This window comes from Sulfitobacter sediminilitoris, from assembly GCF_010667575.1.
Classification (GTDB): Bacteria; Pseudomonadota; Alphaproteobacteria; order Rhodobacterales; family Rhodobacteraceae; genus Sulfitobacter; species Sulfitobacter sediminilitoris.
On record NZ_JAABNT010000015.1, the window covers coordinates 1 to 57,671 of the forward strand.

A 57,671-nucleotide genomic window follows, 5' to 3' on the forward strand; every position below is an offset into this window, starting at 1 on the left:
GCGCAAACGAACCCGGGTGTTCTCAGAACTGGTGTCCCATTATCTGTTTGAGGATCGGTTTGGCCGCCCGGGCAAAGGGAATGACAAAGGTAAAGTCGAGGGAACGGTTGGCTACACCCGCCGGAACGTCATGGTGCCCAAGCCCCGGTTTGCCAGCTTTGATGATCTCAATGCTCATCTGGCCGAACAGTGCCGCAAGCGCATGGACGACAAGCTGCGGGGGCACAAAGGCACGATTGGGGAGCGATTTGTGGCTGATGCGGAACGGCTTCAGCCTTTGCCAGCTGTTCCGTACGACGCCTGCGACAAACAATCAGTTCGGGTCAGCTCACTGTCGCTCGTGCGCTATCGCGGTAATGATTATTCTGTTCCGACGGCCTACGGCCACCAGGAAGTTCTGGTGCGGGGCTATGTGCATGAGGTGGTGATTGCCTGCGGTGCTGAAGTCATCGCCCGCCATATCCGGTCTTGGGAGAAGGAGGATTACATCTATGATCCGCTTCATTATCTGGCGCTGATCGAACAGAAGACCAATGCACTCGATCAGGCAGCTCCACTGGCCGATTGGGAATTGCCTGAAGCCTTTCTCATCCTGCGTCGCCTTATGGAGGCGCGGATGGGTAAAAAGGGCAAGCGCGAGTTCGTTCAGGTTCTGCGGCTTCTAGAGACATTCCGGATCGCGGATGTTGAAGCCGGGATACAGAGCGCGCTTGAACGCGGCACGATCGGCTTTGATGCCGTGAAGCATTTGGTTCTGTGCCGGATCGAACGCAGACCACCCCGGCTGGACATGACAGTTTACCCATATCTGCCAAAAGCCCACGTTGCTATCACATCCGCTCGCGATTACATGGCACTTCTGTCGGGAGGTGGGTCATGACCGACACGCCCCAGCTGTTACTGGCGCATCATTTGAAAGCCCTGCGCCTGCCGACGTTCCTGCGTGAGTATGACAAAGTCGCCAAGCAATGCGCGGCAGAAGGCATCGATCATTCCCGCTATCTTTTGCGCCTCGCCGAACTGGAGCTCATCGACAGGGAGCGGCGCATGGTGGAACGGCGGATCAAGGCTGCAAAGTTCCCGGCCGTCAAAAGTCTCGACAGCTTCGACTTCAAGGCCATGCCCTCGTTGAACAAGATGCTGGTGATGGAGCTGGCGCGCTGTGACTACATCACCCGTAACGAGAACATCATCGCCGTGGGAAACAGCGGTACCGGCAAGACGCATATTGGCCTCGGCCTTGGGTTGGCAGCCTGTCAGAAGGGTCTGGCTGTCGGCTTCATCACCGCATCGGCTTTGGTCCATGAACTCCTCGAAGCCCGGGATGAGAAGCGCCTGCTGCGTCTGCAGAAGCAACTGAGTAAATACAGCCTGCTGATCATCGATGAGCTTGGATATGTGCCCCTGTCGCCAACCGGTGCTGAACTGCTATTTGAGGTCTTCTCACAACGCTACGAGCGCGGATCAACCATCGTGACGTCCAACCTGCCGTTCGATGAATGGACCAGCACCTTCGGCTCGGAACGCCTAACAGGTGCGCTGCTCGACCGCCTGACCCATCATGTTCACATCCTGGAAATGAACGGTGAGAGCTACCGCCTCAGACACAGCCGTCAATCGGGTAAAGCTTAAAGAACAAATACCGCTCCCCGGTTTGCCCAGAGCCCCGCACAGCTTCGTTGCTCTGTAGGGGCACTCCGCCGTGCGGGCCTATGGACAAACCTAACCCAACAAGCTGGCGCAGTTTTACTCCGGCCAGATCCAGCCAAGTGGCGCACTTTCTCTCCGGCGTTTGGTGCGATTTTGCTCCGGCGTTGACATCTCGATCGCTGCGTTTCTCACTGATATGAATAGCCCCTAGTCTCGTAGATTGGACCTGTCGCGGTTTGATACCGCTCCTTTGATAGCATTTGCTGCAACAACGCAGACTTACTATGGGACTGATACGGCGGGACGAATACTGGCAAGATGCGGTGCTGATCGCATTGAACAGCGGTCTGTCGCGCAAGCAAGGTGCTGCTGATCTTGGCCTTGGCATGTCGACGCTGAATAAAGGGATCAACGCACGCCGAAACTCAGACTTGATGTCGAAAGAGGATCTAAGCCTTGCTCAAGAGAATGAGCGGCTTCGATGCGAGAACCGCATTCTCTAGGAGAGGAATATATCACAAAGGCTACCCAGTTCTTCGCGGGCCTAAATCCGGCGTGAGTCACTCTTCCTTCGACCCAATAAGTCGAAGCCGAAATTGCTCAAGAAGATTTAGCCGATTATGCGATAGAGCCTTTATGGCAAACCAAAGCCCGCCCCCAAAATGCACCTTCTTCAGACGAACTTGACGAGGTCCACAGGCAATTGGTTTACCGCTGCCCGACTTTCGCATTCTTGAACAGTGACTTGTACTCGCGCGGCTGTGACCGCCAGTACTGATGGGGCGCGCTAATCTCGGCTCCAAGTGCGGCGGCGGCATGCCACGGCCAGCGTGGGTCATAAAGCATTCCCCGTGCCAGGGCGATTGCGTCGGCCTCACCTTTTTCAAGGATAGCTTCCGCGAATTCAGGCTCGGTAATGAGCCCTACGGCGATGATGGGCAATTCGATCTGTGCTTTTACTTCTGCGGCGAGAGGCACCTGATAGCCCGCACCGACCGGGATTTCCTGTTTGGGGGACACGCCACCTGAGGACACATGTATCGCTGCGCACCCGCGTTCTCTCAACATAGCGCTGAGCGCGATCGTGTCATCTGTGTCCCATCCGCCCGGCACCCAATCCGTCGCCGAAACCCGCACCCAGACCGGTATGTCCTGAGGGACCGCTGCCTTGATCGCATCAAAGACTTCAAGCGGAAAGCGCATCCTGTTTTCAAGCGCGCCGCCGTAGCTGTCCGTTCGCAAGTTAGACAAGGGTGAAAGGAACTGATGCAAGAGATACCCGTGAGCCATGTGCACCTCAATCCCCTTAAAACCAAGTGCCACCGCCCGTCGTGCCGAAGACACGAAATCATCCCGAACCTTTGCAAGGCCTGCGTCATCAAGTGCGACAGGCGCGTCCTCGTCTTCTGCATGCGGCACGGCAGAGGGCGCCACCGCTTTCCATCCTTCAGGCTCATCAGGGCGGATCTGTGCTCCACCGTCCCAAGGGGCGCGACTGGATGCTTTGCGCCCGGCATGGGCAAGCTGAATGACCATAGGCGTGACCGAATATTTTGTCACCGCCTCCATCACGCGTTTCAGCGCGGCCTCATTCTCATCGGAATAAAGCCCAAGATCACCCGGCGTGATGCGCCCTTCGGGCGAGACGGAAGCAGCCTCGATGATCAACATGCCCGCACCTGACAAGGCAAGGTTGCCCAAATGGATCAGGTGCCAGTCCTGCGCGTTTCCTTCTACGGCAGAGTATTGGCACATCGGTGCAATGATGATCCGGTTGTCAAGCTCAAGAGGTCCAATCTTAAGCGGTGAAAAGAGTTTGCTCATTTTCTAATTTCCTTATTCGGTCATTCGCTTGGTAAACGGGTGTCGCACGGCAAGCTCCCATTGTCCGTGCATCCCGCATTTCATACTATCGTGTTCATTCTTTGGGATGCTTCCGAAAATCAGGTGCGCGGCGTTCAAGAAAGGCGCTGATCCCCTCACGTCCCTCCGGGCTTTCTCCGGCAGCTGTGATCGAGGTCAGTTCGCGATCCATCTGGCTGGCAAAGCCCGAGGCAAAGCTTTCCTGAAGCAGGCGGCGCGCAGCCCCCATAGAGGTGACAGCACCTGATGTCAGTTGGTCCGCCAGATCAGCCCCTTCGCGCTCAAGTTCGCCCTCTTTGACCAGTCTTGTGATCAGGCCGATGTCCGCCGCTTCGGCTGAACCAACGCGCCGGTTGGTCAGAATGATCTCTTGTGCGGCGCGCATTCCTACCAGTCGGGGCAGCAGCCATGTCATACCGCCGTCCGGGGTCAGACCAATGCCAAGGTAGGCTGCGGTGAAATGGGCGGAGGGGTCGGCAAGAACGATATCGCCACTGATTGCCATACTGAGCCCCGCCCCAGCCGCCGGGCCATTCACAAGACAGATCATGGGCTTTTTCATTGAGGCAAAGAGCGTCATCGCCTGATGCAATGTGCCAGCCAACCGGCCCAGAAAGGCCCCTGTTCCAACGTCATTGTTCGCAAAATCGCTGATGTCACCGCCGACGCAGAACATCTTGCCCGCACCGGTCAGCACGACACAGCGCACCTTCGGTTCATTGGCGTAGCGCAAGGCCAGGTCCATGAGGGCGTCCGCCATCGGTTGATTGATTGCATTGCCCCGTTCGGGGCGGTTCAGCGTGATCTTTGCCACGCCCTTGGTGACATCAAGAAGAACAGGCTGTGTCATCGGCATTCCTCCGCGGCGTTTACCGCCATTTGGACCAGTTTCGGGAAGTGCTGCACGCGGGCAACCGAATGAGCCGAAGCTGCCTGTCCCCGGATCACGCGGCCCTTGATCCCGTGAAAGATGGCCGCCATCCGAAAGAGGTTGAAAGCGACATAGAAGGGATAATCCGGGATCGACGTCCGACCGGTGGCCGCACAGTACTGTGCAACATACTCATCTTCGGTCGGGATATCCAGGCTGGCAGGATCAAGGTTACCCATCCCGGCCACGATTTCCGGCGGCATCCGGTACATCAGCGCGTGATAGGTGAAATCAGCAAGCGGGCAGCCCAGCGTTGAGAGCTCCCAGTCCAGAACGGCGATTACCCGTGGCGCGGTGGGATGAAAGATCAGGTTGTCACAGCGAAAATCGCCGTGGACGATGCGTGTGTCCGCGGTCCGGGGTATCGCTGTAGGCAGCCATTCAACCAGCTTGTCCATCCCCGGGTCACGTCCTGCGTCGGTGTCGGCCAGGTAGGAACGGCTCCATCGGCTGATCTGCCGCTCAAAGTAGTTGCCGGCGGGGCCGTAGTCTTCAAGCCCGACCGATTGCGGTGCAATCAGATGCAACCGCGCCAATGTTTCATTCATTGCACAGAAGTAACTTGGCCGGTCCCTCTCAGGGACCTCCGAAAAGGTTGCATCCCAGAAGATCCGGCCCTCTACCATGTCCATGACGTAGAACCAGCTGCCAATAACGCTCAGGTCGGTGCACAGCCCGTACACCTTGGGCACCGGAAAATCTGCGGAGGCAAGGGCCGTCAGCACGCGTGCTTCACGATCCACGGCATGTGCACTTTTCGCCAATTGGCCAGTCGGCTTGCGGCGCAGAACGTAAGTCTTTGCGGGCGTGACAAGTTGGTAGGTGGGGTTCGACTGCCCGCCTTTGAACTGGCGTACTGTCAAGGGGCCAGCAAAACCTGTCACATGGGCCGCCATCCACCGCGTCAGCGCATCCTCATCAAAGCTAAAACCGTCGCGCACCGCGGTCGTCCCCGTATTGGCATCGGCGCTGACGGCGGTGGATGTCATCCCGCGTGCTCCGCCTTCCAGTCTCGCTTGATTTTCTTGGCAAGGCTCCATTTATGGACCTCAGTTGGCCCGTCATAAATCCGGAATGCGCGGATTTCCCTGAACACCTGCTCAACAATCGTATCCGCCGTCACACCCTGCCCGCCCATGCACTGCACGCAGCGGTCCGCGACCCGCATCAGCGCCTCGGATACGGCCACCTTCGCCATCGAGCTTTCCGCTCCACCCTGAGCGCCGCTGTCCAGCACGTCGGCGCACCAGTAGATCATCAGTTCGGCCTGCTTGAGGTCCATCAGGTTCTCGGCCAGCATGAAGCCGACACCTTCGTGATCAATCAATTGCTTGCCGAAAGCCATGCGCCGGTTGGCGTAATCCGTTGCGATCTCATGTGCGCGCACACAGGCACCCAGCCACCGCATGCAATGGCTCAACCGCGCGGGCGCAAGGCGCACCTGCGCGTATTTGAACCCCTCGCCGGATTCTCCCAGCATCTGGTCCGCCGGGATGCGCAAGTTGTCGATGGTGATGACCGCGTGGCCTCCGGGCATGGAGCTGTCGATCGTGTCCAGCACCCGCTCGATACGGATCGCAGGGTCTGGCAAATCGACAAGGAACATGCAGGCGCCGTCGTCGGACTTGGCCATGATGATGCCCATGCCCGCCCCGTCCGCGCCGGTGATATAAGTCTTGCGCCCGTTGACCACCCAGTGGTTGCCATCCATCTTGCAGGTGGTCAGCATCATCGACGGGTCGGAACCCGCGCCGCCATCCTCGGCCGGTTCGGTCATGAAGAAGGCGGTGCGCATGCTGCCGTCCACCATCCGCGTCAGAAACCGCTCTTTCAGTTCGGGCGACGCAACCTTGCCCATAAGGTACATGTTGCCTTCGTCAGGGGCGCAGGTGTGACAGGCTAGGGGACCCAGCGGCGACAAACCTGAGCGGATCAAAACTGCGGCAGTTTCACGTTGGGTCAGGTGCCCGCCGTCATCGAGGATATGCGGTGTCATCACGCCAGCCTCGTGCGCCAGTGCTTTGAGTTCGTCGCCCAGCGCGTCTGACGGGCCATGCGCACCGATCCGCGGATCACGTTCATAGGGCGCGACTGTCTCGCGCACGAACTTCTCTACCTTGTCGGCGATGGTGAGCGCCCGTTCAGAAAGGCCTTCTCTTTGGAGCATTTTGGTCATTGTGGATCGATCCTGATCTTATTCTTGGGGCCCAGGCAGGTGCTGAAGCGGTTTGGTTTTCTAATTCTATTCAGGCGACTGACGGTTCAGCGGCCTCTTTACGCGGTGACAAAGCCGAGGTCCTCCTTGATCTGGCGCTTGAGGATCTTGCCGTTGGCGTTGCGGGGCAACGGGCTGTTAAACAAAGTATAGCTTTCGGGGCATTCATAATCGGCAAGCTCGCTGGCGCAGGTCGTCCTGATCGCGTCCTCATCGGCCTCCTCCGATTTTACGGACAGGACGGCGTGCACGCGCTCTCCGAGGATTGGGCAGGGTTTGGAAACCACGGCAGCCTCAATCACGCCGGGGCATGCCGTGAGCACACTTTCCACCTTCGCTGTAAACACCTTGTGCCCGCCGCGATTGACCAAATCCTTTTTGCGGTCATGGACATAGACGAACCCATCGGCATCAACCGCCCCGATGTCCCCTGATTTCCAGAAACCAGCAGCAAACTCGCGCGCATCTGCTTCTGGGTTGCGCCAATAGCCGGGAACGACCATCGCCCCCCTGATCCAAAGCTCTCCAGCTTCGCCCGCTGGCATCTCTCGGCCGTTCTCGTCCATGGCGCATATTTCGACACCCGGAACCGGGCGTCCCACGGAAAGCCTATGCGCTGCAGTATGCTCTGCTGGCATGATCGTCGCCGGTGACGTTGTTTCGGTCGCGCCATAAGCATTCATCAACCCCAAACCGGGCAATGCGCTGGCCAGCCGCTCTATCGTTGCGGCTGGCATGGGCGCGCCGCCGTAGCCGCCGACCCGCCACGCCGACAGATCATAATCACTTAGGTCAGTCTGATGCAGGCACAGATTGTACATTGCGGGGACCATAAGCGAGCAAGTCATGCCTTCCCGTGACGCGCATTCCAAGAACTTGGAGGCCTTGAACTCTCGCATCACCGCGATTGCGCCACCGGCACGGACCAGCGTGTGGATCCCCGCAATGAGGCCGGTCACATGGTTCATCGGGACCACGACGACAGTCTTGTCGTCTGGCCCCAAGCCCATGACGCTGACAAAGTTGGTCGCGGAATGGATGATACCCAAGCCCGTCAGCATAGCACCCTTGGGCACACCTGTTGTGCCCGACGTGTAGAGGATCGTTGCCACCTCGTCCTCGTCAACATAGGCTGGATCTGTCAGTGGGGCAGCCTGACGCAGCTCTTCATAGTCGGCAAAGCCTGACGCCGATCCGACAGAGATACGCACTTTCATATGAGGCGTGTCTTTGGGCAGCGGCACAAGATCGACGAACGCCGCTTCGACCACAAGCGCGATGGCCTCTGAATTCACAAGCGCGTGCCGGATGCCCGGCATCTGATCACGGATGCTAAGCGGGACGGTTACCGCACCCAACCGCGCGGCAGCGTAGCTCATAACCACAAAGGGCGCGCCATTGCCAAGCAGCATTGCCAACCGGTCGCCCCGCCCGACGCCCCGCGCGGCCAGACCAGCGGCCACCCGCCCGACCTCTTGATCGAATTGGGCATAGGTCCAGCGGGTGTCGTCACAGATCAGCGCTTCTTTGTCGGGATGGTTCGCAACAGCCGCTTCCAAAAGCCCATTCACATTGCGCGGACGGTCTGAGTAGCAAGCGACCACCCGATCAACATAATGGCGTTCACGGCGCAAAAGCGTTTGTGCAGTCATGCTATAGATCCCCTCCTGTTCGATCTCGTTGACACTCACTGCCATGTGCCAAGGCCCCACCTGTTGTCATTGCACCTGCCTCTGTCCGACCAATCGGCCAACCGCGCCTGCGATAGGCTTGTCCAGCGGCAAGCCTGCATGGATGTAGCCTCGTTTGAAATCGTCGATGTGGCGTGCCATCCAATCGCGGGCGGTTTCGGCATCCCGCGCGCAGATGGCCTCGATGATATGATGATGCGCCACTACCTGACGCGACATGGCCTGTGGCAGCTTGGGGATCAACACGTCGATACCGCTGTACAGAAGAAAACCAATTGGCTCGCGCGCTAGCTGCAACACCCGGTTCTTGCTGGCCGCCGCCACGCGGGAATGAAAGGCTGTGTCAATCTCAACCGATGCATCCCCCTGCCCCTCAGCCGCGATAAGCTCGCGCTGGATCCTGTTCAGGTCGGCAATATCTTCGGCATCCGCATGTCGCGCTGCCAATTCCGCGGCAAGCGGCTCAGTTGCTATTGCGACATTCCATAATTCATCAAAGGTAACGTCCAATATGCTCAACGCGCGGGTCTGCCGAGAGGAAAGCTCCGCCATATGTGGAATACTGACCACCATCTTGCGAGGAGATATCCGGCGCACAAACCCTTCGCTTTCCAGTCGCCGGATCCCTTCGCGTACGGTGGAGCGGTTGACGTTGAACATGCCCGCCATCTCGATTTCTCCCGGCAACCTGTCGCCCGGTTTCAGAGAACCATTGAGGATCTGCGCTTCGATCTCGCTCGACACCTGCTCATAGGCATGTTTGACACGTAGTGGTTTCGGCTCGAGTGGCATGAAAGATCTAACTCATTGTGTCCTGTGCTGGAGAATGGCGTCGCTTGGAAGCGGGGAATCTGTCCCTTGGTCACGTCACGTGTTTGCCGACGACTGATCAATGACGTTCACTTTGATGATCTCGCCCCGCTCGATCACGCTTTCGCGCTCAAGCAGTTCAAGCGAATGGCTGAGTTCAGATTGAGCAATCAGCACCGAAAGCCCTTCGCCTTTCAAAGATGTAATCACTTCCGAAATCCGCTTTGCCAAGGCGGGGGCGACGCCCTCGAAAGGCTCGTCAAGCAGCAGTAGCTTTCGCCCCGCGATCAAAGCCCGGCCCAGCGCCACCATTTTCTGTTGCCCACCGGAAAGTAGCAACGCCTTGCGCGCGGCCATCTCGGTCAGTTCGGGCATCAGATCATAGACGAAATTCAGACCTTTCTGTCCGTCGATCTCTTTGTTTGCCCATGCGGGCAAAAGCATGTTCTCTTCGACGGTAAGGTCAGGCACCAGGCGGCGGTCTTCCGGCATATAGCCGAACCCCAGTGCCGCACGTTGGCGGGGCTGCATGTTGGATATATCCTCGTCGTTCCACAGAACCCTGCCCCCCGCCATGTTGGCCAGCCCGGTGATCGTCCGCATAACGGTTGTTTTGCCTGCACCGTTCCGGCCCACCAGGCCCATGCGTTCACCGGTACCAACCTCAAGGCTCACGCCGCGCAGGATGGGTGCGGCCTGAATGCTGACTTCAACGTTTTCAAGTTTCAAGGTCATGCGGGCGCCCCCGTCACATAGCGTTGTACTTCCGGGTCCGACAAAACTTCGTCCGGCGCATCGTCGGCAATGATCCTTCCGTCATAGAACGCCAGAACCCGTTCGGAGTAGCGGGTCACGATATCCATGTCGTGCTCAACGAAAATGACCGTGACGCCCGCAGATTTGAGCGCTTCCATCACCAGGTCCATGATCGGGAATTTCTCGTCCGAGGCAACACCCGACGTCGGCTCATCCAGCAACATGATCTGCGTATCCCCTGCCATGGCCATCGCGATGTCGAGCAACTTTTTGACACCGCCCGAAAGCTCCGGGATCAATCGATTGCGGTGCTCGGCAATGTTGAACCGCTCCAGCGTCGCGATCGCACGTGCGCGTGCATCCTGATTGTGGGCATTCTGCAAAAAGGACGGCCCCTTGGCGCCGTGAATCGCATCGGCAACCAGCATGTTTTCCTCAACGGTCAGTTCGTTGCACAACTGCGCGATCTGAAAAGAACGGTGGATGCCCATGCGGGTGATCTGGCGCGGGGCCATCCCAATGATATTGCGGCCAGCGAAATTGATCGTGCCAGCATCCGGTTTGATATAGCCGGTCACCATATTGACGAAAGTGGTCTTGCCCGCTCCGTTTGTCCCGATCAGGGAATAAACCGCACCTTCCGGGACAGTCACCGAGATATCCTTGGCCGCCGTGACAGCGCCGAAAGATTTCTGCACGTCGAGGACTTCTAAAACGCCCTTGCTCATGTCTCGTTTCCTTTCCGGCGTCTGACAAGGGACCCCAAGCCGTTTGGCAGCGCGATGATCACCGCGAGTAGAAAGATCCCCAGAGCAAGTTGCCACGTATTGGGAAAGTAGAGATTTGAGAAGGACCGGACGAGTTCAAGAATAATCGCCGCAACAATGACGGCTGGCACGGACAGGTAACCTGCAAGGATGGCCACGAAAACAAACTCGCCTGAAGTCGTCCAAAAGGCAAATTCAGGGTCCACGTGGCCCAACGCCAGTGCCGCGATGGTACCGCCGATGCCACCAAGGACTGCGCCGAAGACATAGTTATATGTCATGATGTTGCGCACCGAGGCGCCGAGGTATTCCACCCGCAGCTCATTGTCTCGAGTGGCAAGCGTAAGCAAACCGCGTTCACTGTCAAAATATAGGCGCATCAACGTTCCTGCGATCACCACGATCGTCACCACGTAGATATAGAGCGCGGCCTGAAGGGGCCGGCCTTCAGGAGCCCAGCCCAGAAACGTTGGTGCCGCGATGTTCAGCCCGTCAGTGCCACCGATAAAGCTCATCTTCGACAGCGACCCATAAAGCACCATCGACAGGGCCAGGGACAGCATCGCAAAGAAAATGCCCCGGTAGTTCGACAGCAGGGGACCAAAGGCCAGCCCGACCAGCAGGCAAACCGCCGCGCTCAGCAAGGTCAGCAGAAATATGTCCGAGACGCCAAAGGTGTTGGCAACAAGTGTCGCCGTGTAAGCGCCGAGGCAATAGTAAAGCCCCTGCCCAAAGGACACGACACCGCCACGCATCATCCCGACGATGCCAAGGCAGACCAGCCCCTTGGCAAGCGCCATGGCAAACAGAAACATGGCCCAGTCTGGCAGGATCACCGCGCCAGCGGCCAGCACGACAAGCGCAACGATTGCGCTGACGATCAAATTTGACCCCATCAGATTTTCCTCGCCTGTGTTTTTGCGAACAGTCCTTCGGGCCGGAACAGCAAGACAATGGCCATCACGAAGTAGATGATGAACAGCTCAGCCTCTGGCAGCATATGCACCGACGCCGCCCGGCTGATCCCAACCATCAGCGCGCCAATGGCGGCACCGGGCACCGACCCCAACCCCCCGATGATCACAACCGCGAAGGCCACGATGATGACATTGACCCCCAGACCGGGGGTGACCGAGATCATCGGCGCCGTCATCGCGCCCCCAAGCGCGGCCAGAAAAGCGCCCGCCATGAAGGCCCCCAGATAAACGCGCTGAACGTTCACGCCCATGGTCTGGCTCATCTCGGAATCGTGGATCACGGCAAGCACGACCTTGCCAATCTGCGTATGATTCAACGTAAGCCACACGACCAGGCCCACGATGATGGCTGCCGCGATCACCGCGAAATCGTAGCCGACATAGAACAACGGACCGATTTCGACATCCCCCAAAAGGGTATAGGGCTCATAGACAAAATAGGGGTTCACACCCCAGATCAGCTTCATCACATCTTCGAGGATGAGAAACACCGCGTAGGTCACCAGCACGTTCAGCACCTCGTCACGGCCGTAGAAGAACCGCAGAAGACCACGTTCCAGCAAAGGCCCCAGCACCAGCGCCACCAGCACCGCCGCCAAAATCAAAGCCGCGTAGCTGCCATAGGGGAAAGCCTCGCCACCGGCGGCGAAATAGGCCCCGACCAAGGAAGCAGATGCATAGGCGCCAATGGCGTAAAGGCTGCCATGCGCAATGTTAAGAATGTTCAGCACGCCGAAGACCAGTGTCAGGCCAACGGATACGATGAACAGCCAGCCGGCGTAGATCAATCCATCGACAAGGATGGTTGCCGCAAGATCCATGGGTCAGGTCTCCATGCGATTTTCATTGGATGGCAAGATGGCCCGCCGCAGTACTGCCACGGGCCTGTTCGGTTCGCAGCGATCAGTTACACTGGGCGCCGGGGAACCCCTGTGCGATCCACTCCTGAGACTTCATGCCATCCGGGGGATTTACGCAACGGGCGTCGTAATATTCGACATCGACCAATTCCATCTTTCCCGCATCGGCGTTCCACTTCGTGGTGCCGATGGCATTGGGCTGGATGGCCTGATGACCGCCAGCAAGCGCCATTTCGATGCGTCCGGATGGGGCGTCCCACTCAAGACCTTTCATAGCTGCAGCCAGCTGTTCGCTGGTAGGCTTTGTGCCACCGTTGTCGGCCATCGCTTTTTCAATCGCCGTCTTCAGACCAAAGATTGCCTGCCACATCCGGAAGGGCGCCTGAACCGGGAAGGTATCGTATTCGGCCTCATAGGCCTCCCACATCGTGTCGGTCAGTTCCTTCAGCTCACCACCACGTGCATAGGCCGCCAACCCGTTCACGCCGCGTGCACCAAGAAAGATACCATCGGGCATCTTGTCCTGAAGCTGCGGGATCACGTGGTCGCCCGCCGCAAGCGCTAGCTGGGCACGCTTATGAAGCCCCCGTGCCGTTGCCTGAATCAGAAAACCCTGAAGATCGCCGCCCCAGTTCGACGAATGCACCAGCGCAGGTTTTTCGCGCAAAAGTGCTGAGATTTCAGTGCCATACTGTCCTGCGCCGAATTTTGGGAAGAGCGCCGTTTTCACCTCGGCGTCCGGATAGAGCTGATTCATCGCCCCGGTGAAGTCTGCCCAGCTGTCCTGACCCCAAGCATAGTCCTGGTTTAGACCGGCGAAGCTCGGCACGTCGAAGTTCCGGGATTTCAGATAGCGAGCCAGGCTGACGTTATCCATCGTTGCATGGGCCGCGGTGCGGAACACATACTCATAGCTGCCATCTTCGAACACACGCGGCGTGCCGCAGTCATAAAGGATTGTAAAAGCTTTCAATTCATCCGCGACCGGGGGAATAGCAAGACAATCACCCGAGGACACATAGCCCACAACCGCGTCTACTTCTTCGCGCTGCACAAGGTTGCGGAATTCCTGCACCTGCTTTGTGGCACCGCCCGCCTCATCCACAACGACGACCTCAATGTTCATGCCGCCAAAGCCCTTTTGGTCGTAGGGCGCGGGCAACTTGCCGCCTTCATTCAGCATATCAACAAGCAGCTTGCCGCCGTTCCATGCGGGCACACCAAAGCTTTCCGCCGCTTGGCCGGACAGGAACGTGATCACGCCGATCTTGAAGGTATCATCTTGCGCCGAGGCTGGCCCGGACAGGCCAATGGCCAGCGTCATCGCGCCCAGCACACTGCCAATTTTGAAGTTTAGCTTCTTCATGGTTTCCTCCCTGAAACATGTTCGGACTTGTCAGCTTCGTGGGAAAAATCGCGGCAGAGTTCACGCGCAAGCGGCGCATATCGCTGTCGCAAAGTCCCGCAGACCGCAGCAATTAGTGTCCTATTGTTGGACACTGTGACCGAATTTCCCCTACGTCAAGAAGGAATCTGGTGGTCTGCATCAAAAAAGACGGGGCCACCGCTCCAGATCAAAACAGCTAAGCGGAACGCCTCTTGATGACACACCGGGTCTAGAGTGGGGCGATATCGACAAGCGCTGTATGTGCGCTGCACCCCTGCCCGAGGCTTGATGTCCCGACATCGCGGGTCAGCACATTCGGGTTTCCGTCCATATCAATATTGCCACCCGGATCACCGAACCAAGCGCCGGTCGGCAAGGCAACAACGCCTTGGCTGATATCGATTGACACCAATGCACGCGCACGGCAGGCACCCCGGTCATTGAATACCCTGACCAGATCACCAGTCTTGATCTTGCGCTGCCCCGCGTCGACGGGATGAATCACAATGGTTTCTGGCCGCGCACCTTCCTCATCCGCAAGAGCACTTTCCAACTGGCTATGAAGCTTGTCACCCGGTTGGGGGGAAACAAGATGCAAGGGCGCGCGATGGGTCGCAGTCCCCAACCATTCGGAGGGCGGCAGCCAGACCGGATGACCCGGACAATCGTCATAGCCGAAGCTGTCGATGACCTCAGAGAAGATCTCGATCTTGCCCGAGGGCGTGGGTAATGGCGATGCTTCGGGGTCTTCCCTGAAGGGGGCAAACAGCGTTCTGTTTGGCCCGTCCTTATGAATGGGCAACCGGACCCAGTTCTGATCTTTCAGGGTTTCGAAATCGGGTACATCGACGCCCTGCTGCTGTGTCTTCTGCCGATACTCATCGTAAAGAAGGCGAAGCCATTCGTCGGCCCCGCGCCCCTCTGTAAATGTCGCCCCGACCCCAAGCCGTTCGGCCAAGCCAGCAAAGATCACGTAGTCATCGCGGGCCTCACCCACAGGTGAGATCAGTTGCGGCATGTAGAACAGGTAGTCATCTAGGTTAGAGCGACCGATATCCTCGCGCTCGTAAGGCGTTGTGGCGGGAAAGACGATGTCAGCGCGCTTTGCCGTCGCTGTCCACCATGGCTCGTTGACGATGATTGTCTCAGGCCTTTGCCAGGCATCATGCAGGGCATTGAGGTCCTGATGATGGTGAAACGGATTGCCCCCCGCCCAGTAGACAAGCCTGATGTCAGGATAAGTCTCACGCCGTCCGTTGAATGCATACGCTTGCCCCGGATGCCGGAGCATGTCACCAACCCGTGCGACGGGTATGACTTTCTGTACCGGGTTTTGCCCCTGCGAAAACGTGACCCCGGTCAAACCTTTGAATGACTTTCCTACCCCGCCAATCGCACCGTAGCCATAGCCAACGCCGCCACCGGGCAGTCCGATCTGACCCAACATGGCAGCGAGAACCGCCGACATCCAAAAGGGCTGCTCTCCATGCTCTGCCCGCTGCAATGACCACGCGACGGTAATTAGCGTACGCGTCGCGGCCATCCTGCGCGCCAGCGAACGGATTGTCTCGGGATCGACCCCACAAAGCGGCGCGGCCCAATCAGGGCTCTTGGACGTACCGTCAGTCTCTCCCATGAGGTAGGGCCGAAAGCGGTCAAAGCCGGTGGTGCACCGGGCAACAAAGTCCTGATCGGTCAGGTTCTCCGCCTCAAGCACATATGCCAAGGCAAGCATCAGCGCGGTATCTGATCCGGGCCGGAGGGGAACCCACTCACATCCATCGGGTGCATCACTTCGTTGCGGACCGATGTTGATACAGCGCATTCCCTTGCTGGCGAAGGTTTCAAACCATCCCGCCGTCTCGTGCCGTGTCACCCCACCCATGCTGACCTGAGAGTTCTTCGGATTGACGCCACCAAACATCACCAGTGTTTCGGTATGCGCGGCGATCGTGTGCCAGCCGTCTTGGTGCTCGTAATTCAAATTCAGAAACGGGACGCCAAAGACGTGCGGCATGATTGCTTGCGCGCAACCCGTGGAATAGCTCCCGAAGGAGGCGACATAGCCGCCAGTGGCATTCAGGAAACGGTGAACCTGACTTTGGGCATGATGAAAGCGCCCGGCAGAACCCCAGCCATAAGAGCCGCCAAAGATGGCCTCGTTGCCATGGGTTTCGCGGACCCGTGCAATCTCTGCTGCCGCAATATCAAGGGCCTCATCCCAAGGCAGTTCAACGTATGTATCGCTTCCGCGTCCGGTCTTGTCGCGATTTTCAAGCCAACCGCGGCGCACCGATGGCCGTGCCACCCGCGTCGGATGATGTACGGCCTTGGGCAGAATTTCAGGAATGGCGCTGGGACAAGGATCTTCCGAGAAAGGTCGCGTCCCGACAATGCGGCCATCTCTTACGTCAACCTCGAATGCCCCCCAATGGCTGGACGTCACCTTCGTCACACAGTCAGTGTTGTTCTTCAATGAAACCTCCGTTGGCGCGAATGCTTGTCAAGAGAATGCATTTTCCCAAGCTAACACCAGCCGCGCTCTTTGCCTGCCAAAATCTTGCAACCGCATGACTTTCAATCTGCACAACGCCTGATGACAAGCCGGTATCGATACCCCAGCCTGAAAAACCTGCGCCAACCTACCGACAATCCATCAAGAAGGGTTGCTGTTCGTGATAGAATGAGACAACTTTTGTGAGGTGGGCAGGAAAGCCTGAGAGCATCAAAGCCTCAGCCTCCTGCGTTGAGTACGATTTTAGATGTCATCACTCTCTTGGCGAAAGGTTACATCGGCCATGACAGATTGATCTGTCACTAGGCGCGCATTCCGCAGATCGTTCTCATGCGCGCGCTTGATGGCGTCAGCCTTTGACAGGCCATGGTCAAGCCAGCGTTGCACAAGACGTTGCTCCAATTCTTCAAGGGGCACCTCAATCGCAACAGTCATATCCCAAAACCCCTGCAGGTCGGCCCAGCCCGGCGCATCGAGTAATAGGTAATTGCCCTCTACCAAGACGATATGGGTATCAGCGCTGATCTGGCCGCCATCTGGAATGACGCAATCTGCCTCGCGATCAAAGGTCGGGACCGACACAGCGCCCCCTTTTTGAATTTCAACCAGAAGCGCATACAAACCAGCCGTGTCAAACGTCTGTGGGGCACCCTTGCGGTGCAATAGGCCCAGTTCCCGCAGGGTATCGTTATCAAGGTGAAAGCCATCCATGGGCAACACAGCCGCGTCTCGGAGCGATGCGGCAAGCGCGTCGGCTATTGTGGATTTACCTGCCCCCGGCGGCCCTGCAATCGCAACAAGAACACGTGCGCGGTTCTGTGCGACCTGCTCTATTTTTTTGACGATGTCACGTGGCGGCTCAAACTGCATGCAGTTTCCCTCAGCTCTCATTCAGCGGTTGATTTCACTGGCCCAGGGCGGGTTGGCACCAGCCCGTGAGACAGTAACAGCGGCCACCGTCGCCCCAAGGGACAAGGCATGGTGGATCACGTCGTCGGAAACACTTCCCAAGGCGTCCTTTGAAAGGCACCCTTTGTCATTCAATCCAGCCAAAAAACCCGCGTTGAACGTATCACCTGCGCCCACCGTATCCACGACATGAGTGACCGGTGCTGCGACCCCAACACTGGCGTCACCAAAGAATGCTGTCGCCCCCTCAGCCCCTTTCGTTACAACAACAATCGCCGGTCCCCGACCACGCATCGCCGCTGCCTTGATTTCAATCGTTTCTTCGCCCTCAATCAGCCAATCAAGGTCTTCGTCCGACACCTTGATGATATCGCTTTGTCCGATCATCCGGTCCAGCCTGTCGCGGTAGGTGTGCTCTGCGCTGATAAAACCGGGGCGGATGTTAGGATCGATCATGACGACGCGGTTGGCGCGTTCTTTGGCAAGAAGACTTGCATAAGCATCGGCGGCGGGTTCAGCCACCAGGCTGATGCCGCCGAAATAGAGCGCTGAAACTTCGTCACCAAGCGCTGGCATATCGGCAAACGTGAGCGACCGTCCCGCTGAATTTTCGTCGTAAAAGGAATAGGTTGCGCCGCCATTCTCAATATGAACAAGCGCCAGAGTGGTGAGCCGACCGGAACGCGCCAAATACGCTGTCGAGACGCCATTTTCCTCAAGCTGGCTGGCAAGCATTCTCCCGAACGTGTCGGTAGAAACCCCGCTCACCATGCCGGTTTCGACACCAAGCCGACCCAACGCAATGGCCGTATTGAACACGGCGCCACCGGCGTGTGGCGCATAAGCCTTGCCGCCTGCAGGCAAGTCCACCGGGATCATATCGACCAGCGCTTCGCCGCAGCACAGTATCATGCGAAAGACCAGATCAGTTTGCGTGATCGAAACGGCCGCATCTTCACTGCTCCAGATAGGTGCGGAGGGTCTGTTCGACCCCATGGTCATAAATCATATCAAGCCATGTCGAAAAAGACGCTGCAAACTCATGCCGTTGCGCCAAGTCTCCATAGATGTGGCGCATCTCAAGCCATGCGTTTGGCTCTGTCCGCGCACGCCGCGCAGTGGCCTGCAGATCATCCCAATTCGGATCGTTTGGCGCAATCGGCGTCCCGTCTTCGCGTGTTCCCTGACAATATCGCGCCCAGAGTGCAGATGCGAGCGCGAGGCCAGTGACAGGTGTGCCTTTTGCAAGGCCATCACGGATCGATGGTATCAGGAAACCGGGGTGGCGGCTGGAACCGTCAAAGGCCACGCGCCGGGTCGTGTCCTTGATTTCAGGATTGGAAAACCGGCGATCTATCAGGGACAGATAGTTCTGCGGTGTCATTCCAGGCACCGGAGCCACGTGCGGCGCAATCTCTTCGGTCACGACCTTATGCAGAAAACCCCGTATCAGGGGGTGCGCCATGGCGGTTGCGATTGTTTCAACCCCGATAATCTCGGCCGGGTCAGCGATGATCTGGTGCCCACCGTTGAGGATGCGTATTTTCATCGCTTCAAAGACGTCCACTTTATCTGTCATGGTCACGCCGACATCTTCCCAAGGCGGGCGCCCGGCGCAGAAGTCATCCTCAATCACCCATTGGCGGAAGTTCTCATGGGTCACAGGTGCGGCGTCGCTGATCCCGAAAGTCTGCACAAGTGCGATTTCCGATGGCCCCGTGGCTGGAACAATGCAATCGACCATCGCATCGGGGAAACTACAGTGCGCGTCAATCCAGTCGGCAAATTCCGGGTCAGACAGCCGCGCCAGCGACGCGACTGTCTGGCGCAGGATCTTGCCGTTGCCTTGCAGATTATCGCAGCTTTGCCCTGTGAAGGGACCATGTCCTGCATCCCGGCGCAGACGCAGTGCGGCAATCATCGCTCCAAAGGCTGTGCGCGGCGTTTGGGGGTATGCTGCGTCGTGCTGCATGTCCGGATGCGCTGCATCAAAGCCGCCCGTAGCAGCGTCAAGAAAGTAACCGCCTTCGGTCACAGTCAGTGACACGATGCGGATTGCAGGATCAGCCATTTGAGCGATCAAGGCAGCGTTGTCAGACTCCACCGGAAGAAAGTCGATCATGGCACCGGTAACTTCGGCAGCTTTGCCGGAAGGGTCCAGTTCGATCAGCGTGGTCAGGCAGTCCTGTGCCAGCAAACGCTCGCGCTGCGCCGCATCGGCGGGCCTGACCCCTGCGCCGATGATCGCCCAGTCCAGCGCCTTGCCCTGCTGCATCAGGCGGTGAAGATACCACGCCTGGTGGGCACGGTGGAAATTACCAAGACCGATATGGACGATACCGGGTGTCAGTTGGTCCAAGCTGTAGGAAGGACGGATTACCGCCTCTGGCAGATCAGCCAGCGTGTCCCTGCTCAAGGACAACAGGTCAGGGGCTTTACCGCCATCTGCCATCAGCTCATCCATTGTCCGCCGTCCACGTTGTAGCATTGCGCAACGATGTACTCCGCTTCATCACTGGCAAGAAACACCGCCATGCCGGTCAGGTCTTCTGCACGCCCCATCCGGCCAAAGGGCACGCCTGCGGCGACTTCCTTTTTCTTCTGACCGGGCGCCTTGTTTTCATACTTGGCGAAGAACGCATCGACACCGTCCCAATGTTCGCCGTCCACAACGCCGGGTGCGATGGCGTTCACGTTGATGCCGTGTTGGATCAGGTTCAGGCCTGCGGATTGTGTAAGGCTGATCACGGCGGCCTTGGTTGCACAGTATACGCCCACCAACGGTTCGCCGCGTCGGCCTGCTTGACTGGCCATATTTATGATACGACCTTTTATTCCCCGATCGATCATGTGGCGGGCAACGGCCTGCATCGTAAAGAGCGTGCCTGCGACGTTGATGTCGAACAGGGTTTGATAGTCAGCGCGCTCAATTTCGACGATTGGTGCGGCAGAGAAAAGGGCGGCGTTGTTGATCAGGATGTCGATCTGTCCAAGGGCATCCACCGTCGCAGCCACAGCTCCGTCGATGCTGGATTGGCTGGTCACATCCATTTCCAGGGCGATGGCCGCGCCACCAATTTCTTGCGCTGCGTCTTGGGCACGATCAATGTTGACGTCACCAATAGCAACCCGCGCACCTTCGGCCACATAGGCCTTGGCAAATGCCAAGCCGATACCCCGCGCAGCGCCGGTGATCAGAGCCGATTTTCCGTCCAGCCGCTTCATGCCATTCGAAGCCCGTCAGCGCCAAAGCGATGCATCACATCTTCGCGGGGCGTCAGGTGCACGCGGTCGCCGTGTCGAAAACCCACTTCGCCATCCGCACGGACGGTGATGGTTTCAGCCAGTCCGGTGTTTTGGATGTGAAAGAACGTATCAGAACCAAGATGTTCCGAGACGCCGACCACACCGCTCCACGGCCCCTTGTCGGCGGATACTTCGATGTGTTCGGGCCGAATGCCCAGTGTGTGGCACCCGTATTTCTGCGCCTCGGGCCCCTCAATCAGGTTCATGCGCGGCGATCCGATAAATCCGGCCACAAAAAGATTACGTGGTTCTTTGTAAAGCTCCAGTGGCGAGCCAACCTGTTCGATATGCCCCGCGCGCAAAACGACGATCTTGTCGGCCATGGTCATCGCTTCGACCTGATCGTGGGTCACGTAGATCATCGTCGTCTCAAGCCGCTTGTGCAGTTCAGAGATTTCCAGCCGCATGCCAACCCGCAATGCGGCGTCAAGGTTCGACAATGGCTCATCAAAAAGAAAGGCCGCGGGCTCGCGCACGATGGCCCGCCCGATGGCGACACGCTGCCGCTGGCCACCCGACAATTGGCCCGGCTTTCGATCAAGGTAGTCGGTCAGGTTCAGAACACTCGCCGCTGCCTCGACACGCTTATCGATCTCTGCCTGCGGCAGCTTTGCCATCCGAAGGGGAAAGGCAATGTTTTTGCGTACGGACATATGCGGATACAGAGCGTAGGACTGGAAAACCATCGCCAGACCACGTTTGGCAGGCGGCACATTGGTTGCATCATTTCCATCGATGCAAATGTGGCCGCTGGTGGTGTCCTCAAGCCCCGCGATCAGGCGCAGCAACGTGGACTTGCCGCAGCCGGACGGGCCAACGAAGACGGTAAATTCGCCATCCTCGATGGTCAGGTCAAGCGGTGGAATAACCTCTACATCGCCGAATGACTTGGTCACCTTGTCGAGTGTGATTCGTCCCATGGGTCAGGTCCTTATTTCACCGCGCCAAAGGTCAGGCCGCGGACAAGTTGCTTCTGGCTGAACCAGCCAAGGATGAGGATCGGCGCGATGGCCATGGTCGAGGCCGCGCTGAGCTTGGCGTAAAACAGCCCCTCGGGGCTTGAATAGCTGGCGATGAACGCGGTGAGCGGTGCAGCTTGTGCGGCAGTCAGGTTCAGCGTCCAGAACGCCTCGTTCCACGCGAGGATGATGTTCAGCAATACGGTCGAGGCGATGCCCGGGATCGCCATGGGGGTGAGCACGTAGAGAATTTCTTCTTTCAGCGACGCCCCATCCATCCGTGCGGCTTCAAGGATTTCACCGGGAATTTCCTTGAAGTAGGTGTACAGCATCCAGACGATGATTGGCAGGTTGATCAGCATCAAGACAATCACCAGACCCGCACGGCTGTCCAAAAGGCCCAGTTCAATGAACAGCAGGTAAATCGGGTAGAGGACGCCAACCGCTGGCAACATCTTGGTCGACAACATCCACAGCAGGATATCCTTGGTGCGTCTTGAAGGGACAAAGGCCATGGACCACGCAGCCGGGACAGCGATTATTATCCCGATGATCGTAGAGCCTACCGCGATGATGACGGAGTTCCAAAGGAACCGCATGTAGTTGGAGCGTTCCTGCACGACAGCGTAGTTTTCGAGCGTCCAATCAAAGAAAAGAAAGATCGGCGGGTCATTGATGGCCTGCGCTTCGGTCTTGAAGCTGGTCAGGATCGTCCAGAGGATCGGGAAGAAGATCAGCAAGCCCACAGCCCAGGCAAGCGCCGTGTTGATGGCTTTGCGTTTCGGTGTAACGGCGCGGGCCATTATGCAGTCCTCCGAGTGGGAAATGAGACTGACATCGAGACGGGATGCGTCGGGGCTTGGGGTGAGAACAGATCAAGCATCAAGGTTCTTCCCCACAATCCGCATCAGGAAAATCGCGACGATATTGGCAAGGATGATGGCATAGACGCCACCCGCCGAGCCGAGGCCGACATTCTGGCTTTCCAGCACGCGCTGGAAGATGAGATATGACAGTGTGCGGGTGCCAAAGGCGCCACCCGTGGTCACGAAAATTTCGGCAAAGATCGACAGCAGGAAAATTGTCTGGATCAGGATCACCACTGTCATCGCACGGCTGAGGTGCGGCAGGATGATGAACCAGAAGCGCTTCAGGACAGGCGCGCCGTCCATCTCAGCCGCCTCCAGTTGCTCGGAGTCCAGCGACTGGATGGCGGTCAACAAAATCAACGTCGCAAAAGGCAGCCATTGCCAGCTGACGATCAGGATGATCGAGGGCAGCGATGCCTCTGACATCCACGAAATTGGCGTCGCCCCGAAGAACTTGAACAAATGCGCAAACAGGCCATTCGTCGGATCCATGAACATGTTCTTCCAGACCAGCGCCGAGACCGTGGGCATTACAAAGAAGGGCGCGATCACAAGAATACGCACGACCCCCTGCCCCCACATTGGCTGATCCAGCAAAAGCGCCAGCAACACGCCAAAGCAAACCGTGATCAGGAGCACGCCACCGACGATGATCAGCGTGGTCTGCACCGAAGGCCAGAAGGCCGAGGAACTGACAAAACGAACGTAGTTATCAAAACCGGTCCAGCCCAGATCGCCGCCCCGCAGCGGCAGGTATTTCCTGAATGAAAACCAGAGGGTCATGATCAGCGGCACCAGCATCCAGCCCAACAGCAGGATCACGGCGGGCGCCATCATCAGGCGGGCGGCAGAGCGTGAAGCCTTGGTAGCCATGTGGTGCACCTTTCCTGTGGACGCAATTCAGCTTCCGGGGACGCAATTGATTGTGCAAGTTTCAAGACGGGTACCAAGGGGCGACACATGCCGCCCCTTGAGGAAGACTTGGCTTAGTAGCCCGCTGCTTCCATAGCTTCTGTCGTGATGGCCTGCGCCTTCTCAAGCGCTTCGTCCACCGACTGCTGGCCTGCGTAGACCGCCGAGAATTCCTGGCTCACCTCGGTCGCGATGCCCGCAAACTCCGGGATCGCCACAAACTGGATACCGACATAAGGCACCGGCTTGACTGTCGGGTTGGTCGGGTCGGCCGCATTGATCGAATCCAGTGTCATCTTGGCAAATGGCACTTCCTGATACTCCGCTGTTGCATACAGCGATGTCCGCGCACCCGGAGGAACGTTGGCCCAGCCTTCCTTGGCAGCGACAAGCTCAATGTAGTCTTTGGACGTGGCCCATTCGATGAACTGCTTGGCGGCGTCTTCTTTCTGTGTGCCGGCAGGGATACCCAGCGCCCATGCCCAAAGCCAGTTGGCGCGTTTTTCAACACCATCCTTATTGGGTGCCAATGCAAAGCCAACCTTGTCAGCCACAGTGGAATCGTTTGGGTTGGTCACGAAGGACGCCGCAACAGTCGCGTCGATCCACATGCCGCATTTGCCCTGCTGGAACAGCGACAGGTTTTCGTTGAAGCCGTTGGTGGCGTAGCCTGCCGGGCCGGACTCGGCCATCATGTCGACAAAGAAGGTCAGTGCCTCTTTCCATTCGGGCTGATCAAATTGTGCAGTCCAATCCTCATCGAACCAGCGCGCACCAAAGGAGTTGGCTGTCACGGTGATAAAGGCACCGCCCTCACCCCAACCAGCCTTGCCGCGCAGACAGATGCCGTTGATATCGTTGTCGCGGTCCGTCATGGCAGCCGCAGCTTCGCGGATGAATTCCCATGTTGGGGCATCCGGCATCGTCATACCGGCCTTTTCCATAAGGTCGGTCCGGTACATGATCATCGAGCTTTCGCCGTAGAATGGTGCGGCGTAAAGCGTACCGTCATGGCTCAGACCGTTGCGCATGGCAGGCAGGATGTCATCGGCATCGTACTCCGCCGACAGACCGTCCAGCGGTACCAGCCAACCGTTGGCGCCCCAGATCGGCGTTTCGTACATACCGATGGTCATGATGTCGAACTGGCCACCCTTGGTGGTGATGTCCGTGGTGACACGCTGGCGCAGCACGTTTTCCTCCAACGTCACCCACTCGACCTCGTGACCGGTCTTTGCGGTGAAATCATCCGTGTAACCTTGCATGCGGATCATGTCGCCGTTGTTCACTGTCGCAATGGTGATCGTTTCGGCGAGTGCGCCAGAAGCGGTGATCGTGGAAACCGCAGTGGCCGCACGAAGTGCGTTCCTCAAAGACATCCGAATCCTCCCTAGTGTTGGATGTTATGTCGCCAAAGCCTAGAGGTTAATCTATCGTCGCGTCAATTAATTATTTTACGCGCGTAAAGTTATATCGATGTAAGGATGCTTACGCAGAATCGCGCATGATCAATCGTGCCGGGAAAAGTTGCTCGGTCCGACTATCCAGCCGTCCCCCGCTTTCGATGAGCTTGAAAAGGGTCGCCACGACCTCGTCCGATACCGCGCTATAGTCATGCGCGGCAGTTGTGAGCGACGGACAGGTGAACCGCGAAAATGGGTGGTCGTCGTGTGACGCAACGCGCAAGGCACAGTCATCGTTGCGTCCAACCTTGACGCCCATTTTATAACAAGCGGACAAAAGACCAATTGCCAGACGGTCGTTGCTGCACAGAACGGTATTGCTTGCAAATGCCCCCTCGATGAGGGCCTTCAGCGCCCCTTGCCGGCCAATCTCCTCAAATGCCCAACCACTCCCCTTAATCGGAACGATGTGCGGCTCAAAGCCCAGACGGTCCATCATTTCGATATACGCCAGCCGACGTTTGTTGGCGTTGGGATTGGCCGGTGTTTTCATCTCGAAAAAGCAGGGCGGTTCCCCTGTGCGGGTCAGATATTCCACCGTTTGCGATACGAAACTGCGGTTGTCAGAACCAACAAAAGCCTCACCCAAGTCTTCGAGGTTGCTATCGAACAGGACGGTCGGCACGTCCTTGCAGAACGATTCGATCGCGCGTTTGTCGGACTGGCGGCCAAGCGGTGCCAAAAGAACGCCAGCAGGCTTCAAAGACCGCAATGTGTCGAGGATATCGATCTCATAGCCGGGCTCACCTTGAGAATTGAAAAGGAATGGTGACAGGCCCGCCTCGACGCAGCGCCGCTCGATCACCCGGACAATTTCAGCAAAGAAGGGGTCTGCAAGATAGGGCACGACGATGCCGACATTCTTGGTCAGCTTGCGATTCTGGTTCATCGCAAAAATATTTGGGCGGTAGTTGTACTGCTCAAGCGCTGCCTCAATCCGCGCGCGCGTGGTTGGGCGCACGCTGGAAGGATCGTGGAAGTATTTTGACACCGTCGGACGGGAGAGACCGCTGATCGCAGCGAAATCCTCCATATTCTTGATCTTTGTGTTCGTCATATCGCGCTGTTCTTGCCTGAACCCTTGCAGTGGTATTGGGTCAGCCTAGAACTTTACATCATTTTTTGAAAGTTATCGCGCGGAAATTTTCCTTGATCAATTCGCACAAGTTCTGCCCGGCCCCTGTGGCACATAGTGTTAACACTCGTCAATGCGACCTTTGACTTCGAAGGGAATGCAAATGTCCTGCTCAATCAGCCGAAAACCTGGATCGTTCATGAACATTGCGACGTTTGCCATGCTGCCGGTTTCGAAATTATCGACGCAGATCACCTCATGTCCTTCGGCAAGAAACCGACTGCAGAGATGCGAGCCAATAAAACCTGCGCCTCCGGCAACCAGAATGACTTTCTTCTTGCCTGTGCCAACGCGTGGTTGATTTGAGGTGACCGTTCTCACCGTTATCTATTCCCCCAAGATGAAGAAATCCGTTTTCGCAAATAGAAATCAGGTGCGTCAGAAAACAGCATTTGAACTTTGAATGTTCAGCGTGAGAAGCGCCAATTTCGCACTGGAAGAATATCCAATTAGCGCCTCCTGAATACGAATAATCACTCCAAACATCATAAAATGTCAATGATTTCAGCTTTTTGTGCTGAACACATCGATTCGCTACAGCATGTGGTACATTGATTAATATCAATTCCCGATATTCCCCTAAGGGTTGAAAATAGAACGTTTATAGATTGTATTGAGCGCACCATTTCTACCCTAGCTATACGATTGAAAATAGCACGAGCGTGACTTGGAAGCGATTCGCAGGCCTTTCATGCTTTTATCAGCGTCTTGCAATACCGGATCGAAGCACGGTGATCATCCTGGATACCTTCAATAGACAAACGCGGTCAGATTGCGGCTCGCCGATGCTCCACTACGTCCAGCGTCGGTTCTGGAAACCGGGGTCACATCCCAAGTCTACGCGCATTTGAGGCCTACGAATTGCCGCTCAATTCGCCCCATGAACCTCATCCGCGCCGCCAGCGTGCCGGACCCATTTCATGGATCGATCTGCCTTCGGTATCCACCGCCACTGTCACCGGCATGTCTTCGACCTGCAATTCATAGATCGCTTCCATCCCAAGGTCCTGAAACGCAACAGGCTTTGACGCCTTGATGGCCTTGGATACCAGATATGCGGCACCCCCCACCGCTATCAGATACACCGCACCATGCGCCCTGATTGCATCAATGGCCTGCGCGCCCCTTTCGGCCTTGCCAACCATCAGTTTCAGCCCGGTCTGACTCAGGATTTGATCGGTGAACTTGTCCATCCGGGTGGAAGTCGTTGGCCCGGCTGGTCCGATAACCTCACCCCGCACCGGATCGACCGGACCCACATAATAAATTGCGCGATCCTTCAGATCGACCGGTAAAGGCTCACCACGGTTCAGCATCTCGACCATGCGCTTGTGTGCCGCGTCCCGCCCGGTGTAGAGCGTTCCATGCAACAGAACAGTCTGTCCCGGTTTTAGCTCCGCCAAGGTCTCATAGTTCAGACTGTTCAGATCAAGTTTCAGCGCATCAGGCGTTTTCAGCTCGATATCGCTGGGCCACAGCGACAGGTCAGGCGGGTCAAGCACGGCAGGTCCGCTGCCATCCAACGTGAAATGCAAATGTCGGGTCGCTGCGCAGTTGGGAATCAGCGCAACGGGCAGCGACGCCGCATGCGTCGGGAAGTGAGCGATCTTCACGTCAAGAACAGTGGTCACGCCGCCCAACCCTTGCGCGCCAATGCCCAGCGCATTTACGCGGTCGAGTATTTCAAGCCGCATCTCCTCGACAAGGTTCTGAGGTCCTCGCTCGCGAAGCGATGTGATATCAATAGGTTCGTTCAACACAGACTTGGCCATAGCCATGCATTTGTCGACCGACCCACCTACACCAATCCCCAGAATACCGGGCGGACACCAACCCGCGCCCAATCCCTTGACCGTTTCCACCACCCAATCCACGATTGAATCCGACGGATTCAACATCACGAACTTGGATTTGTTCTCGGAACCGCCTCCTTTGGCCGACACGGTGATGTCGACCTTGTCGCCCGCCACCATGCTCACCTGAACCATCGCCGGTGTGTTGTCGCCCGTGTTCTTGCGTGCACCCAGCGGGTCAGCCACGACAGAGGCGCGCAACGGATTCTCGTCAAGCAGATAGGCACGCCGCGCCCCTTCATCGATGATCTCCTGAAGCGGACGCCGCCAATTCAGCTTGGCCTCGACACCCACATCAACAAAGACGTTCACCGTGCCGGTGTCCTGACAAATCGGCCGATGCCCCAATGCGCACATTCTCGAATTCACAAGGATCTGTGCCATCGCCTGTTTCGCACCGGGGCTTTCCTCGCGGCCATAGGCATCGGTCATCGCTGCGATGAAGTCTGGCGGGTGATAATAGGAAATGTACTGCAGAGCATCCGCGACACTATCGATGACATGCTCTTCTGTAATGACCGCCATATTCGACTGCCTCTCTTTTTTATTCCTTACACCGCAGAATAGAATGTATCGTCTGTACTGTCATTGGCTGCTGCCTTCGATAGAAACCTTTCTGGTATTGGCTGGAAAAGCGCTATCTTTTGTCCTGCGGCATCGGGCCGCTTCAGATAAGGGTCCTGCCATGCGTGGCATCAGCTTCATTACAGCAACGTTCGTCTTCGCGTTCTGCGCCCAGATACTGGCGGCTCAGGGCCGTCCGGCTGGTGTTGTGACAGAAATTGTTGAAACCAAATTCATGGCCGAAACTGTCACCGTCTTTGGCGAAATCGTAACGGGCCGCGAAAGTGCGGTTGCCGCCCGGGTGGCCGGTGTGGCAGAAAGCGTTCCCTTGCGCGTGGGTGATCTGGTGTCTGCGGGTGATGTACTTGCCCAACTGGACACTGAATTATTAACCATCGAGGTAGATCAGTCGCGGGCAGAAATTGATATCGCCAAGGCAGGGCTCACGGTCGCCGATGCGCAGTTAGAGCGGACGGACAAAGCGCTCAGGCGGGCTGAGACCCTGAAAGCAAACTCAACCATTCCTCAGGCGCAGTTTGACGAACGCACAAGTGACTATGCCGTTGCACTGGGCAACCAACAGCAGGCCAGTGCCCGCGTCAGAGCCGCCGAAAATGCGCTGAAACAGGCAGAGTACCGATTAAATAACGCGACTGTCCGCGCGCCTTTTGACGCCATCGTGCTGCAGGTCACAACAGAAAAAGGGCAGTTCATCGCTGCTGGCAGTCAGGTCGCAACCCTATTGGATCAAAGCGCCATGGAGGTTGAGGCAAACGTGCCCGCCCGCTTTATCAGCGCGTTGCGACCGGCGCAAAGTGTCGAGGCGCGCACTGACACAGGTGGCGCGCTGGGGTTGGAGCTTCGGGCGATCTTGCCGACTGAATTTTCAGCAACACGCACCCGGCCTGTGAGGTTCACGATCACCAGCCCCGACGCAAGCGTTGCGGTAGGTCAGACAGTTACGCTCGAAATCCCGGTCAGCGCCCCGAACGAGGTATTGGTGGTGCCAAAAGATGCACTTGTGCAGGCACAGGGTGGCTGGAGCGTTTTTGTCAACGCAGAAGGCAAAGCCCAGCCCCGCACTGTTGAGATTGGGGCCGCCCTTGAAGGCGGTTTCGCCGTGCTTTCAGGCCTATCCGCTGGCGATGAGGTTGTCGTGCGCGGAAACGAACGCCTGCGTCCCGGGCAGGATATTGCCCCATCTGGGGCACGCCCAGCTGCTGCGAACGGCACACCTGCAGCAACAGGTGCCGCCGCAGATGACACGCCCTCGCAGGGCCAGGATTAACTGAAATGGACCCAATCCGCGCCGCCATCGAACGCCCCATCGCCGTGATTGCCATCGTGATCATGGCTGTTCTTTTTGGCATTCTCGCTCTCACGCGCATCCCGGTCCAGCTTGCCCCGGATGTCCGCAAGCCAGTTGTGGTGGTTGAAACCAACTGGCCCGGTGCCGCCCCGGCAGAAATTGAACGCGAAATCATCAATCCGCAAGAAGACGCGTTCCGTGGCCTGGAAGGGCTTGAGATCATGTCCAGCCGTGCCCGAACAGGCCGCGCATCCGTCACGATGGAGTTCGCGGTTGGCTCTGACATGGGTGACATCCTTTTGCTGGTTTCTAACCGCCTTGAGCGGGTTGGCGGATACCCAAGCGAAGCGGGCGAGCCCACGCTGAATACATCCGGCTCAGACGACAGCCCAATTGCCTGGGTCATGGTGCGTGCCACCGCTGACACAGCAAGAGCGCTGCCCGAATACGGGGATTTCATCGAAGACGTTGTCAAGGAACGGCTTGAGCGGGTCGATGGTGTCTCGACCGTCAATGTCTTTGGTGGCGTTTCCCGCGAATTACAGATTGTCATCAAGCCCGAGGAACTGGCCCGCTTTGGCCTGACCATCCCTGCCGTCGTGGCGCGGCTGCGGGCCGAGAATGTCAGCCTGTCCGCAGGCGATGTAGAAGAAGGCAAGCGCCGTTACGTGGTACGTGCGGATGGCAACCTGAACACCGTCGCGGCAATCGAAAGCGTTGTCCTGCGCAGCGAAAGCCAGGGCCGCTCGGGCGCGCTGGGACGGGTCCGCGTCGCAGACGTGGCGCAGGTCGCCTTCGCCTACAAGGACAAGACAACCCGCCTGCGCTTTCGCGGCGAGCCAGCACTGGCCTTCAACATTGTCCGGGAACAGGGCGCCAATGTGATCACCACCATGGCCGAAGTGAAAGAGGTGATCGAAGAGCTCAAGGCAGGTCCTGTCGCAGCCAATAACCTCCAACTTGAACAGGTCTATGATGAGACGATCTATATCGAAGGGGCGATTGATCTGGTCACTCAGAACATCTGGATCGGCGGACTGCTGGCAGCGGGTGTCCTGCTGATCTTCTTGCGCAGCCCGCGCGCTACGCTTGTGATCAGCATGGCTATCCCAGTGTCAATCGTGGCGACCTTTGTGGCCATGGCCGCGACGGGGCGCACACTGAACGTTATTTCGCTTGCTGGAATCGCGTTTGCCGTAGGCATGATTGTGGACGCCGCGATCGTTGTGCTTGAGAACATCTACCGATTGCGTGAGCAGGGCAAATCAAGGCGAGAGGCCGCCTACATCGGTGCAAAGCAAGTCTGGGGTGCAATCCTTGTCTCGGCTCTGACCACGGTACTCGTTTTCATCCCGATCCTTGTCATGCAACTGGAAGCAGGCCAGCTTTTCCGGGATATCGCTGTCGCAATATCGGTCTCGGTTCTGCTTTCCCTGATTGTGGCAGTTACCGTCATACCCGCTCTGTCCAGTCGCTTGCTGAAAGAAGGCAAGACCAGCACTTTCCCCCTGCCCGGCATCGATCATTTCGGGCGCGGTTTCAGCTGGCTGATCATGGCCTACGTACGCCTTACGGTACGTTTCCGCGTCGCTGGGCTAATCACGGTTGCGGCCATCGCGACGGGGGCCAGCCTTGCCGCGTGGGCTTTTCTGCCGAAGCTTGAGTATCTGCCCGAAGGCAACCGCAACCTCGTCTTCGGGCTGATTATCCCACCGCCGGGCTATAATCTGGACACGACAGAAACCATCGCCCAGCGCATCGAAGCAGTGGCCGAACCAATGTGGCAGGCCCGCCCGGCGACCGAGACCGCAGATGGCCGTCCCGCGCTCAACTCCTTCTTTTTTGTGGCCACCCCGGGCAACAGCTTTGTCGGGGCCGCCGCCGTCGATGGCACCCGCGTGGCCGAAGTAATCCCGATCCTGTCGCGCCCGATCTTTGCAGAACCGGGCACCTTTGGTTTCATGACACAGCCTTCGCTTTTTGGGCGGGGTGTTGGTGGGGGCCGTACTATCGAACTGAATATCTCTGGTGATGAACTGGAGGACATCCTGAGTGTGGCAGGTCGTGCTGCGGGTATTGTTGGCCGGCTGCTGCCCCGATCAGAGGGCCACCAGTTTCGACCCATTCCCGGCCTTGAACTGGGCGCGCCTGAATTGCGGCTGATACCTGATCGCGTGCGATTGGCAGATGCCGGGTTGTCCACCCAAGACCTTGCCGCCACGGTGGATGCCTATAACGACGGGCTGCGCGTTGCCGAAATCAACGTGGGCAATCGGCGGCTGGACTTGACCCTCAAGGGCGACAGCGCCGCGCTGCGGGGTCAACGCACCCAAGACGTGGGTTCTTTCCCGGTTGTCACCCCATCAGGTCAGATCGTGCCGACGTCCGAACTGGCCGAGGTTCGCGTGACGGCTGGGCCAACTGAAATCCGCCACCTCGAACGCCTGCGCACCATTACATTGGAGGTGCGCCCATCGGACGCCCTCCCCCTCGAAGCCGCGGTTGAGCTGCTGGAAACCGAAGTCATTGCCGCGCTGGCGGATCAGGGCCTGCCGCCGGGTGTGCGCCTGTCTGTATCCGGTACCGCCGATCAGCTGTCCCAGACATGGAACGCCATCCAGATCAATTTGGCCGTTGCCATGGTGATCGTATTTCTGGTGATGGCAATCCTGTTTGAATCCTTCCTTCTGCCACTGGTCGTTATGATTTCCGTCCCTGTCGCTGCTGCAGGAGGCGTGGGCGGTCTTGTTGTACTCAACCTCGTCGGAACGCAGCCGCTTGATATGCTGACGCTGCTGGGCTTTGTCATTCTGGTGGGGATCGTGGTAAACAACGCGATCCTGATCGTACACCAAACGCTGTATCATCTGCGTGACGATGGCATGGAACCGGTCGCTGCCATCGAAGAAGCCACGCGCAACCGTATCCGCCCGATCTTTATGTCCACGCTCACGTCAATTTGCGGAATGCTGCCGCTCGTCCTGTTCCCCGGTGCAGGATCGGAACTTTATCGCGGGTTGGGCGCTGTTGTGGTTGGTGGGCTTTCTATGTCTGCGTTTCTGACGCTTCTGACGGTCCCCCCGCTGTTGCGACTTGTGCTGTCAGCGCGACCGGCGGAAGCCGAAGCAGGTCCGACACCCGTTGCGGCAGAGTGAGCGCGCACAAGACAGATCAGCGTCACGAAAGGCGTCCACATCCACGTATCCACGATCACGATAGACCATGGCGCCAGATCAACAGACCCCAGCATTTCAATGCTCGACGGATCCTTGTCAGTGAAAAACGCGAAAATATTGTTAAACAGTCCGATCTGCGGCCGGTACAGGAATTTCCAGAAGTTGCCGACGACGGCGGGTGACAACATCATCGGCAGCACAATAATTGTCGTCCACAGATCGTTGCCCTTAAACTTCTTGTTCATGAGATATGCCAGCGCGAAGCCGATCAGCACCTAAAAGAAAATCGTCCAGAACAGGAAATGCGCCGTCGCCTGCATGTTCAGCCAGATGTCGGTATCGCTCAGGATGTGCTCGTTGTTGCGCAGTCCAACCCACTCTGGCTCACGATTCAAACGGTTGGCTTCGAAGTTGGTAAAGCTCTGCCGGATCGTCCAGATCAGCGGAAAGATACTGATCGCCAGCAGCAGGAAAATCGTGGGGCCAACGAAGATCCACGCAATCGCGCGGTCGCTGAGACCTTTGATCTTGCACGCCACACGGGATGGCGTGGCCTTGGCGGCAATCGTGGCAGGGGTGTCCGACATAAAGACGCAGCTTCCTTGGGGTCAGGCGGAATCAGTCCCGCCCGACCAATAAAGAAAAGGGGGTGGGCGGGGTTTTCCCCGCCTCGCGCTGGTTACAGTTTGCCTTCGCCCTCAAAGACTTCGGTCCAGTCCTCAGCCAGCTTGTCCAAGGCGTCCTATGCGGTGCCTTGAATGGCCACCCAGATCCCACCACTTGGCCTGCACGTCCGGCTGTGCGAACCATTTGATGTATTCAAGCACGGCATCCAGCTTGTCCGAATTAGTCACAACCGAGATGCCCTGCCCGCCCAAGGTCGAACCTTCCTTTTTCTGCGGCGGGTTCACGAAAAAACCGATCTTGTCACACCCCGTATGCGGATCAGCATAAAGCCCCGGGAAGAAGGCGAACCAGTTCATCGCCAAGGCAAATTGACCGGATTTGAACGCATCCAGCGATTCACCCGTGTAAGCGTTTGTGTAGCCCGGAGGTGTCGCGGTCTTGTAGAACTCCTTGTGGAGCTCCAGCGCCTCGACAGCTTCGGGTGAGTTCACAGCACCTTCCATGTCAAGGTAACCGGGTGTGTTCTCGTACTTGAAGCCCCACGGATAGAGCGCCAAGGTAATACCCATCGTGATCCCTTCCGGTCCACGCTCGGTAAAGATCGCTGCGCCGTAAACCGTCTTGACATCAATCTCGCGGCCCTTGAAGAATTGTGCGATTTCCAGCATTTCTTTCTGGCTCTTGGGCTCGCCCAATTCGCGGCCTGTGGCGTCCTTGAACGCGGCGCAGATGTCATCCCGCGCAAACCAATCCTTGCGCCAGAAGCAGCCGTTCGCGTCCCCTATCGCGGGCAATGCGTAGAAGTTCGGCGTGCCTTTAGGTCATGTGGAGTACGCGCAAACGGTCGCATAGGCAAAATCTCCCATGCTGATACCTTCGGCATCGAAGAAGTCGTCCAGCTTGACGTAGTGACCGTTTTCCCCGCCACCGCCGATCCACCGCATATCGCCGATCAACAGGTCGCAAAGCTTGCCGCCTGAGTTCAATTCGTTCAGCATGCGGTCTGCGAAATTGGGCCGCGGGATGAACTCAAAACTCATGTTGTGGCCGGACTGCGCTTCGAATGCCTTGCTCAGTTCGACCAGCGCGTTCGCCGGGTCCCACGCGGCCCGGCACAGCGTCAGGTCTTCCGCCTGAGCGCCGCTCGCAAACGAAGCAGCCGCAATGCTCAACGCGCTGGCGGATGCCAGTTTCAAATTCTTCATGATGTTTCCTCCCAGTATGAAGTCGACGGCTTCTTTAATTCTGTTCCGAACCGTCGATCTGATCGTCAAAACGCTATTTGAGGTACGCCCCTCAATTATGAAAGAGGAATACGTAACGCATTGATTTAACTTATATTAATCCGCACCACCAAGCGACCAGCCACGCGTCCCCAGACAAAGATCAAAGCCTGCTCTTTCTTTTCCCGGTCCTACAAATATGGTTCTGAGACCTTCAAGAAGCACGTCCTTCAACACATCAAAGAGATGCGCCGCCCCTGAACGGAGAGGTCAAAGAACTTTGCTACTACCCGACAAAGGGTCTCAACGCGCAAACACTGGACAAGGTATCTCTATCACCGGGCCAAGGGCTCCCATTGTACAGCGCTTTCGGCTTTGCCCGACCCGGCAGCGGCTTTGACCCTGACAACCCGAAACCCTTGCCCAAGACAGTATTTCTTTCTGATGGCAGCTCCCGGAATTTATCGTTTCCGCCGTTGGCTGATCCATTCTATCAATACCCATGAAGTTTGATCAGATCAGAACATTCCTTTGGGTTGCCCGCCTTGGCGGCTTTCGAAAGGCAGCCGAGCGGCTGCACTTATCACAACCCGCCGTCTCGACCCGCATTGCCAACCTTGAGGACGAACTCCGCGTTCCGCTTTTTGAACGCGGCCCCGGCGATCTGGTACTGACCAAACACGGCACCCTTCTGCTCTCCTACGCGGAACAGATGCTTTTCGTCGAAGAAGAGATCAAACAGCGCGTTGCGAACCCATCCGAGGCAGAAGGTCTGTTCCGCGTCGGCGCCTCCGAGACGATCGCACAATCATGGCTGCCGGATTTTCTCAAAGCCTTCAGCCAGCAATACCCCCGTGTGAACGTCGATCTGACCGTCGACATCTCACTCAACCTGCGCGCGGCCCTATTGGAGCGGCGCCTTGATCTGGCGTTTCTGATGGGACCAGTTTCTGAATTCACAGTCGAGAACGTCCCCCTGCCCCCCTTCGATCTGCATTGGTATCGCGCCACCTCGAATCCACTGACAGACCTCGACCAGATACCGGTCATTTCGTATTCCAGCAAAACACGGCCCTACCGTGAATTGATGTCGGAACTCTCCAAACGCATCGGCCCTAAGGCTCGCGTGTTTGCTTCGGCCTCCCTGTCGGCCAGTCTCAAGATGATCGCCGCGGGAATCGCTGTGGGGCCCTACCCGCGCGCCTTGGCCGAAGAGTACCTGTCTTCAGGTCAGATCGTCGAATTCAACCCCGGTTTCTCATTACAGCCGCTCGAGTTTACGGCCTCCTATCTCTCCGAACCGCGCAGCTTCCTCGTTGAAACCAGTGCAAAAATGGCCCGCGACGTCGCGCAAGGCTGGGACACCTCTCATCCAAGCTGACATTCACAAATTCTATTGGTCCTGATCTAAAATGATAATTTGCATAAATACGTACATTTTGTGATGCTTTGCAGACATCTCGAAAGGTGCCCGCATGAAAGACACGTCCGTTTCTCATTCTGATCTCAGGGGGCTGCCCGCCGATAAGGTTCGGGCAGCGATCAGAAGCGGGGACTATGCCGGTCACACGGCTGGTCTGGCCGCAGGCAAGCTTCAGTGTAACCTCGCTATTCTCCCCGAGGTCTACGCACTGGACTTCCTGCGGTTCTGCCAACGCAATCCCAAGCCCTGCCCGCTGGTGGGTGTTGGCGATACAGGCGATCCGATGCTACCCACGCTAGGTCGTGACATCGACATCCGCACCGACGTGCCCAAATACCGCGTCTTCAAAGATGGCGTGATGGCAGCAGAGGTTACGGACATCACCGATATCTGGCAGGACGATCTGGTGACCGTCGCTCTTGGCTGCTCATTCACGTTTGAAAACGCCCTGCTGCGCAATGACATCCCCGTCCGCCACATCGACACAGGCCGCAACGTCCCGATGTACCGTAGCAACATTGACCTGACGCCCGCCGGTCCCTTTGCTGGTCAGATGGTCGTAACCATGCGCCCAATCCCTCAGGCACAGGTCGAAGAAGCTCGCCAGATCAGTGCCCGCTTCCCGCAAGCCCACGGGGCGCCTATCGCGACCGGCGATCCAGCCGACATTGGCATCGCTGACCTGTCTCAGCCTGATTGGGGCGATGCTGTCGAAATCAAACCCGGCGAAGTGCCTGTTTATTGGGCTTGCGGCGTGACACCGCAAAACGTTCTTCTGGCGGCCAAGCTTCCGCTTTGCATCACCCATTCACCGGGTCACATGCTGATTTCGGACGTTGCCGAAGACGCAGAAACAACGATCCTCAAACCCGAATAACCAAATCAACAAGGAGTATCTCTCATGAGAAAAGCACTATCCATTCTGGCCGCCACAACGGCATTGGCAGCACCTGCTGTTGCCGAGAACCTTTCTGTCGTCGGAAGCTGGTCCAGCCTGCCACTGCACCAGCAGTACGAAGCCCCCTTCTGGAGTGAAACACTTCCCGCTGCCTCAAACGGCGATCTCACGGTTGAGTTGACAACCCATAACCAGATGAGCCTTGGCCTTGGCGACATCTACCCGCTGCTGGGTCAGGGCGTCTATGACGTCGCAATGACAGTTGCCGACTACGCCGTTGCCGACGCGCCAGAGCTTGAGGGCCTCGACGTCCCGCTGCTCGCCCTGACCGCCGATGAAGCCCGCGCCATGGTCGACGCTGCCCGCCCGATGGTAACCGACATCTACCACGACCGGTTCAATAGCCACGTACTGGCCATCGCGCCCTACCCGCCGCAGGTTGTCTTCTGTAACCACGAAATCAGCAATCTGGGCGATCTGGAAGGCCTCAAGGTGCGCGCCTCTGGCCGGATGACCGCGAAATTGCTCGAAGCTCTGGGTGCCGAGGGCGTAAACGTATCCTTCTCCGAAGTGCCTGGCGCGCTGCAAAACGGCGTTGTCGATTGCGCCGTGACCGGTGCGGGTTCGGGCTATTCTGCGGGCTGGTGGGAAGTCTCCACACACCTGCTGCCGATCCCTCTGGGCGGCTGGGATTCCGTCGTGACAGCCATGAACCTCGACAAGTGGAACAGCCTGAGCGACGACCAAAAGGCGCTCATCGAAGGCGAAATCAAGACGGGCTTCGAAGATCCCGCATGGGCCAGCGCGCAGGACGCCTTGGTCAACGACATCGCCTGCCTGACCGGTAACGGCGAATGCCCCTCGGGGGATGCACGCTCCATGACGCTCGTGGAAGTGAGCGACGAAGACTTCGCCCGCGCCCGTGAAATCCTGACCGGTGAAGTGCTGCCCGAATGGGCGGAGCGCGCAGGCGGGGACTGGGCTGCACGCTGGAACGACAGTGTTGGCAAAGTTGTGGGCGTGACCATCAACTAAGACCTATGGCGAGGGTCACGCAGCTGACCCTCGCCTGAAAGCCATTCGCCAAAAGAGGGCATGAGCATCATGGAACTGAAGATGATCGAAACCCTGCGACGGATAAACCGCATCGTCGCATTGCTTGTGGGCTTTGGCCTGCTGGCGTGTGCCGCGTTCATCCTTGCAGACATCATCATGCGACAGGTCGGCACCTCCTTTGGCGGCACCGAGGAAATCGCAGGCTACACTATGGCGCTTGCGACCTCATGGGGCATGGCCTTTACGCTTCTGGAACTGGGCCATGTCCGCATCGATCTGCTGCGCACGAAATTCCAGCCCTTTGGGCGCGCCCTTTTTGACGTTTTCTCGATGGTCGTCATGTCTGCCGTGATCGTCACCATCGCGATCAAGGCATGGCCCGTCGTCGAACGCTCCATCACCAACAGCTCTCGCGCGAACACGCCCTTGGAAACGCCGCTCGCACTCGTCCAACTGCCGTGGTTCGCCGGTTGGGTCTGGTTTGCTGTCGTCTCCTGCCTGACCACCCTCGCTGCCCTCGGGCTGCTTCTCAAGAGCCGCCATGAAGAGACCGAGAACTTCGTCGGCGCCTTCGCAGAACAGGACACACTGCAATGATCGGATATGTCTCCGTCGGCCTTCTGGGGCTTCTGGCGCTCTCGATCCCGGTGGGCATCGTGCTGTTCCTGCTGGGCTTCGGCATCGACACGTTTTTCTCCAGCTTTCCGCTGACGCGGGGTCTGGGCAACATGGTCTGGTCCTCGTCCAACTCCGCGACGCTGATCGCCATCCCCTTCTTCGTTCTGTTGGGCGAAATCCTCGTCCGCTCCGGGGTGGCAACCCGCACTTACGCCGCCCTCGACCGCTGGGTCAGCTGGCTGCCCGGTGGCCTTATCCACGCCAACGTCGCCACGGCCACGATGTTCTCCGCCACCTCCGGCTCCTCCGTTGCCACAGCCGCCACCGTGGCCACCGTCGCCATGCCACAGGCGGAAAAGCTGGGCTATGACCCCAAGCTTTTCTCGGGCGCCATCGCAGCGGGCGGTACGCTGGGCATCATGATCCCGCCGTCGATCAACCTGATCGTCTATGGCTTTCTTACCCAATCCTCGATCCCGCAGCTTTTCCTTGCCGGTCTTGTCCCGGGTCTCGCCCTTGCGCTCGCCTTTTTGGCAGTCACGGCAATCATCTGCACCATCCGCCCCGAACTGGGTGGCCAGCGCCGCACATTTCCCTTCCCGCAAATGCTGCGGGCGCTTATTGACCTCATCCCGATCATCATTCTCTTCGGCCTGATCGTCGGCTCCATCTACCGCGGCTGGGCCACGCCGACCGAAGCCGCCGCCGTCGGCGTCGCCGGTGCCTTTGTCATCGCACTCGCATTTGGCGGGGTCAGCTGGGACATGCTGATCCAGAGCCTGACGGGTACGGTCAAGATCACCTCGATGATCATGCTGATTGTGATCGGCGCAAGTTTCCTGAACTTCACGCTGGCCTCTGCCGGTCTGGGCCGCGAACTCACTGAGTTCATGAACGGCCTCGGACTGACACCGCTCAAGACGATCCTTGTCGTGGTCGTTCTCTACATCGTGCTTGGCTTCTTCATCGAGACCCTGTCGCTGATGGTCGTGACCATTCCGATCATCGTGCCGCTGGTCGTGGCGCAGGGCTACGACGTGATCTGGTTCGGCATCCTGATGATCGTCCTGATCGAGATGGCACTGATCACCCCCCCTGTCGGCCTGAACCTCTACGTGGTGCAGGGTGCACGAAACTCAGGATCACTGAATGAGGTGATGCTGGGCGCGCTGCCCTACTGCCTGACAATGCTTGGCATGGCCTTTCTGCTTATCGCCTTCCCGCACATCGCGCTTTGGCTGCCGCAACTGCTGCAGTAGGGGCGCAACGCAAGCAAACGTCGCGCCCGGGCGAAAGTCCGGGCGACGCCATCAAGCCGCGAAACCCCTCAGCACCTGCCCCGCGTTCACCGGTGTCCGTTCCCCGTTGCGCATCGACAACCTCCCGTTCACCAGCACATGCGCGATCCCCGACGCATAACGCCGCGGGTGCTTGGCCGTCGCGTTGCTGGCAATCGCCACTTTGTCGAAAACACAGATATCCGCGTGATAGCCGGGCTTCAGCGTTCCGCGCTCCTTGATGCCCAACCGTGCCGCCGGGATCGAGGTGATCTTGGCCAGCCCCTGTGCAAGGTTCAGCACCTGTCGGTCACGCACATAGTACTGCAAAAACCGCGCCGCCCATCCGTAGCCCGACAGCGACCCGATATGATCTTTCAGGATCCCGTCATTCGCGATGGCCACGGTGTCCGAGATCACCGCACATTCATCCTGCTCCAGGCAGAGGTCGACATCAGAATTCCGGAAAGACTTCGACGACCACATGCAGGCCATGATATTTTCGCCTTCCTCCAGCAGGATATCCAGCACTGCATCATACGGGTGGCAGTTCCGCATCCGGCCAATCTCGGCGAAATCCATGCCAACGATGTCCTTGTTCTCGGTCGCGTTCAACAGGATGATATCCGACCATTTCTCGGCCTTCACGATCAGCCACATGGGCTGCGGGTTGGCCTTGATCCGCGCGCGCGCCTCCGGATCGGCGAGCCGCTTCATCACTTCATCCACACCGCCCGCCTGCGCCCATTTCGGCAGGATCGCGGCCATCAGCGTATGGTTCCAGTCATGCGGGATCACGTCAAACGCAATGTCACAGTCGTAGCGGCGCGCGAGGTCAATCATCTCCAAGGTATGATCCATCGCGTAATCCGGCGCGCCGAACTTCGGCTGGATATGACTGATCTGCAGCTTCGCGCCCGATTGCCGTGCGGTCGCTATCGCCTCTGCAAAACCCAGATCATAATGTGTATCGCGATTACGCACATGCGTTGCATAAAGCCGTCCCCACTTTGCGGCGACCTCGCACATGGGCACCAGATGTTCTGGGGCGGCCAGGATACCGGGGAAGTACTCCAGCCCAGAGGAAAACCCGCCCGCGCCCTCATCCATGCATTGATCCACCAGCCGCGCCATGTCGGCGACCTCTTCCGGCTCGCCAGCGCGCAGGTCACCGCCCAGCACCGCACGGTGGATGGTACCATGCCCGACAAACGCCATGACATTCACGCCAAGGTCAGTCTCATCCAGCACATCTAGGTATTCGCCGAAACCCAGCCAATTTTTGTGCTTGGCGTCATTGGTATGCCAAGGGGCCACGGCCTTGATCGCACTGTGGTTGACCACTGGCGCGCAGGAAATTCCGCATTGGCCAATGACCTCCGTTGTCACGCCCTGATGCACCTGACTTTCCGCGCGGCCATCCGCGATAAGGGTAAAGTCCGAATGCGTGTGCATGTCGACGAACCCCGGCGAAACGGTCAGCCCCGCCACGTCAATGACTTCTGCCGCTTGAGCCACGTTGATCTCGCCCTCGGGCGCGACGGTTGCAATGCGCCCGTCCTTGATTGCAACGTCACCGACAAAGCTGTCAGCGCCTGTTCCATCAAACACTTCCCCACCCTTGAGGATCAGATCAAACATTAAAGAAACCTCCCTAGAATGCCGGACCATAGAGCCAGTTCGGCAGAACGACCGCGATATCCGGGAATGCAATCAGGATCAGCATACCGATGATATAGGCCCCAATGAACGGCAGCACCGCGACCGAAATCCGCTCGATCGAGATGCCCGAAATTCGCGCAGCCACAGTCAGGTTCGCGCCCAGTGGCGGTGTCAGAAAGCCTATCTCGCAGGTGATCACGGTGAAGATGCCAAACATCACCGGATCGACACCCAGCGACAGGGCCAGCGGCAGGAACACTGCGGTAAACAGCACGATCTGCGCAAGGCTCTCCATGAAGGTGCCGATGAAAATGTAGAAGACGCCGATCAGCAGAAGCACCAGATACTTGTTGGTCGTGATGGCGGTGATGCCCTCCTGCACTGCGGCAGGAACATCATAGAAAGCCGTGAGCTGCCCAAAGGCGAGCGTCGGCGTCAGCAGGATCAGAATACCCGTCAGCAAAGCGGTAAAGCGGAGCGCATCGATCACCTTCTTCACAGTCAGTTCGCGATAGATGAAAAGCCCGACGAACAGCGAGTAGAACACCGCAACGCCTGCCGCTTCCGTCGGGGTAAAGGCCCCGCCGTAGATACCGCCAAGGATCAACACCGGCGCGCCAATGGACCATTTCCCATCCCATGCCGCCCTCAGGAACGGCCCCCATGAAAATGGATCGCCATCCCCGCCATAGCCGCGCCGCCGGGCGATGATGTAGGTCGTGATCATCAACAGCACCGTGACCATGAAGCCCGGCAAAAGCCCCGCCAGAAACAGCCGCGGGATCGAGGTTTCGGATACGAGCCCGTAGATGATCAACAGGTTTGACGGCGGGATCAGGCTGCCCAGGGCCCCTGCACTCGCCGTGATCGCGGCTGCAAAAGGCACGTCATAGCCTTCGCGCTTCATCGCCGGCACCGTGACTGATCCGATGGCCGCCGTTGTTGCGGGGCCAGACCCCGAAAGCGCCGCAAACAGCATACAGGCAAAGACCGTCACCAGCCCCATCGACCCGCGATAGGCGCCGACCAGATTGGTGGCGATGGCGATCATCCTGTTGGCCATGCCGCCCACTTCCATCAATCGTCCCGCCAGCACGAACAACGGGATCGTCAGCAGAGGAAAGGGCGTCAGGCTGCCATAGCCCGTCTGGGCGAGCAACGTGTAGGGAATATCGATAATGTAGATCGCCAGCGCGGTGGTGATCCCCACCGCCACGAACAAGGGAATCCCAATAATCGTCAGAACGACGAAGCAAATCGCGAGAATGGCAAGAGGGCTCATATGTGCGCCTCGTCTTCCGGAACGCCCTCATCGCCGTTCTCGTCCAGCATCCCCGGCAGCCCCTCGGCCCCGTCACGGAACCAATGTACGTAGGTTTGGATAAGCCTGAGCAGCATCAGCCCATAGCCGATGATCAGGATGGTCTGTGGATAGAACTGGTTTATCCCAAGACTGGGTGAGGTTTCGGGAAAGCGCCAAAAGATATAGAGATAATCCCAGCTGACGCGCAGCATGAAGACGCAAAAGAGCGCCCACAGTATGTCGGCAAAAACGATCACATAGCGCCCGAAACGCACCGGCAATGCCTGCACCGCCACCATGATGCGGATGTGAAACCTCTCGCGGACGCACAGGGATGCCCCGGTATAAACCGCCCAGACCATCGCGATGGCGGCGGACTCCTCGGTCCAGTGCAAAGCCACCTCAAAGACGTATCGTGCAACGACCTGAGCAAAAACCGCAACGGCGATCACGACCAGACAGGTGCAACAGATCAGTTCTTCGAAATGTCGCTCCAGCCATTTGAGCGCATTCATAAAAATCTCCTTCGTGGCCGGGGCAGGCATGGAAAAAGGGGGCCGTTGCGGCCCCCTTCAAAATACCTGCTTATTCAGCTGCTGCCTGAATCTTGCCAACCAGTTCAACAAAATCGGCGCCGCGCTTCTCGGCGAATTCGTTCTGTACGCCTTTCGCCGCTTCCACGAAATCGGTCAGATCGGGGCGAGTCATTTTCATGCCGCCTTCATTGACCAGCCAGTTGCGCACGTCCTCTGTTTCGGTGGCAACCTGATTGCGCATCTCGATGCCCGCGTCAGTGGCCGCACGCAGGATTTGCTCGCGCTGCTCATCGCTCAACTTCTTCATGAAGTTATCCGAAGCAAAAAGCGGTGCCATCGACACGAAATGCTCCAGGATCACCAGATGCGGCTCGAACTCATAGAACTTCATGTCCTTGATAAAGGACGTTCCGTTATCGCCGCCATCAACAGTGCCAGTTTGCAGCGCTGTTGGTGTTTCGGACCACGCCAGCGGGACCGGGTTCGCGCCAAAGGCCTCGAAGGTCGCGAGCATGACTTCGTTCTTGGGTGTGCGGATTTTCAGCCCATCCATATCTGCCATCGTATTGATCGGGCGCACGGAGTTGTAAAAATCGCGATACAGCGCAGGGCCAAATGACAAAAGGTGAACCGAAGTATCTTTCTGCAGCTTTTGCTTCATAAAAGACCCAACCTCCCCGTCCACGACACGCTCAAGGTGATCAGCGTTCTGGAAGATATAGGGAAGCACGGTCACGTCCATCAGTGGCCAATGTGGCGATACATTGTTGCCAGTGATAAAGAAGCCATCGACAGTCCCAAGCTGCATTGCCTTGAACGCTTCGTCCTCGGAGCTGATCTGGTTACAGCAGCGCAGCTTCACATCGACTGACCCGTTGGTATATTCTTCGGCCTTGGCCTCAAAAATTTTGCCGAACCGGCCATACAGCGACTCTTCGGGTGCGCCAAAGCCCAGGTTCATGGTGATGTCCGCAGCCAGTGCAGATGTCGCTGAAATGGCCAGCGCCATCACCGATGTGGTGACGGATTTCAGTGCAAAGTGTTTCATAGGTTTCTCCTTGTTGGTTCTGGTTTTTTCCTCAGCTTGGCAGATTCGATCTTTCAAGTATAATATCAAAATAGTCATGTTTGATAACTTGCGGGCATCATGGGAATTGATCTGAGGCATCTGCGCTGCTTCATCGCCGTCGCGGAAGAATTGCATTTTCGCCGTGCGGCAGAACGACTTGGCATTGCGCAACCCGCCCTCAGCAGGACTGTGCAGAACCTCGAGCGCGAATTGGGCGTCACGCTTTTTGACCGAAGCAACCGAGTGATCGAGATCACCAAGGCGGGCCGCACATTTCTGACCGGCTGCCACGGCGTGCTGAACGGATTTGAGAAAACCATCGAAGACACCCGGCGCATTCATCTGGGCAAGGTCGGCTCGCTGCGCATAGGCTACACGGATATGGCCATTGCCGGGGTGCTGCCCGGTCTGCTTCGCGACTTTCAGGACCGTCAGCCCGATATTGATCTTGAGCTCCGCCATGCGGTCACCTCGGACCAGCTGCACCATCTGGACGATGGGGAACTCGACTTTGGCTTTGTCACCGGGGCAATTGATCGTGTCGGTTACGCCTATCAGCCAGTCCAGTCCGAAGGGTTTGTCTGCGTCGTTCACAACGGCCATCCCTTTGCGAAACGCCAAAGCGTCAGGCTTGAAGAGCTTGCACGCGAAAACCTTGTTCACGGGTCCAGCACGGATTGGGAGTACTTCTTTTCCTACCTTATCCCGCTGTGTCGGAAGGCCGGGTTCGAGCCGCAGTTCGTTCAGGAAGGGCGCAACACCACAGCCATTCTGGGATTGGTGGCCTGCGGTGTCGGCATCACCCTACTGACCGATTTTGTCTGCAAGACCGTCCCGCCCGGCCTTGTTGTCGTCCCGCTGGCAAACTTAAAGGAAAGGCTGGATACCGTCGCGCTGTGGAAGACAGATACAGATACAGATACTGACGCACGCAGGCTTTTCATCGACTTTCTCAATGAACAGCTTGAGCCGGATGCATCTGCCATCGCACATACGGAAGCAGTGGTAGGTTGATCAGGTTGCGGTCAATAGAACGCGGCAATTTTGACCTGTTTGTAGAACAATCAAGCCCTATCTCTCGCCCATGTTGATCGTTACGCATGATACACTGCGCAATCCACAGATCCTGCAGGTGCGGCAATTGCCAAGAAAGTTCTTTGGGCGCGTTGCCGTGTGGCCAAAGAACAGGACCGGCGTGCGCGGCACACTACGTCTGCTCGCTGAATTTCAGGCTATCCGCTATACGCTCACCCTGTCCCCGCTGATCGTCATCGGCGCACTCTGGAACGTGGCCGCCTTGCCGATCGCGCAGGCACCTATCCTGATGATCGCACTGATCTGGTGGGTCGAAATGTACCTTCTTCGCGTTCCCGCAAAACGGCGTACACGCCTGATAAACGAGGCCGAGGCAGCGCGCGTGCTTGATCTTCTCAAGGTCCAGTCCCGCGATGTGCTGACCCGCATCGTTGCCCTGCGCGAAATGCGAGCGGGACAACTGCATCTGGTGGTAGAGCAATCCGAACTCTGGCGACTTTCCCCGCTGACCTACGTCAGCGTGCAATCCGAAGACGGCCCCGAAGTATTGCGGCTTTCCTTGCAAGAGCGGCAGATCATCACCGACCGCCTGTTCCAACCGCCACTGAGCGAGCATGTCCTGCAACGGGTCAATCAGGCGCAGAACACTTTTCTGCGTGACGTGACCTTTGACACCAAAGGCGTGTCCGCCCACGCGCGGCTTGCGGCGGCTTTGGCCTAGGCAGTCATATCCACCAGCCGGCCAAAGGGGGGCTCGGTCGCGCCCGGATCAGGTACGACCCAAATCACCGGAAACCCTTTCGGCGGGCTGCCCGCCTCCCCCTCAAGGTCAGTAAGCATGACCAGCGCTGCCGCTGCCATGCGATGTGCCTCTGCGATAACAGAGACAAAGGCTGTCCCACCGCCGCGGGGAAGTTCTGGCAGATCAAAGCGGACCTGTGCCGGATCAATACGCTGGCGATGCCTGATTTCATCATCGAACACCAGCAGATGCAGTTCGGCCCGCAGGCGACGGGCGATGCCCATCACCTCTGCCCAGAAAAGCCTGAGCCGAGCATCGTCAATGCTACTGGACGCATCCAACCCCACAACGATCCGTGGCACATCCGTCAGCGGCCGTTGTCCCGGCTGAAAGCCCGGCTCTGGCGTGCCAGTCCGCACCGCCTGGGCGCTGCCCGCGATCCAGCGTCGTGCGGGTCGCCGCGGGCTGGCTTGCGGCATGACCGTAACTGCCTGTGTCAGCAAGCGCCTGAGAAGCATTTCCCAAGGGATACGCGGCTCTGGCACATCAGCCAGCCTGTGCCCAATCCGCCCGATCCCGCGCCCCGCCTGTCGCCCGGCATCCATTGCGCGGGTCATATGTTGCCGCCAACGCGCTGCCTGCTCTGCCTCACCCGCCGCATCCGCTTCTCCCGGCGCAGGGTCCAGATCGTTCTCAAACGCCTGCGCAGCGGCATAGGATGCCGCCTCTTCCCGCGCACCGCCAGCCCCCCCGTCGGTCTTGCTCAGTGCGAAATAGAGACGGTCCACGTCCCATTCGGCCAAGGCTTCTTCAGGCGTGACCGTTTTTCCCAGCGCCTGCGCCAGAAGTTCCGTCAACCGTACCGCAGGACGCGGCAGCGCGTGATCGGCCAGCAGCAAAGCCTCGTTCACAAGCGCATCGGACACCAGATTATAAAGCGCCGCGTCAAAACCGGCCTCAAGACGGTCCTGCAAAGCGGCGAGCCGCGCCGGATGTCTCAATGCCACATGCAATATATGATGCGCAGCCAACCCCATCTGTTCATGCGGTGCCAGTGCCGCAAAATCGGGTCCATAAGTGATCATGTCGCCGCTGGTCCGGGTCATTTCCCCATCCCGGTGCCGACACCAAAGCGAAAGCGCCGCAATCGCCGGATCGGCCTCTGCCAGCGCCCGCAATGCCCGCGCCGCCCGGGATGAGTGCAGATCAGACTGCGCGGTCATGCCAGCCCCGCAGCTTCCCTCTCTGCCGCATAGTCCGCATAGGCGGCCGAGGCGCGGAACGCCTCCTGCAAACCCTCCGCCAATGCCTTGTCGATCAGTAGCTCAAAACCGTAGGTCGTCAGTTCACCCAATGGCAGCGCAGCAAAAGCCGCGTTTCTGCTCAGCTCTGACAGCTTCCTGATCTCCGCCATGATCTCAATGACACCACCGATGGTCCGCTTGTCCGCCAGCGTCACCAGCGCATAGACCAGTGCCGTCAGACCATGCAGGCTCGCCGGATACATCTCCAGCCGCTCTTTTCCATCGGCCCCAAGCATCGCGGTTGCCTGCACTGTCGCCGCGATGTCCTCCGCAATCAGAATGAACTCTGCCGCCACCGCTTCGCCCAGCGTGCCCGCTATCAACACATCGCGCAGCGCCTTATCAGGCACCGCGTTCATCAGCGTACTCACCCGCGCCCAGGACCGGGGCGTGCAGGCAATCATCTGCCCCTTGCGCAACGCGTTCTCGGATGTGTCCAAAAGATCAGGCCGCGTCCGGATAAAGGCCGTCACCGCCGGATGAACCCCCTGCGGCACCGCGTAGCTCTCGATCCAATCCGTAGCCTCGGCACGCAAGGACAGATGCACCAACCGATCCGACAGCGCCGTTCCCATCTCATAGGCAATGGCACCATCTTCAACCGTATTACCTGCCGCAACAATGAACGTGCACGCGGGCAGCGCATGCTGTCCCACGCGTCGTTCCTGCAACAATCCGTAGACCGTTGGCTGCAAAGCGGGTGCTGCCGCCGTCAGCTCATCCAGAAACAGGATCGCAGGGGTGGCAGGGTCATCCGGCAAATCCTCAGGCGGATACCAAACCGTCCGCCGGGCATCGTGGTCATAGAACGGCAACCCTCGCAGATCCTGAGGTTCAATCGTGGTCAGTCGCAGATCGAAAAGGGTTGCCCCCGTCTCTGTCGCCAGTTGCTGCACAATCTCGGTCTTGCCGATGCCGGGGCGCCCATGCAGCATCCAGCACACGGTCATCTCTCCTGCCGCCTGTGCGGCAAACCCGGTGCGCAGGGCATCCAAAGCGCGCCCCGGTGAAATCGGAGTGGTATTAATAGACATCCCGGCCCTCTAACTGCTGCCCGGACGGTAGCCTGAACCGCCCGTGCGGCAAGGGCGCCTATCCCGCAACCACATGCAAATCGCGAGGCAATTCGGACAGGATCTCAGGACCATCCGAGCGCAGGATCACGATATCTTCCAGACGGATGCCAAAACGGCCGGGCAAATAGATGCCGGGTTCAATGGAAAAAACCATGCCTTCGTCCAACACCTCCTGAGAGGATGCAGTGATATAGGGCGGCTCATGAATCTCGACCCCCAGACCGTGACCCGTCCGATGCATGAAGTACGCGCCGTAACCTGCCTCCGCGATCACCCCGCGCGCGGCATCATCGACCTCATGCGCCTTGGCACCCGGTTTGGCGACCGCCAACGCAGCCTGCACTGCGGCCTCCACCACAGCATGGATTTCCTCGTAGCCCTCTGGCTGTTCACCCATCACGGCCATCCGTGTCATGTCACTGGGATAACCACCCAGCCCGCCACCGATATCCATGACAACAGCGTCGCCTGATTTCAAAACAGTCTCACCCGTCTGATGATGCGGAAACGCCCCGTTGCCAGCTGCCCCGACGATTGAAAACATCGGCACCGCGCCCTGTGCCTTAAAGCTGTCGCGCACGATGGCGGCCACGTCACGCTCCGTCATGCCCACCCGCATCTCGGACCACGCCTTTCGCATCGCCGCGTCACCGACCAAAGCGACCTTTTTCAGCGCTGCGAATTCATCAGCATCCTTGCGCATTCTCAGCGCGCCGACGGTCGATGCGCCGAACTGCCGCTGCGCGCCCGGCACCGCATCCTGCACAAGCGCAGCAAAATCTGCACGCATCGTTTCGTCAAGCGCGATGCTCTTTGCCCCCTGCGCCTCCAATGCTTTCAAGACACCCGCAAAGGCTTGCTCCGGCCCCTCGTCATCTGTCCACGTATGGAATGGTAGATCCGTGTGCTGACGGGCGCTTTCTGCCTCAAGCGCAGGCATCAGGAACGCTGCCCCGGCCTTGGAGACGCACAGAAGCAAAGGCCGTTCATCACCATGCGGATGCATCCCCAATAGCCATTCCAGATGCGCCCCCGGTCCCAATGCGACCAGATCTATCCCTTGTGCCTCCATAAGTGCGCGCAGCTGTGACAAACGTGACATGGCATCCCCTTAATTCTCTAACACGCCACCCTAGACCGAGGCGTGCACGAAGGGCAACGCAGCCCTTTTCACCCCGACGCAGTTTCCGACCGGCCTCGCCGCCAAAAACCGCACAGAGCCGTGCGATGGCCAGCTCGCCTCGCCTGCTTCAAGGTGCAGCGCAAGGTCGTGGGACTGGTGCCACTTCATCCCAGCACGATGGGCCAGATCCAAACGAACCTGCTGCGCGGCACCTGCACCGATACCTTTTCCATCTTACCGTCTGCGCCACGTATGCCTCTGGGCAGTTCGCTAAAGGACAAGACGCAGCACCCTGTCCTGTGCCACGCTGGGCTGTTCCCATTCGGAGGCCCAGATGACCCTCGACACTGCTCCCCGCGCCCGTTCTGGTGGCCGTGCCGCCCGGCGCGCCCTGCGCACAGCCCCAAATTTCACAATGCTGCCGGGGGTGCACAATCAGTTGCCCACCTGCGAAATTCTCGCGGGCGCTCAGGTCGAACGCATCGACGCCGCCACCATGGATATCTTGGAAAACGTCGGCGTCATCTTCCGCGACGACATCGCATTGGCAGACTGGCGCTCGGCAGGTGCCAAAGTGCAAGGCGACCGCGTCTACCTCGACCGGGGCCTCGTTCGGGACCTGATCACCAGCATTCCTGCCACCCTGACCCTTCACGCCCGCGACCCGCAAAAAAGTGTCGCGCTTGGGGGGCGCGACGCCATCTTCGTGCCGATGACCGGCGCCCCCTACCTGCGCGACCTCGACGACGTGCGCCGCAATCCCACGCTTGATGATCTGGCAATGTTCCACAAACTGTCCCACATGCTGCCCGCGCTGCATTCATCCGCTCATCACATCGTAGAGCCCTACGACCACCCCATCAGCCAGCGTCACCTCCGCATCACCTACTCCTCGATGAAACATTCCGACAAGACCTTCATGGGCATGACCACCTCGCCCCGGAACGCAGAAGACGTCATCGACATGTGCCGCATCCTTTTCGGTGCGGAGTACATCGACACCCACCCGGTCGTCACCGGAAATTGCAACGGCAACTCGCCGCTGGTCTGGGATGAAACCATGCTTGGCGCAATGCGCGCCTTCTGCCGCGCAAACCAGCCGGTCCTCTGCTCGCCGTTCGTGCTGGGCGGCGCCAACACCCCGGCCTCTGTCGCCGCCTCCGTCGCCCAACTCAACGCCGAAGCGCTCTCGGCGCTGGCCTACACGCAAGTCATCCGAAAAGGCGCACCGGCTATCTATGGCCACTACCTTTCTACCGTCTCAATGAAGTCCGGCGCTCCAATGGCTGGCACCCCTGAAATCTCGCTGATGAACTTCATGATCGGCCAGATGGCGCGCTTCTACGACGTCCCCTGGCGCACCTCGAACACGCTGGGCGGTGCCAAGACCTTCGACGCTCAAGCCGGCTACGAAAGTGCCACAACCCTCTCAGCGGTGATGCATGCCGGGGCAAACTACATCTGGCATTCCGCTGGCTGGAACGAGGCAGGCATGCATTGCTCTGTCGCCAAGTTCATCGTTGACGCCGAACAATGCGCCATGGCCCACCGAATGGCCCAAGGGGTCAATTTTGATGATTTTGAAACGGCCCTCGCCGCCGTGCCAGACGTTGGCCCCGGCGGTCACTACCTGGGCCACCCGCATACGCAGGAGAACTTTCAGTCCGCCTACTTCATGCCAGAACTTTTCGATAACAACTCAATCGAACAATGGCAGGCCGAGGGGAGTATCGAGATCACCGATCGCGCCCTGAAACACGCGCGCAAACTGCTCTCAGAGTATCAGGAGCCCACCCTGGACGTCGCCAAAAACGAGGAGATCCTCGCGTTTATCGCCAAGCGCGAGACGGAAATCCCCGCGAGCGATGAATTGAACCAGAGTTTCTAGGTTGGTTGCAAACGTTTCAAGCTCTTCAAGAAGGACCGTTGCCTGCTAAATATCGCAACCCGACCATCCGCCGTCTGTGGTCTCTCGCGGTGCTGGCACCGCTGCCGACCCCCGGCACACCCTCGGCGTGCCTCTGGTCCGGAGCCGCCTTCGCTTGAGCACGTCAGGGCGGAGGGACAGCCGTTTGCCAAGAAAAATCGCGGAGGCTCCCGGCTTGCCGGGATACCACTATTATTATTGGGAAGCGGATGGCGCTCTGCAATGCACGGGATCAAGCGAAGGCGGCTCCGGACCCTCTGGGACGGTGAGCCTGAAGCCCTCCACCCCCCAATCCCAATGCACATAAGTTACTTGCAGGGCGCGCCCGCGCCCCCCCAAAGCGCCACATCCCGTGCCATCTCAACCGGAGAGCCAGGCGGCGTCGATCGCCCTCCGCCCGGTGCAAATCCCCAGGCAACGAAAGGGGAACTGGTCAGATGATCCACCAGATCCGTAATCTCATGTCCGTCGTTGCGCTCAGGATCGCGCAGTTGCGCACAGAGCGCCGCACTGCTCTCGCCCAGCCAATCCAGTTCCACCGGCGGCAGACGCCAGGCATCGTCAATCTGCGCCGGCGCATGTGCAGGTGTCTCCCGACCTGCCGCCGTCACATGACAGGTGCGACACGGCATGCTCTCCGCGCCGATCCGGCTTTCATCTGCCTTCACGCCGATCCCGTGTGCGGTACCGCGACCATAGGACAGCCCCTCCCACATCGGTTCCTCCTGCGCGCCGACATGGCAATTCGTACAGCGCGGGTGCGAGGCAACGGCATAGATCCGCTCCCACGCTGCCAGCCCCTCTTCACGGCTGACGTTCTGCGCGGCCAGCGGTGTCCCCGCGATGAGCAACGCGAAAAGCACCGGCCTCATGCGAAATCCACTTGCCTTGAGAACGGCAAGGCGCGAATGCGTGTGCCGGTGGCTGCGAAAATTGCGTTGCCCAATGCAGGTGCGGCAGGCGGCACGCCCGGCTCCCCGATCCCCCTGATCTGGTCACCGTTTTCCAGTCCGCGGACCTCGATCTGCGGTGTCTGATGCAGCCGCAAACCCTCATAGGCATGGTAGTTGTCCTGCTGCGCGACCCCGCCCTCATAGGTGATCTCGCAATTCATCGCGTGGCCCAATCCCCAGATCACACCGCCGGCAAGCTGCGCTTCAAAGTTCACGGGATCCAGAACACGCCCCACCTCGGCAGCAACATAAACCTTGTCTATCCGAATACCGTCTTCTGTCTGGGTCACTTCGCAAACCTGCGCGGTTGGCACCCCGAAGGCCAATGTAAAGGCGATCCCGCGTCCGCGTCCCGGACCCGGATCGGAGCCCCAGTCCGACATTTCACCAACCGCCTCAAGCACTTTGCGGGATGAATCGTGCCAGCACAGCCGCAGCCGCTCTTCCAGCGGATCGACACCCGCCGCATGGCACAGCTCATCCATGAAACTTTCGTGCAGGAACCCGTTTCCCGATGCCCCTACGGAGCGCCATGAACTGACCGGCACCATTGGCGGCACCCGGTAGCCTGTCACCCTGTAATTGGGAATTTGGAAGGGTTGATCCCAAGCGCCCGCAACAATCGCCACATCCGGTCCGATGGCCGGTTGCCCCAACCGCGCCAGCGACGACGCCGTGACGGAAGGCGCCGCAATCGAAAGGTCAAACGCCTGTACCGCGCCGTCAGAGACCGCGCCACGGGCGCGCGCAATGGCCAGCGGACGGGGAAAGTCATGGGTCATGTCCTCTTCCCGGCTCCAGACCATCTTGATCGGCGTGTCCGGCATCTGAACCGCAATTTCGACAGCCTGCCGAACATAGTCATCTTCCAGCCGCCGCCCGAAACTGCCGCCAGACACCAGCACATGGATATGCACCTGTTCTTTGTCCAGCCCGGCAATCTCAGCCGCCGACATCTGCATGAAGCGCGGTATCTGCGTGCCTGTCCAGATATCCAGACGGTCCTCTGCCAGTTTGACCATCGCACTCATCGGCTCAAGCGGCGCGTGCGCCAGATAGGGGATGCGATACTCCGCCTCAAGCACATCTTCGGCAGCATCCAGCGCAGCCAAGACATCGCCTTCATCCTTGAACCGGCTGTCTTGCCTGTCCTCGGTGAATGATCCTGCCACCTCTTCAAACTGTTTCTCTGTCTCACCGATGTAGGGCGTAGGTACCCAGTCGCATGCCACGGCCTGCGCCGCCTGAAACGCCCGCCATGTATTGTCCGCAACCACCGCAATCCCACCGCTGATTGGCAGCACCGCCTTTATACCGCGCATCGCTTCCGCTTCGCTGGCATCAAAACCCACGATACCACCGCCCAGCGCCGGGTTGGTGCGCGTTGTTGCAAACACCATGCCGTCCATCGTCATGTCGATACCATAAGTCTGTGTACCGGTGGATTTGGCCATCATATCCGTGCGCATATGGGGCTTGCCCAGATGCCGCCAATCGGGCGGATCGCGCAAGGTCACCTCGTCCACGGGCGTGATCTCAGCCGCGACCGCCGCCAGATCGGTATAGGCCAGCCGCGTTTCATCTGGCAGCAGCACCGCCCCCTGCTCTGTTCTGAGCTCACTCGCGGGCAATCCGGTTTGCTTTGCTGCCGCTGCGATCAGTGTCTCTCGGGCCACCGCACCGGCCACACGCAAACGCTCATACATGTCGGGCACCGTGCTTGACCCGCCGGTCAGTTGCAGACCTATCAGTTTACCCACCACATCTGACGCGCCACGGCCCGTCCGTGCCATGAAACTGTCAGAGGTCGCAGCAATTGGCATGCACTCGGCCGCAACCACACCATTGTAGTAGGCAGGCGATGGTGGCCCCGGCTCAATCCGTACCGAATCCAGATCAACGTCAAGTTCTTCGGCAATCAAATGCGCCTGGATGGAATAGGCCCCCTGGCCCACATCCGCCCGCGGCGTGATCAGGGTGACCGCCTCGCCATCAATCTTTACGAAAGGATTGAAGGTCGCAGCACCGGGGGCAAGATCGGCCTCCAGCGGGTTCTCAACCTCGCGTTTGTACAGATAAGTACCGAAGGCAACACCGCCCAGTATAGCGGCAGAGCCCACCAGAAATGAACGCCGCGCGATGGTTCTGACACGTCCCATGGCTTATACTCCCTGCAAGCGGCTGGCTGCCGTTTTGACTGCCGCGCGGATCCGCGGATAGGTCCCGCAGCGGCAGAGATTCCCGCTCATTGCCGCGTCAATCTGATCATCCGTAGGTTCAGGATTGAGGTCGAGGAAAGACGCCGCCTGCATGATCTGGCCAGACTGACAGTAGCCGCACTGCGCGACCTGATGCTCTACCCATGCCGCCTGCACTGCGTGCAGCGCATCCGGCGTGCCCAGCCCTTCGATCGTGGTGATCTCTCCGTCCACATCTGCCGCGGCCAACTGACAAGACCGCACCGCGATGCCATCCACATGCACCGTGCAGGCACCGCATTGGGCAATGCCGCAACCGTATTTCGGGCCTGTAATGCCCAATTCGTCCCGCAGGACCCAAAGCAGCGGCATGTCGTCCTCGACATCCACCTCATGTTGTTTGCCATTAACCGTCAGGTTCATATCAATCTCACAGAAAAATCAACGCGTGTTGACATAGGAAATACCGCATGGCCTTCATAAGTCAACACGCATTGACAAAAAGGGGTCCATCGGTAGGATCGCGCCGATGAACAAAGCCATAGCGACCCGTGAAAAACTGCTGACAGAAGGCCGCCGCCTACTGTGGTCACACGGCTATTCCAACGTATCCTTGAGGGAAATCGCGCAGGCCGCAGGTGTCGATGTTGCCCTTGTCTCACGCTATTTCGGCAGCAAGCTGGGCCTCTTCAAAGCAACGCTGGAAGGGGCTTTCGATACTCCTGACTTTGCGGATGAAAACGATTTGGTAGAAACCGTCCTGCGCATGTTCGTCGAGGCCCCGCGCGGGGGCGACACGCCATCGGTCCTTCTTCTGATCCAGACCAACGCCAATGATCCGGACGTGGGCGCGCTGGTGCGCATGGCCCAATCAGACGGGATGCAAGAAAAGCTTGAAGCGCTTCTGGGCGACAGCGCCCGCGCCGCATTGTTCATGAGCGTGTTGCTGGGTTTTGGAGTGGCCGAGAAAACGCTGAAACTCAAAGGCATCGCCGATCCTGGCAGCGCTGCATTCGAAGCGCAGCTGAGGCATCTTATGACCTCAGCGCTCAGCTTCCCTTCAGCCTAGGTTCAGAACTCCACCACGGCGCGGATCGACTTGCCCTCGTGCATCAGGTCAAATCCGTGGTTGATCTCTTCAAGCTTCAGCTTGTGGGTGATCATCGGATCAATCTCGATCTTGCCCGCCATGTACCAATCGACGATCTTGGGCACATCGGTCCGCCCCTTGGCCCCGCCAAAGGCGGTACCGCGCCAGACCCGTCCTGTCACCAGTTGGAACGGCCGCGTCGAAATCTCAGCCCCCGCTGGCGCCACGCCGATGATGATGCTCTCGCCCCAGCCCTTGTGCGCACATTCCAGCGCGTCGCGCATGACCTTGGTGTTGCCGGTGGCATCGAACGAATAATCCGCACCGCCGCCCGTCAGTTCAACCAGATGCGCGACGATATCGCCGTCCACCTTTTTGGGGTTCACGAAATCGGTCATGCCGAAATGGCGGCCCATTTCTTCCTTGTCGTCATTCAGGTCAACGCCAACAACCTGATCGGCCCCAGCGAGGCGCAGACCCTGAATCACGTTGAGACCGATACCGCCCAAACCAAAGACCACGCAGCGTGCGCCGATCTCGACCTTGGCGGTGTTGATGACTGCGCCGATCCCCGTGGTGACACCGCAACCGATGTAGCAAATCTTGTCGAAGGGCGCGTCCTTGCGCACCTTGGCCAGCGCGATTTCCGGCACCACCGTGTGGTTGGCGAAGGTCGAACACCCCATGTAGTGGTAGATCGGCGTACCATCCAGCATCGAAAAGCGCGTTGTGCCGTCGGGCAACAGACCCTGGCCTTGGGTGACGCGGATTTTCTGGCAGAGGTTGGTCTTGCCGCTCAGGCAGTATTCGCACTCGCGGCATTCAGGCGTATAGAGCGGGATCACGTGGTCGCCGGGTTCCAGTGTGGTGACCCCTTCGCCCACTTCCAGCACCACGCCCGCACCCTCGTGGCCAAGGATAGCGGGAAAAATCCCTTCGGGGTCATCGCCTGACCGGGTGAACTCATCTGTATGGCAAAGGCCGGTTGCCTTGATCTCGACCAGCACCTCGCCGCGCTTCGGCCCCTCAAGGTTGACCTCCATGATTTCAAGCGGCTTTCCAGCTTCGACAGCCACTGCGGCACGGGTTTTCATCATGGTTCGGTACTCCCTTTTTGATGGACTCAAGTGGCCCGACGACCGCCGGCTTGTCAACTCGCCAACGCGCCTGTTCACCTGCTTTCATGGTTGTCCCTGCGGGGACAGCTTGACAAAATGCCATTGAATCAGGTCGCTACCGCCCCCGTAAACCTTTAATTTACCTTTGTTTTTCCTGCCACGGGGCGCTTACTCTTCACATGCTCCCGTCTCATACGACCAACGATACCCGGCATCCAGACATCGGTCGATGGCCATGTGCTCGTTGCGCTGGACCCAGAATACCAAAAGGACAAAGGCGATGCCGATGCCGATGCCGATGCCGATGCCGATGCCGATGCCGATGACAAAAAACAGCCCAAGCTTGGTCAAGCCCGCATCACCTTGCCATCCGGATCATAGGGTGACGGCGCGATGACGGTTGCCATGCGTTCCTTGCCCACCACATGCACCGACAGCACTTCGCCCTCGTTCGCACAGGCACGATCCACCAGCGCCATGGCAAGCGAATTGCCCAAGGTATGCCCATACCCGCCCGAGGTAACGAATCCGATCTT

The 57,671-nt window shown here is 58.5% G+C and carries 51 protein-coding genes and 2 pseudogenes (1 of these 53 running past the window's edge); 14 read left to right on the plus strand and 39 right to left on the minus strand.

Annotated elements, in window-relative coordinates; genetic code table 11:
* The 3 genes and pseudogenes from GV827_RS18525 to GV827_RS18535 all read left to right on the plus strand — a co-directional run.
* Window positions 1-880: transposase (locus GV827_RS18525; RefSeq protein WP_204325969.1), on the plus strand; the 880-nt coding region annotated here is incomplete at its 5' end.
* Window positions 877-1,632, plus strand: coding sequence for an IS21-like element helper ATPase IstB (gene istB / locus GV827_RS18530; protein ID WP_164355313.1), 756 nt, complete (start codon window positions 877-879; stop codon window positions 1,630-1,632). The genes GV827_RS18525 and istB, both read left to right, overlap by 4 nt.
* A 302-nt stretch (window positions 1,633-1,934) precedes the next feature.
* Window positions 1,935-2,150: pseudogene (locus GV827_RS18535) on the plus strand (IS3 family transposase); the annotation flags it as partial.
* A gap of 208 nt (window positions 2,151-2,358) precedes the next feature.
* Here the strand turns inward: GV827_RS18535 and GV827_RS18540 are convergent.
* The 23 genes from GV827_RS18540 to GV827_RS18650 form a co-directional block, all read right to left on the minus strand.
* Window positions 2,359-3,474, minus strand: a complete 1,116-nt coding sequence (locus tag GV827_RS18540; RefSeq protein ID WP_164355315.1) for an NADH:flavin oxidoreductase/NADH oxidase — start codon at window positions 3,472-3,474, stop codon at window positions 2,359-2,361.
* Between the two features lie 94 nt (window positions 3,475-3,568).
* Window positions 3,569-4,363: an enoyl-CoA hydratase/isomerase family protein gene (locus GV827_RS18545; RefSeq protein ID WP_164355316.1), complete on the minus strand. Its 795-nt coding sequence runs from the start codon at window positions 4,361-4,363 to the stop codon at window positions 3,569-3,571.
* Window positions 4,360-5,433, minus strand: coding sequence for a phosphotransferase (locus GV827_RS18550; RefSeq protein WP_164355317.1), 1,074 nt, complete (start codon window positions 5,431-5,433; stop codon window positions 4,360-4,362). Before GV827_RS18550 ends, GV827_RS18545 begins: the two co-directional genes overlap by 4 nt.
* Entirely contained in the window at window positions 5,430-6,620 is a 1,191-nt protein-coding gene (locus GV827_RS18555; protein ID WP_164355318.1) for an acyl-CoA dehydrogenase family protein, read from the minus strand. Before GV827_RS18555 ends, GV827_RS18550 begins: the two co-directional genes overlap by 4 nt.
* Window positions 6,621-6,718: 98 nt before the next feature.
* Window positions 6,719-8,311 carry a class I adenylate-forming enzyme family protein gene (locus GV827_RS18560; protein ID WP_164355319.1) on the minus strand — a complete coding sequence of 531 codons (1,593 nt, stop codon included), beginning with the start codon at window positions 8,309-8,311 and terminating at the stop codon, window positions 6,719-6,721.
* Window positions 8,312-8,377: 66 nt separating this feature from the next.
* A complete protein-coding gene (locus GV827_RS18565; RefSeq protein WP_164355320.1) occupies window positions 8,378-9,142 on the minus strand; it encodes a FadR/GntR family transcriptional regulator in 765 nt (254 codons plus the stop codon).
* Window positions 9,143-9,217: 75 nt separating this feature from the next.
* Window positions 9,218-9,895, minus strand: a complete 678-nt coding sequence (locus GV827_RS18570; RefSeq protein ID WP_164355321.1) for an ABC transporter ATP-binding protein — start codon at window positions 9,893-9,895, stop codon at window positions 9,218-9,220.
* Window positions 9,892-10,644: an ABC transporter ATP-binding protein gene (locus GV827_RS18575; RefSeq protein ID WP_164355322.1), complete on the minus strand. Its 753-nt coding sequence runs from the start codon at window positions 10,642-10,644 to the stop codon at window positions 9,892-9,894. The genes GV827_RS18570 and GV827_RS18575 overlap by 4 nt, the downstream gene beginning before the upstream one ends.
* Window positions 10,641-11,579, minus strand: coding sequence for a branched-chain amino acid ABC transporter permease (locus GV827_RS18580; RefSeq protein WP_164355323.1), 939 nt, complete (start codon window positions 11,577-11,579; stop codon window positions 10,641-10,643). Before GV827_RS18580 ends, GV827_RS18575 begins: the two co-directional genes overlap by 4 nt.
* Window positions 11,579-12,481: a branched-chain amino acid ABC transporter permease gene (locus tag GV827_RS18585; RefSeq protein ID WP_164355324.1), complete on the minus strand. Its 903-nt coding sequence runs from the start codon at window positions 12,479-12,481 to the stop codon at window positions 11,579-11,581. Before GV827_RS18585 ends, GV827_RS18580 begins: the two co-directional genes overlap by 1 nt.
* An 82-nt stretch (window positions 12,482-12,563) precedes the next feature.
* Complete coding sequence (locus GV827_RS18590) at window positions 12,564-13,886, minus strand: ABC transporter substrate-binding protein (RefSeq protein ID WP_164355325.1); 1,323 nt, start codon at window positions 13,884-13,886, stop codon at window positions 12,564-12,566.
* A gap of 250 nt (window positions 13,887-14,136) precedes the next feature.
* On the minus strand, window positions 14,137-16,383 hold the full coding sequence (locus GV827_RS18595) for a molybdopterin-dependent oxidoreductase (RefSeq protein ID WP_204325970.1): 2,247 nt from the start codon (window positions 16,381-16,383) through the stop codon (window positions 14,137-14,139).
* Window positions 16,384-16,665: 282 nt separating this feature from the next.
* Complete coding sequence (locus tag GV827_RS18600) at window positions 16,666-17,292, minus strand: AAA family ATPase (RefSeq protein ID WP_164355326.1); 627 nt, start codon at window positions 17,290-17,292, stop codon at window positions 16,666-16,668.
* Between the two features lie 21 nt (window positions 17,293-17,313).
* The gene (locus GV827_RS18605) at window positions 17,314-18,327 is read right to left on the minus strand and encodes a carbohydrate kinase family protein (protein WP_328823185.1); all 1,014 of its coding nucleotides are present in this window, start codon (window positions 18,325-18,327) and stop codon (window positions 17,314-17,316) included.
* On the minus strand, window positions 18,287-19,795 hold the full coding sequence (locus GV827_RS18610) for a mannitol dehydrogenase family protein (protein WP_164355378.1): 1,509 nt from the start codon (window positions 19,793-19,795) through the stop codon (window positions 18,287-18,289). Before GV827_RS18610 ends, GV827_RS18605 begins: the two co-directional genes overlap by 41 nt.
* Window positions 19,783-20,556: an L-iditol 2-dehydrogenase gene (locus tag GV827_RS18615; protein ID WP_164355327.1), complete on the minus strand. Its 774-nt coding sequence runs from the start codon at window positions 20,554-20,556 to the stop codon at window positions 19,783-19,785. Before GV827_RS18615 ends, GV827_RS18610 begins: the two co-directional genes overlap by 13 nt.
* Window positions 20,553-21,557, minus strand: a complete 1,005-nt coding sequence (locus tag GV827_RS18620; RefSeq protein ID WP_164355328.1) for an ABC transporter ATP-binding protein — start codon at window positions 21,555-21,557, stop codon at window positions 20,553-20,555. Before GV827_RS18620 ends, GV827_RS18615 begins: the two co-directional genes overlap by 4 nt.
* Before the next feature lie 11 nt (window positions 21,558-21,568).
* Window positions 21,569-22,399, minus strand: a complete 831-nt coding sequence (locus GV827_RS18625; protein ID WP_164355329.1) for a carbohydrate ABC transporter permease — start codon at window positions 22,397-22,399, stop codon at window positions 21,569-21,571.
* Between the two features lie 72 nt (window positions 22,400-22,471).
* Window positions 22,472-23,338, minus strand: a complete 867-nt coding sequence (locus GV827_RS18630) for a carbohydrate ABC transporter permease (RefSeq protein ID WP_164355330.1) — start codon at window positions 23,336-23,338, stop codon at window positions 22,472-22,474.
* A gap of 113 nt (window positions 23,339-23,451) precedes the next feature.
* The gene (locus GV827_RS18635) at window positions 23,452-24,756 is read right to left on the minus strand and encodes an ABC transporter substrate-binding protein (RefSeq protein WP_164355331.1); all 1,305 of its coding nucleotides are present in this window, start codon (window positions 24,754-24,756) and stop codon (window positions 23,452-23,454) included.
* 109 nt (window positions 24,757-24,865) lie between these two features.
* Window positions 24,866-25,897, minus strand: coding sequence for a LacI family DNA-binding transcriptional regulator (locus GV827_RS18640; protein ID WP_164355332.1), 1,032 nt, complete (start codon window positions 25,895-25,897; stop codon window positions 24,866-24,868).
* A 138-nt stretch (window positions 25,898-26,035) separates the two neighbouring features.
* Window positions 26,036-26,296 (minus strand): NAD-dependent epimerase/dehydratase family protein, encoded by a 261-nt coding sequence (locus GV827_RS24030; RefSeq protein WP_164355333.1) that lies wholly within the window; start codon window positions 26,294-26,296, stop codon window positions 26,036-26,038.
* A 566-nt stretch (window positions 26,297-26,862) separates the two neighbouring features.
* Window positions 26,863-28,353, minus strand: a complete 1,491-nt coding sequence (locus GV827_RS18650; protein WP_164355334.1) for a fumarate hydratase — start codon at window positions 28,351-28,353, stop codon at window positions 26,863-26,865.
* A 160-nt stretch (window positions 28,354-28,513) separates the two neighbouring features.
* On the opposite strand from GV827_RS18650, the gene GV827_RS18655 reads away from it, so the two are divergent.
* Both GV827_RS18655 and GV827_RS18660 read left to right on the plus strand, forming a co-directional pair.
* Window positions 28,514-29,680, plus strand: a complete 1,167-nt coding sequence (locus GV827_RS18655) for an efflux RND transporter periplasmic adaptor subunit (protein ID WP_164355335.1) — start codon at window positions 28,514-28,516, stop codon at window positions 29,678-29,680.
* A gap of 5 nt (window positions 29,681-29,685) precedes the next feature.
* Window positions 29,686-32,856 carry an efflux RND transporter permease subunit gene (locus GV827_RS18660; protein WP_164355336.1) on the plus strand — a complete coding sequence of 1,057 codons (3,171 nt, stop codon included), beginning with the start codon at window positions 29,686-29,688 and terminating at the stop codon, window positions 32,854-32,856.
* Here the strand turns inward: GV827_RS18660 and GV827_RS18665 are convergent.
* The 3 genes and pseudogenes from GV827_RS18665 to GV827_RS24040 all read right to left on the minus strand — a co-directional run.
* Window positions 32,823-33,464: pseudogene (locus GV827_RS18665) on the minus strand (carbohydrate ABC transporter permease); the annotation flags it as partial. The gene GV827_RS18660 and the pseudogene GV827_RS18665 sit on opposite strands and share 34 nt — an antisense overlap.
* A gap of 132 nt (window positions 33,465-33,596) precedes the next feature.
* Window positions 33,597-34,298 (minus strand): extracellular solute-binding protein, encoded by a 702-nt coding sequence (locus GV827_RS24035; RefSeq protein ID WP_328823186.1) that lies wholly within the window; start codon window positions 34,296-34,298, stop codon window positions 33,597-33,599.
* Window positions 34,299-34,325: 27 nt separating this feature from the next.
* Complete coding sequence (locus GV827_RS24040; RefSeq protein WP_328823187.1) at window positions 34,326-34,709, minus strand: hypothetical protein; 384 nt, start codon at window positions 34,707-34,709, stop codon at window positions 34,326-34,328.
* A gap of 520 nt (window positions 34,710-35,229) precedes the next feature.
* On the opposite strand from GV827_RS24040, the gene GV827_RS18675 reads away from it, so the two are divergent.
* The 5 genes from GV827_RS18675 to GV827_RS18695 all read left to right on the plus strand — a co-directional run bounded on the left by GV827_RS18675 (window position 35,230) and on the right by GV827_RS18695 (window position 39,981).
* On the plus strand, window positions 35,230-36,108 hold the full coding sequence (locus GV827_RS18675) for a LysR family transcriptional regulator (protein WP_164355337.1): 879 nt from the start codon (window positions 35,230-35,232) through the stop codon (window positions 36,106-36,108).
* A 94-nt stretch (window positions 36,109-36,202) separates the two neighbouring features.
* Window positions 36,203-37,027, plus strand: coding sequence for a putative hydro-lyase (locus GV827_RS18680; RefSeq protein WP_164355338.1), 825 nt, complete (start codon window positions 36,203-36,205; stop codon window positions 37,025-37,027).
* A gap of 24 nt (window positions 37,028-37,051) precedes the next feature.
* Window positions 37,052-38,083: a TRAP transporter substrate-binding protein gene (locus GV827_RS18685; protein WP_164355339.1), complete on the plus strand. Its 1,032-nt coding sequence runs from the start codon at window positions 37,052-37,054 to the stop codon at window positions 38,081-38,083.
* A gap of 69 nt (window positions 38,084-38,152) precedes the next feature.
* Window positions 38,153-38,701 (plus strand): TRAP transporter small permease subunit, encoded by a 549-nt coding sequence (locus GV827_RS18690; protein ID WP_164355340.1) that lies wholly within the window; start codon window positions 38,153-38,155, stop codon window positions 38,699-38,701.
* The gene (locus tag GV827_RS18695; RefSeq protein WP_164355341.1) at window positions 38,698-39,981 is read left to right on the plus strand and encodes a TRAP transporter large permease; all 1,284 of its coding nucleotides are present in this window, start codon (window positions 38,698-38,700) and stop codon (window positions 39,979-39,981) included. The genes GV827_RS18690 and GV827_RS18695 overlap by 4 nt, the downstream gene beginning before the upstream one ends.
* Window positions 39,982-40,032: 51 nt before the next feature.
* Here GV827_RS18695 and GV827_RS18700 read toward each other — a convergent pair whose 3' ends face one another.
* The 4 genes from GV827_RS18700 to GV827_RS18715 all read right to left on the minus strand — a co-directional run bounded on the left by GV827_RS18700 (window position 40,033) and on the right by GV827_RS18715 (window position 44,548).
* The gene (locus GV827_RS18700) at window positions 40,033-41,640 is read right to left on the minus strand and encodes an N-acyl-D-amino-acid deacylase family protein (RefSeq protein WP_164355342.1); all 1,608 of its coding nucleotides are present in this window, start codon (window positions 41,638-41,640) and stop codon (window positions 40,033-40,035) included.
* A gap of 13 nt (window positions 41,641-41,653) precedes the next feature.
* Window positions 41,654-42,943 (minus strand): TRAP transporter large permease, encoded by a 1,290-nt coding sequence (locus GV827_RS18705; protein WP_164355343.1) that lies wholly within the window; start codon window positions 42,941-42,943, stop codon window positions 41,654-41,656.
* Window positions 42,940-43,479: a TRAP transporter small permease gene (locus GV827_RS18710; RefSeq protein ID WP_164355344.1), complete on the minus strand. Its 540-nt coding sequence runs from the start codon at window positions 43,477-43,479 to the stop codon at window positions 42,940-42,942. Before GV827_RS18710 ends, GV827_RS18705 begins: the two co-directional genes overlap by 4 nt.
* A 70-nt stretch (window positions 43,480-43,549) precedes the next feature.
* The gene (locus GV827_RS18715; RefSeq protein WP_164355345.1) at window positions 43,550-44,548 is read right to left on the minus strand and encodes a TRAP transporter substrate-binding protein; all 999 of its coding nucleotides are present in this window, start codon (window positions 44,546-44,548) and stop codon (window positions 43,550-43,552) included.
* Between the two features lie 99 nt (window positions 44,549-44,647).
* On the opposite strand from GV827_RS18715, the gene GV827_RS18720 reads away from it, so the two are divergent.
* Window positions 44,648-45,583, plus strand: a complete 936-nt coding sequence (locus GV827_RS18720; protein WP_164355346.1) for a LysR family transcriptional regulator — start codon at window positions 44,648-44,650, stop codon at window positions 45,581-45,583.
* A 70-nt stretch (window positions 45,584-45,653) separates the two neighbouring features.
* Window positions 45,654-46,325 (plus strand): hypothetical protein, encoded by a 672-nt coding sequence (locus GV827_RS18725; RefSeq protein WP_164355347.1) that lies wholly within the window; start codon window positions 45,654-45,656, stop codon window positions 46,323-46,325.
* Here GV827_RS18725 and GV827_RS18730 read toward each other — a convergent pair.
* Genes GV827_RS18730 through GV827_RS18740 form a run of 3 tightly spaced genes read right to left on the minus strand, consistent with a single transcriptional unit; the run spans window position 46,322 to window position 49,828 of the window.
* Window positions 46,322-47,569 (minus strand): vWA domain-containing protein, encoded by a 1,248-nt coding sequence (locus GV827_RS18730; protein ID WP_164355348.1) that lies wholly within the window; start codon window positions 47,567-47,569, stop codon window positions 46,322-46,324. The genes GV827_RS18725 and GV827_RS18730 overlap by 4 nt on opposite strands.
* Window positions 47,566-48,684 (minus strand): AAA family ATPase, encoded by a 1,119-nt coding sequence (locus GV827_RS18735; RefSeq protein ID WP_164355349.1) that lies wholly within the window; start codon window positions 48,682-48,684, stop codon window positions 47,566-47,568. Before GV827_RS18735 ends, GV827_RS18730 begins: the two co-directional genes overlap by 4 nt.
* 58 nt (window positions 48,685-48,742) lie before the next feature.
* On the minus strand, window positions 48,743-49,828 hold the full coding sequence (locus GV827_RS18740) for a M24 family metallopeptidase (protein ID WP_164355350.1): 1,086 nt from the start codon (window positions 49,826-49,828) through the stop codon (window positions 48,743-48,745).
* Window positions 49,829-50,183: 355 nt separating this feature from the next.
* Between GV827_RS18740 and GV827_RS18745 the strand changes: the two genes are divergently transcribed.
* On the plus strand, window positions 50,184-51,737 hold the full coding sequence (locus GV827_RS18745) for a trimethylamine methyltransferase family protein (protein WP_164355351.1): 1,554 nt from the start codon (window positions 50,184-50,186) through the stop codon (window positions 51,735-51,737).
* Between the two features lie 347 nt (window positions 51,738-52,084).
* Here GV827_RS18745 and GV827_RS18750 read toward each other — a convergent pair whose 3' ends face one another.
* From GV827_RS18750 to GV827_RS18760, 3 genes are read right to left on the minus strand one after another with little or no spacing between them, the layout of a single operon-like run.
* Window positions 52,085-52,648, minus strand: a complete 564-nt coding sequence (locus GV827_RS18750; RefSeq protein WP_164355352.1) for a hypothetical protein — start codon at window positions 52,646-52,648, stop codon at window positions 52,085-52,087.
* Window positions 52,645-54,888 (minus strand): xanthine dehydrogenase family protein molybdopterin-binding subunit, encoded by a 2,244-nt coding sequence (locus GV827_RS18755; RefSeq protein WP_164355353.1) that lies wholly within the window; start codon window positions 54,886-54,888, stop codon window positions 52,645-52,647. Before GV827_RS18755 ends, GV827_RS18750 begins: the two co-directional genes overlap by 4 nt.
* Before the next feature lie 3 nt (window positions 54,889-54,891).
* Window positions 54,892-55,350, minus strand: coding sequence for a (2Fe-2S)-binding protein (locus GV827_RS18760; protein WP_164355354.1), 459 nt, complete (start codon window positions 55,348-55,350; stop codon window positions 54,892-54,894).
* A gap of 106 nt (window positions 55,351-55,456) precedes the next feature.
* Here GV827_RS18760 and GV827_RS23890 point away from each other — a divergent pair, with 106 nt between their 5' ends.
* Entirely contained in the window at window positions 55,457-55,996 is a 540-nt protein-coding gene (locus GV827_RS23890; RefSeq protein ID WP_164355355.1) for a TetR/AcrR family transcriptional regulator, read from the plus strand.
* A gap of 2 nt (window positions 55,997-55,998) precedes the next feature.
* Here the strand turns inward: GV827_RS23890 and GV827_RS18770 are convergent, their stop codons facing one another.
* The 3 genes from GV827_RS18770 to GV827_RS18780 form a co-directional block, all read right to left on the minus strand.
* Entirely contained in the window at window positions 55,999-57,111 is a 1,113-nt protein-coding gene (locus GV827_RS18770; protein WP_164355379.1) for an S-(hydroxymethyl)glutathione dehydrogenase/class III alcohol dehydrogenase, read from the minus strand.
* Between the two features lie 192 nt (window positions 57,112-57,303).
* The gene (locus GV827_RS18775) at window positions 57,304-57,486 is read right to left on the minus strand and encodes a hypothetical protein (RefSeq protein ID WP_164355311.1); all 183 of its coding nucleotides are present in this window, start codon (window positions 57,484-57,486) and stop codon (window positions 57,304-57,306) included.
* Window positions 57,483-57,671: the 3' portion of a GcvT family protein gene (locus tag GV827_RS18780; protein WP_164355356.1), read on the minus strand. The gene runs 2,217 nt beyond the window's last position; 189 of the gene's 2,406 nt are visible here — the last part of the coding sequence; its start codon lies beyond the right edge, outside the window — the gene reads right to left on this strand; its stop codon occupies window positions 57,483-57,485. Before GV827_RS18780 ends, GV827_RS18775 begins: the two co-directional genes overlap by 4 nt.

What these genes read in the sequence shown, in the direction of transcription:
- GV827_RS18675 (WP_164355337.1), top strand. Translation starts at nt 35,230, where the DNA reads ATGAAGTTTGATCAGATCAGAACATTCCTTTGGGTTGCCCGCCTTGGC.
- GV827_RS18680 (WP_164355338.1), top strand. Translation starts at nt 36,203, where the DNA reads ATGAAAGACACGTCCGTTTCTCATTCTGATCTCAGGGGGCTGCCCGCC.
- GV827_RS18685 (WP_164355339.1), top strand. Translation starts at nt 37,052, where the DNA reads ATGAGAAAAGCACTATCCATTCTGGCCGCCACAACGGCATTGGCAGCA.
- GV827_RS18700 (WP_164355342.1), bottom strand. Translation starts at nt 41,640, where the DNA reads ATGTTTGATCTGATCCTCAAGGGTGGGGAAGTGTTTGATGGAACAGGC.
- GV827_RS18640 (WP_164355332.1), bottom strand. Translation starts at nt 25,897, where the DNA reads ATGACGAACACAAAGATCAAGAATATGGAGGATTTCGCTGCGATCAGC.
- GV827_RS18555 (WP_164355318.1), bottom strand. Translation starts at nt 6,620, where the DNA reads ATGACCAAAATGCTCCAAAGAGAAGGCCTTTCTGAACGGGCGCTCACC.
- GV827_RS18715 (WP_164355345.1), bottom strand. Translation starts at nt 44,548, where the DNA reads ATGAAACACTTTGCACTGAAATCCGTCACCACATCGGTGATGGCGCTG.
- GV827_RS18615 (WP_164355327.1), bottom strand. Translation starts at nt 20,556, where the DNA reads ATGAAGCGGCTGGACGGAAAATCGGCTCTGATCACCGGCGCTGCGCGG.
- GV827_RS18745 (WP_164355351.1), top strand. Translation starts at nt 50,184, where the DNA reads ATGACCCTCGACACTGCTCCCCGCGCCCGTTCTGGTGGCCGTGCCGCC.
- GV827_RS18705 (WP_164355343.1), bottom strand. Translation starts at nt 42,943, where the DNA reads ATGAGCCCTCTTGCCATTCTCGCGATTTGCTTCGTCGTTCTGACGATT.
- GV827_RS18690 (WP_164355340.1), top strand. Translation starts at nt 38,153, where the DNA reads ATGGAACTGAAGATGATCGAAACCCTGCGACGGATAAACCGCATCGTC.
- GV827_RS18730 (WP_164355348.1), bottom strand. Translation starts at nt 47,569, where the DNA reads ATGACCGCGCAGTCTGATCTGCACTCATCCCGGGCGGCGCGGGCATTG.
- istB (WP_164355313.1), top strand. Translation starts at nt 877, where the DNA reads ATGACCGACACGCCCCAGCTGTTACTGGCGCATCATTTGAAAGCCCTG.
- GV827_RS18655 (WP_164355335.1), top strand. Translation starts at nt 28,514, where the DNA reads ATGCGTGGCATCAGCTTCATTACAGCAACGTTCGTCTTCGCGTTCTGC.
- GV827_RS18710 (WP_164355344.1), bottom strand. Translation starts at nt 43,479, where the DNA reads ATGAATGCGCTCAAATGGCTGGAGCGACATTTCGAAGAACTGATCTGT.
- GV827_RS18650 (WP_164355334.1), bottom strand. Translation starts at nt 28,353, where the DNA reads ATGGCGGTCATTACAGAAGAGCATGTCATCGATAGTGTCGCGGATGCT.
- GV827_RS18770 (WP_164355379.1), bottom strand. Translation starts at nt 57,111, where the DNA reads ATGAAAACCCGTGCCGCAGTGGCTGTCGAAGCTGGAAAGCCGCTTGAA.
- GV827_RS18590 (WP_164355325.1), bottom strand. Translation starts at nt 13,886, where the DNA reads ATGAAGAAGCTAAACTTCAAAATTGGCAGTGTGCTGGGCGCGATGACG.
- GV827_RS18575 (WP_164355322.1), bottom strand. Translation starts at nt 10,644, where the DNA reads ATGAGCAAGGGCGTTTTAGAAGTCCTCGACGTGCAGAAATCTTTCGGC.
- GV827_RS18560 (WP_164355319.1), bottom strand. Translation starts at nt 8,311, where the DNA reads ATGACTGCACAAACGCTTTTGCGCCGTGAACGCCATTATGTTGATCGG.
- GV827_RS23890 (WP_164355355.1), top strand. Translation starts at nt 55,457, where the DNA reads ATGAACAAAGCCATAGCGACCCGTGAAAAACTGCTGACAGAAGGCCGC.
- GV827_RS18725 (WP_164355347.1), top strand. Translation starts at nt 45,654, where the DNA reads ATGTTGATCGTTACGCATGATACACTGCGCAATCCACAGATCCTGCAG.
- GV827_RS18740 (WP_164355350.1), bottom strand. Translation starts at nt 49,828, where the DNA reads ATGTCACGTTTGTCACAGCTGCGCGCACTTATGGAGGCACAAGGGATA.
- GV827_RS18755 (WP_164355353.1), bottom strand. Translation starts at nt 54,888, where the DNA reads ATGGGACGTGTCAGAACCATCGCGCGGCGTTCATTTCTGGTGGGCTCT.
- GV827_RS18625 (WP_164355329.1), bottom strand. Translation starts at nt 22,399, where the DNA reads ATGGCCCGCGCCGTTACACCGAAACGCAAAGCCATCAACACGGCGCTT.
- GV827_RS18580 (WP_164355323.1), bottom strand. Translation starts at nt 11,579, where the DNA reads ATGGGGTCAAATTTGATCGTCAGCGCAATCGTTGCGCTTGTCGTGCTG.
- GV827_RS18600 (WP_164355326.1), bottom strand. Translation starts at nt 17,292, where the DNA reads ATGCAGTTTGAGCCGCCACGTGACATCGTCAAAAAAATAGAGCAGGTC.
- GV827_RS18620 (WP_164355328.1), bottom strand. Translation starts at nt 21,557, where the DNA reads ATGGGACGAATCACACTCGACAAGGTGACCAAGTCATTCGGCGATGTA.
- GV827_RS18545 (WP_164355316.1), bottom strand. Translation starts at nt 4,363, where the DNA reads ATGACACAGCCTGTTCTTCTTGATGTCACCAAGGGCGTGGCAAAGATC.
- GV827_RS18605 (WP_328823185.1), bottom strand. Translation starts at nt 18,327, where the DNA reads ATGGGGTCGAACAGACCCTCCGCACCTATCTGGAGCAGTGAAGATGCG.
- GV827_RS18720 (WP_164355346.1), top strand. Translation starts at nt 44,648, where the DNA reads ATGGGAATTGATCTGAGGCATCTGCGCTGCTTCATCGCCGTCGCGGAA.
- GV827_RS18630 (WP_164355330.1), bottom strand. Translation starts at nt 23,338, where the DNA reads ATGGCTACCAAGGCTTCACGCTCTGCCGCCCGCCTGATGATGGCGCCC.
- GV827_RS18760 (WP_164355354.1), bottom strand. Translation starts at nt 55,350, where the DNA reads ATGAACCTGACGGTTAATGGCAAACAACATGAGGTGGATGTCGAGGAC.
- GV827_RS18660 (WP_164355336.1), top strand. Translation starts at nt 29,686, where the DNA reads ATGGACCCAATCCGCGCCGCCATCGAACGCCCCATCGCCGTGATTGCC.
- GV827_RS18565 (WP_164355320.1), bottom strand. Translation starts at nt 9,142, where the DNA reads ATGCCACTCGAGCCGAAACCACTACGTGTCAAACATGCCTATGAGCAG.
- GV827_RS18610 (WP_164355378.1), bottom strand. Translation starts at nt 19,795, where the DNA reads ATGGATGAGCTGATGGCAGATGGCGGTAAAGCCCCTGACCTGTTGTCC.
- GV827_RS18635 (WP_164355331.1), bottom strand. Translation starts at nt 24,756, where the DNA reads ATGTCTTTGAGGAACGCACTTCGTGCGGCCACTGCGGTTTCCACGATC.
- GV827_RS18695 (WP_164355341.1), top strand. Translation starts at nt 38,698, where the DNA reads ATGATCGGATATGTCTCCGTCGGCCTTCTGGGGCTTCTGGCGCTCTCG.
- GV827_RS18570 (WP_164355321.1), bottom strand. Translation starts at nt 9,895, where the DNA reads ATGACCTTGAAACTTGAAAACGTTGAAGTCAGCATTCAGGCCGCACCC.
- GV827_RS18585 (WP_164355324.1), bottom strand. Translation starts at nt 12,481, where the DNA reads ATGGATCTTGCGGCAACCATCCTTGTCGATGGATTGATCTACGCCGGC.
- GV827_RS18550 (WP_164355317.1), bottom strand. Translation starts at nt 5,433, where the DNA reads ATGACATCCACCGCCGTCAGCGCCGATGCCAATACGGGGACGACCGCG.
- GV827_RS24040 (WP_328823187.1), bottom strand. Translation starts at nt 34,709, where the DNA reads ATGAAGAATTTGAAACTGGCATCCGCCAGCGCGTTGAGCATTGCGGCT.
- GV827_RS18750 (WP_164355352.1), bottom strand. Translation starts at nt 52,648, where the DNA reads ATGAGGCCGGTGCTTTTCGCGTTGCTCATCGCGGGGACACCGCTGGCC.
- GV827_RS18540 (WP_164355315.1), bottom strand. Translation starts at nt 3,474, where the DNA reads ATGAGCAAACTCTTTTCACCGCTTAAGATTGGACCTCTTGAGCTTGAC.
- GV827_RS18735 (WP_164355349.1), bottom strand. Translation starts at nt 48,684, where the DNA reads ATGTCTATTAATACCACTCCGATTTCACCGGGGCGCGCTTTGGATGCC.